Origin of the sequence: Enterobacter cloacae complex sp. IR5428, from assembly GCF_049238585.1 — a bacterium.
Classification (GTDB): Bacteria; Pseudomonadota; Gammaproteobacteria; order Enterobacterales; family Enterobacteriaceae; genus Enterobacter; species Enterobacter intestinihominis.
The window spans coordinates 57672-106054 of the sequence record NZ_JBMKHV010000015.1; the positions used below are offsets into that span (position 1 = coordinate 57672).

The 48383-nt window shown below is 54.2% G+C and carries 46 protein-coding genes and 1 rRNA gene (1 of these 47 only partly in view); 31 read left to right on the forward strand and 16 right to left on the reverse strand.

The window, feature by feature from the left end:
- Positions 1–214: the end of a Fe(3+)-hydroxamate ABC transporter permease FhuB gene (fhuB, locus tag ACOTXC_RS18980; RefSeq protein ID WP_032625558.1), read on the forward strand. Its footprint begins 1769 nt before the window's first position; 214 of the gene's 1983 nt are visible here — the last part of the coding sequence; its start codon lies beyond the left edge, outside the window; it ends in the stop codon at positions 212–214.
- A 93-nt stretch (positions 215–307) separates the two neighbouring features.
- Here the strand turns inward: fhuB and hemL are convergent, their stop codons facing one another.
- The gene (hemL, locus tag ACOTXC_RS18985) at positions 308–1588 is read right to left on the reverse strand and encodes a glutamate-1-semialdehyde 2,1-aminomutase (RefSeq protein ID WP_063148456.1); all 1281 of its coding nucleotides are present in this window, start codon (positions 1586–1588) and stop codon (positions 308–310) included.
- A gap of 177 nt (positions 1589–1765) precedes the next feature.
- Here hemL and clcA point away from each other — a divergent pair, with 177 nt between their 5' ends.
- Both clcA and erpA read left to right on the forward strand, forming a co-directional pair.
- Positions 1766–3166, forward strand: a complete 1401-nt coding sequence (gene clcA / locus ACOTXC_RS18990; protein ID WP_022647097.1) for a H(+)/Cl(-) exchange transporter ClcA — start codon at positions 1766–1768, stop codon at positions 3164–3166.
- Between the two features lie 85 nt (positions 3167–3251).
- A complete protein-coding gene (erpA, locus tag ACOTXC_RS18995) occupies positions 3252–3596 on the forward strand; it encodes an iron-sulfur cluster insertion protein ErpA (RefSeq protein ID WP_003856230.1) in 345 nt (114 codons plus the stop codon).
- Positions 3597–3653: 57 nt separating this feature from the next.
- Here erpA and ACOTXC_RS19000 read toward each other — a convergent pair whose 3' ends face one another.
- Genes ACOTXC_RS19000 through mtnN form a run of 3 tightly spaced genes read right to left on the reverse strand, consistent with a single transcriptional unit; the run spans position 3654 to position 5801 of the window.
- The gene (locus tag ACOTXC_RS19000; protein WP_003856227.1) at positions 3654–4277 is read right to left on the reverse strand and encodes a TRIC cation channel family protein; all 624 of its coding nucleotides are present in this window, start codon (positions 4275–4277) and stop codon (positions 3654–3656) included.
- A gap of 23 nt (positions 4278–4300) precedes the next feature.
- On the reverse strand, positions 4301–5110 hold the full coding sequence (gene btuF / locus ACOTXC_RS19005) for a vitamin B12 ABC transporter substrate-binding protein BtuF (RefSeq protein WP_022647099.1): 810 nt from the start codon (positions 5108–5110) through the stop codon (positions 4301–4303).
- Positions 5103–5801, reverse strand: a complete 699-nt coding sequence (mtnN, locus tag ACOTXC_RS19010; RefSeq protein ID WP_003856223.1) for a 5'-methylthioadenosine/S-adenosylhomocysteine nucleosidase — start codon at positions 5799–5801, stop codon at positions 5103–5105. The genes btuF and mtnN overlap by 8 nt, the downstream gene beginning before the upstream one ends.
- An 82-nt stretch (positions 5802–5883) precedes the next feature.
- On the opposite strand from mtnN, the gene dgt reads away from it, so the two are divergent.
- The 3 genes from dgt (at position 5884) to ACOTXC_RS19025 (ending at position 10268) form a co-directional block, all read left to right on the forward strand.
- Positions 5884–7398 carry a dGTPase gene (gene dgt / locus ACOTXC_RS19015; protein WP_421767905.1) on the forward strand — a complete coding sequence of 505 codons (1515 nt, stop codon included), beginning with the start codon at positions 5884–5886 and terminating at the stop codon, positions 7396–7398.
- A gap of 132 nt (positions 7399–7530) precedes the next feature.
- Complete coding sequence (degP, locus tag ACOTXC_RS19020) at positions 7531–8964, forward strand: serine endoprotease DegP (protein ID WP_022647101.1); 1434 nt, start codon at positions 7531–7533, stop codon at positions 8962–8964.
- Between the two features lie 146 nt (positions 8965–9110).
- On the forward strand, positions 9111–10268 hold the full coding sequence (locus ACOTXC_RS19025; RefSeq protein ID WP_003856217.1) for a CdaR family transcriptional regulator: 1158 nt from the start codon (positions 9111–9113) through the stop codon (positions 10266–10268).
- Between the two features lie 89 nt (positions 10269–10357).
- Here the strand turns inward: ACOTXC_RS19025 and ACOTXC_RS19030 are convergent, their stop codons facing one another.
- The 4 genes from ACOTXC_RS19030 to map form a co-directional block, all read right to left on the reverse strand.
- Positions 10358–10747 (reverse strand): DUF3461 family protein, encoded by a 390-nt coding sequence (locus ACOTXC_RS19030; protein WP_022647102.1) that lies wholly within the window; start codon positions 10745–10747, stop codon positions 10358–10360.
- Between the two features lie 111 nt (positions 10748–10858).
- Positions 10859–11683: a 2,3,4,5-tetrahydropyridine-2,6-dicarboxylate N-succinyltransferase gene (gene dapD / locus ACOTXC_RS19035; protein ID WP_023299365.1), complete on the reverse strand. Its 825-nt coding sequence runs from the start codon at positions 11681–11683 to the stop codon at positions 10859–10861.
- A gap of 32 nt (positions 11684–11715) precedes the next feature.
- Positions 11716–14391 carry a bifunctional uridylyltransferase/uridylyl-removing protein GlnD gene (gene glnD / locus ACOTXC_RS19040; protein ID WP_032676702.1) on the reverse strand — a complete coding sequence of 892 codons (2676 nt, stop codon included), beginning with the start codon at positions 14389–14391 and terminating at the stop codon, positions 11716–11718.
- Positions 14392–14453: 62 nt separating this feature from the next.
- Positions 14454–15248 carry a type I methionyl aminopeptidase gene (gene map, locus ACOTXC_RS19045; RefSeq protein WP_022647104.1) on the reverse strand — a complete coding sequence of 265 codons (795 nt, stop codon included), beginning with the start codon at positions 15246–15248 and terminating at the stop codon, positions 14454–14456.
- Positions 15249–15569: 321 nt separating this feature from the next.
- Between map and rpsB the strand changes: the two genes are divergently transcribed.
- The 20 genes from rpsB to tilS all read left to right on the forward strand — a co-directional run bounded on the left by rpsB (position 15570) and on the right by tilS (position 39050).
- Positions 15570–16295 carry a 30S ribosomal protein S2 gene (gene rpsB / locus ACOTXC_RS19050; protein ID WP_022647105.1) on the forward strand — a complete coding sequence of 242 codons (726 nt, stop codon included), beginning with the start codon at positions 15570–15572 and terminating at the stop codon, positions 16293–16295.
- Positions 16296–16412: 117 nt separating this feature from the next.
- On the forward strand, positions 16413–17264 hold the full coding sequence (tsf, locus tag ACOTXC_RS19055; protein WP_015572722.1) for a translation elongation factor Ts: 852 nt from the start codon (positions 16413–16415) through the stop codon (positions 17262–17264).
- A gap of 149 nt (positions 17265–17413) precedes the next feature.
- A complete protein-coding gene (pyrH, locus tag ACOTXC_RS19060) occupies positions 17414–18139 on the forward strand; it encodes a UMP kinase (protein ID WP_008501910.1) in 726 nt (241 codons plus the stop codon).
- A gap of 167 nt (positions 18140–18306) precedes the next feature.
- A complete protein-coding gene (frr, locus tag ACOTXC_RS19065; protein WP_003856180.1) occupies positions 18307–18864 on the forward strand; it encodes a ribosome recycling factor in 558 nt (185 codons plus the stop codon).
- Positions 18865–18956: 92 nt separating this feature from the next.
- Positions 18957–20156, forward strand: a complete 1200-nt coding sequence (gene ispC, locus ACOTXC_RS19070) for a 1-deoxy-D-xylulose-5-phosphate reductoisomerase (protein ID WP_023299367.1) — start codon at positions 18957–18959, stop codon at positions 20154–20156.
- A gap of 185 nt (positions 20157–20341) precedes the next feature.
- A complete protein-coding gene (ispU, locus tag ACOTXC_RS19075) occupies positions 20342–21100 on the forward strand; it encodes a (2E,6E)-farnesyl-diphosphate-specific ditrans,polycis-undecaprenyl-diphosphate synthase (protein WP_003856176.1) in 759 nt (252 codons plus the stop codon).
- 12 nt (positions 21101–21112) lie between these two features.
- Positions 21113–21970 (forward strand): phosphatidate cytidylyltransferase, encoded by an 858-nt coding sequence (gene cdsA, locus ACOTXC_RS19080; protein ID WP_003856175.1) that lies wholly within the window; start codon positions 21113–21115, stop codon positions 21968–21970.
- An 11-nt stretch (positions 21971–21981) separates the two neighbouring features.
- Positions 21982–23334 (forward strand): sigma E protease regulator RseP, encoded by a 1353-nt coding sequence (gene rseP, locus ACOTXC_RS19085; protein ID WP_022647108.1) that lies wholly within the window; start codon positions 21982–21984, stop codon positions 23332–23334.
- A 31-nt stretch (positions 23335–23365) separates the two neighbouring features.
- Positions 23366–25783: an outer membrane protein assembly factor BamA gene (gene bamA, locus ACOTXC_RS19090; RefSeq protein WP_022647109.1), complete on the forward strand. Its 2418-nt coding sequence runs from the start codon at positions 23366–23368 to the stop codon at positions 25781–25783.
- Positions 25784–25906: 123 nt separating this feature from the next.
- On the forward strand, positions 25907–26401 hold the full coding sequence (gene skp, locus ACOTXC_RS19095; protein ID WP_006810039.1) for a molecular chaperone Skp: 495 nt from the start codon (positions 25907–25909) through the stop codon (positions 26399–26401).
- Between the two features lie 3 nt (positions 26402–26404).
- Positions 26405–27430 carry a UDP-3-O-(3-hydroxymyristoyl)glucosamine N-acyltransferase gene (gene lpxD / locus ACOTXC_RS19100; RefSeq protein ID WP_421767906.1) on the forward strand — a complete coding sequence of 342 codons (1026 nt, stop codon included), beginning with the start codon at positions 26405–26407 and terminating at the stop codon, positions 27428–27430.
- A 104-nt stretch (positions 27431–27534) separates the two neighbouring features.
- Complete coding sequence (gene fabZ, locus ACOTXC_RS19105) at positions 27535–27990, forward strand: 3-hydroxyacyl-ACP dehydratase FabZ (RefSeq protein ID WP_003856165.1); 456 nt, start codon at positions 27535–27537, stop codon at positions 27988–27990.
- Positions 27991–27993: 3 nt separating this feature from the next.
- Complete coding sequence (lpxA, locus tag ACOTXC_RS19110; RefSeq protein ID WP_003856164.1) at positions 27994–28782, forward strand: acyl-ACP--UDP-N-acetylglucosamine O-acyltransferase; 789 nt, start codon at positions 27994–27996, stop codon at positions 28780–28782.
- Entirely contained in the window at positions 28782–29930 is a 1149-nt protein-coding gene (gene lpxB / locus ACOTXC_RS19115; RefSeq protein ID WP_023305467.1) for a lipid-A-disaccharide synthase, read from the forward strand. Before lpxA ends, lpxB begins: the two co-directional genes overlap by 1 nt.
- Positions 29927–30523 (forward strand): ribonuclease HII, encoded by a 597-nt coding sequence (rnhB, locus tag ACOTXC_RS19120; protein ID WP_023305468.1) that lies wholly within the window; start codon positions 29927–29929, stop codon positions 30521–30523. Before lpxB ends, rnhB begins: the two co-directional genes overlap by 4 nt.
- Before the next feature lie 38 nt (positions 30524–30561).
- Positions 30562–34044: a DNA polymerase III subunit alpha gene (gene dnaE, locus ACOTXC_RS19125; RefSeq protein ID WP_126502802.1), complete on the forward strand. Its 3483-nt coding sequence runs from the start codon at positions 30562–30564 to the stop codon at positions 34042–34044.
- Positions 34045–34056: 12 nt separating this feature from the next.
- Complete coding sequence (gene accA, locus ACOTXC_RS19130) at positions 34057–35016, forward strand: acetyl-CoA carboxylase carboxyl transferase subunit alpha (protein WP_003856154.1); 960 nt, start codon at positions 34057–34059, stop codon at positions 35014–35016.
- Between the two features lie 100 nt (positions 35017–35116).
- Positions 35117–37249, forward strand: coding sequence for a lysine decarboxylase LdcC (locus ACOTXC_RS19135; protein ID WP_058677790.1), 2133 nt, complete (start codon positions 35117–35119; stop codon positions 37247–37249).
- Between the two features lie 66 nt (positions 37250–37315).
- On the forward strand, positions 37316–37705 hold the full coding sequence (locus tag ACOTXC_RS19140) for a VOC family protein (protein ID WP_022647115.1): 390 nt from the start codon (positions 37316–37318) through the stop codon (positions 37703–37705).
- A 58-nt stretch (positions 37706–37763) separates the two neighbouring features.
- A complete protein-coding gene (gene tilS, locus ACOTXC_RS19145) occupies positions 37764–39050 on the forward strand; it encodes a tRNA lysidine(34) synthetase TilS (protein WP_105323027.1) in 1287 nt (428 codons plus the stop codon).
- Positions 39051–39076: 26 nt separating this feature from the next.
- Here the strand turns inward: tilS and rof are convergent, their stop codons facing one another.
- Both rof and ACOTXC_RS19155 read right to left on the reverse strand, forming a co-directional pair.
- Complete coding sequence (gene rof / locus ACOTXC_RS19150; RefSeq protein WP_003856148.1) at positions 39077–39337, reverse strand: Rho-binding antiterminator; 261 nt, start codon at positions 39335–39337, stop codon at positions 39077–39079.
- Positions 39324–39524, reverse strand: coding sequence for a YaeP family protein (locus ACOTXC_RS19155; RefSeq protein ID WP_003856146.1), 201 nt, complete (start codon positions 39522–39524; stop codon positions 39324–39326). The genes rof and ACOTXC_RS19155 overlap by 14 nt, the downstream gene beginning before the upstream one ends.
- 195 nt (positions 39525–39719) lie before the next feature.
- On the opposite strand from ACOTXC_RS19155, the gene ACOTXC_RS19160 reads away from it, so the two are divergent.
- Genes ACOTXC_RS19160 through nlpE form a run of 3 tightly spaced genes read left to right on the forward strand, consistent with a single transcriptional unit; the run spans position 39720 to position 41416 of the window.
- A complete protein-coding gene (locus ACOTXC_RS19160) occupies positions 39720–40265 on the forward strand; it encodes a YaeQ family protein (RefSeq protein ID WP_022647118.1) in 546 nt (181 codons plus the stop codon).
- The gene (arfB, locus tag ACOTXC_RS19165; RefSeq protein ID WP_421767907.1) at positions 40262–40678 is read left to right on the forward strand and encodes an alternative ribosome rescue aminoacyl-tRNA hydrolase ArfB; all 417 of its coding nucleotides are present in this window, start codon (positions 40262–40264) and stop codon (positions 40676–40678) included. Before ACOTXC_RS19160 ends, arfB begins: the two co-directional genes overlap by 4 nt.
- A 39-nt stretch (positions 40679–40717) precedes the next feature.
- Positions 40718–41416, forward strand: coding sequence for an envelope stress response activation lipoprotein NlpE (gene nlpE, locus ACOTXC_RS19170; protein WP_421767908.1), 699 nt, complete (start codon positions 40718–40720; stop codon positions 41414–41416).
- 46 nt (positions 41417–41462) lie between these two features.
- Here nlpE and proS read toward each other — a convergent pair whose 3' ends face one another.
- From proS to metN, 6 genes are all read right to left on the reverse strand, one after another.
- Positions 41463–43181: a proline--tRNA ligase gene (proS, locus tag ACOTXC_RS19175; protein ID WP_023299374.1), complete on the reverse strand. Its 1719-nt coding sequence runs from the start codon at positions 43179–43181 to the stop codon at positions 41463–41465.
- Positions 43182–43293: 112 nt separating this feature from the next.
- Complete coding sequence (gene tsaA, locus ACOTXC_RS19180) at positions 43294–44001, reverse strand: tRNA (N6-threonylcarbamoyladenosine(37)-N6)-methyltransferase TrmO (protein ID WP_023299375.1); 708 nt, start codon at positions 43999–44001, stop codon at positions 43294–43296.
- The gene (gene rcsF, locus ACOTXC_RS19185) at positions 43998–44402 is read right to left on the reverse strand and encodes an Rcs stress response system protein RcsF (RefSeq protein ID WP_003856133.1); all 405 of its coding nucleotides are present in this window, start codon (positions 44400–44402) and stop codon (positions 43998–44000) included. Before rcsF ends, tsaA begins: the two co-directional genes overlap by 4 nt.
- A 106-nt stretch (positions 44403–44508) precedes the next feature.
- On the reverse strand, positions 44509–45324 hold the full coding sequence (metQ, locus tag ACOTXC_RS19190) for a methionine ABC transporter substrate-binding lipoprotein MetQ (protein WP_006810023.1): 816 nt from the start codon (positions 45322–45324) through the stop codon (positions 44509–44511).
- A 40-nt stretch (positions 45325–45364) separates the two neighbouring features.
- The gene (locus ACOTXC_RS19195) at positions 45365–46018 is read right to left on the reverse strand and encodes a methionine ABC transporter permease MetI (RefSeq protein ID WP_003856130.1); all 654 of its coding nucleotides are present in this window, start codon (positions 46016–46018) and stop codon (positions 45365–45367) included.
- Entirely contained in the window at positions 46011–47042 is a 1032-nt protein-coding gene (metN, locus tag ACOTXC_RS19200; protein ID WP_032625582.1) for a methionine ABC transporter ATP-binding protein MetN, read from the reverse strand. The genes ACOTXC_RS19195 and metN overlap by 8 nt, the downstream gene beginning before the upstream one ends.
- 188 nt (positions 47043–47230) lie before the next feature.
- Between metN and gmhB the strand changes: the two genes are divergently transcribed.
- Both gmhB and ACOTXC_RS19210 read left to right on the forward strand, forming a co-directional pair.
- Positions 47231–47797: a D-glycero-beta-D-manno-heptose 1,7-bisphosphate 7-phosphatase gene (gmhB, locus tag ACOTXC_RS19205; RefSeq protein ID WP_022647122.1), complete on the forward strand. Its 567-nt coding sequence runs from the start codon at positions 47231–47233 to the stop codon at positions 47795–47797.
- Positions 47798–48163: 366 nt separating this feature from the next.
- Positions 48164–48383, forward strand: a 16S ribosomal RNA gene (locus ACOTXC_RS19210); the annotation flags it as partial.

The window sequence follows — 48383 nt, forward strand, 5'->3', positions numbered from 1 at the left end:
CGGATTAATGGCGCCGCATATCGCCCGTATGATGGGTTTCCGCAGGACTTTGCCGCATATCGTGATCTCTGCGCTGACGGGCGGGGCGATCCTGGTCTTTGCTGACTGGTGCGGAAGGATGGTGCTGTTCCCGTATCAGATCCCGGCGGGCCTCCTGTCGACCTTTATCGGCGCGCCTTACTTTATTTATCTGTTGAGAAAGCAGAGTCGGTAATAAAAGTAAACGGCAATCCTTAGATTGCCGTTTTAGTGTTTGCTCCCTCTCCCTGTGGGAGAGGGTTGGGGTGAGGGCATCAAGCCGCACATTTTACAGCTTCGCAAATACCTTACGCGCTGCGTCGATAGTGTTATTGATATCTTCTTCGCTGTGCGCCACGGACATAAAGCCCGCTTCAAACGCTGACGGGGCAAGATACACGCCTTCTTCCAGCATCAGGTGGAAGAAGCATTTGAAGCGTTCCACGTCGCATTTCACCACGTCCTGATAGCAGGTCACGGTTTTCGCATCGGTGAAGAAAATCCCGAACATCCCGCCCACGTGGTTCACCACCAGTGGAATACCCGCATCTTCTGCGGCTTCCAGCAAACCGTTTGCCAGTTGCGTCGTCCGGTCCGTCAAGGTTTCGTGGATACCCGGCTGCGCCACTTCGGTCAGACAGGCAAAGCCCGCCGCCATCGCAATCGGGTTACCGGAGAGCGTACCCGCCTGGTAAACCGGACCGGTTGGCGCCAGCGCGTCCATGACGTCCTTACGCCCGCCAAACGCGCCGACAGGCATGCCGCCGCCAATGATTTTGCCGAGGCAGGTCAGATCCGGCTCCACGCCGTAGTATGACTGCGCCCCCGCCAGCGCCACGCGGAAGCCGGTCATCACTTCGTCGATGATCAGCAGCGCGCCGAACTCATCGCACAGGGCGCGCAGGCCCGGCAGGAAATCCGGCTGCGGTGGGATACAGTTCATGTTGCCCGCAACTGGCTCAACGATGATGCAGGCGATCTCCTGCGGATACTGCTCGAACGCGGCGCGAACGGTGCTCAGGTCGTTATAGGTGCAGGTCAACGTGTGTTTCGCGAAATCAGCCGGCACCCCCGGAGAGTTTGGCTGTCCGAGGGTCAGCGCGCCGGAACCGGCTTTCACCAGCAGACAGTCGGCATGGCCGTGATAACAACCTTCGAACTTGATGATCTTGTCACGGCCGGTAAAACCGCGCGCCAGACGGATAGCGCTCATGGTCGCTTCGGTACCGGAGTTCACCATACGCACCATGTCCATCGTTGGCACCAGTTCGGTGACCAACTCCGCCATTTTGACTTCCATCTCGGTTGGCGCACCGAAGCTCAGGCCGCGCTGAGCGGCTTCAATCACCGCGTTGCGGATCGCCGGGTGGTTATGCCCCAGTACCATCGGACCCCAGGAACCGACGTAATCGACATAGGCTTTACCATCCACATCATACAGATATGCGCCATCCGCACGTTCGATAAACAGCGGGGTGCCACCCACGCCGGTAAAGGCGCGCACGGGTGAGTTTACGCCGCCTGGGATTAGCTCGCGGGCTGCGCTGTAGAGGTTTTCAGACTTGCTCATGGCGTCGTTCCTGGTTCGTAGAAATGAGTTAAGGCAACTATTCTAAGTGATTCGGAAGAGGTTATAAAATTTTTGCCCCATAGAAGGCTTAACAATTGTTAAGTATTTTTCAGGGGACGAGGGGATTGTCTCTGGTAGAATCCCTGCGGCCTTTTGTATGACGAAACAGAACAGGTAATGAACGAGAACACGCCTTCTTTTGAACAACAACAGTTTACGCGCGCGAAGCACCGGGTCAGTATCCGGCGACTGCTCAACCGTGACAAAACCCCGTTAGCCATTCTGGTGGCAGCCGCCGTTGTGGGCACGCTGGCCGGGCTGGTAGGCGTCGCGTTTGAGAAAGCCGTCAATGCGGTGCTCAACTGGCGCATAGGTACCGTCGCCAGCTTCGCGGATCGTGAATGGCTGGTCTGGGTGTGGGCCTTTGGCCTTTCGGCGCTGTTTGCCATGGTGGGCTATTTTCTGGTGCGTAAATTCGCACCTGAAGCAGGCGGCTCGGGGATCCCTGAAATTGAGGGGGCGCTGGAAGAGCTACGCCCGGTTCGCTGGTGGCGCGTGCTTCCTGTGAAATTTATCGGCGGGATGGGAACGCTCGGGGCGGGCATGGTGCTCGGTCGGGAAGGACCAACGGTACAGCTGGGCGGTAACGTCGGGCGCATGGTCGGCGATCTGTTCCGTATGCGCAGCGCCGAAGCGCGCCATACGCTGCTGGCAACGGGGGCGGCGGCCGGGCTGTCTGCCGCGTTTAACGCGCCGCTGGCAGGTATCCTGTTTATCATTGAAGAGATGCGCGCCCAGTTCCGCTACAACCTGATCTCCATTAAAGCGGTGTTTACCGGCGTGATTATGTCGAGCATTGTCTTTCGCGTCTTTAACGGCGAAGGGGCGGTGATTGAAGTTGGCAAGCTAACTAATGCGCCGGTCAATACTTTGTGGCTGTATCTGATTCTTGGGATGATTTTTGGCGTCGTTGGCCCGCTTTTTAACACCCTGATTTTACGGGCGCAGGATATGTTTCAGCGCATCCATGGCGGAAATACCACGAAATGGGTGCTGGTGGGGGGCCTGCTTGGTGGCGTGTGCGGGATCCTCGGTTTTATCGAACCGAATGCGGCGGGCGGCGGTTTCGGTCTGATTCCCATTGCCGCGGCGGGGAATTTCAGCGTAGGCCTGCTGCTGTTTATGTTTATTTCACGCGTCATCACCACGGTATTGTGCTTCTCCTCTGGTGCCCCGGGCGGCATTTTCGCCCCGATGCTGGCGCTGGGGACGCTGCTGGGTACGGCGTTCGGGATGGCGGCGGCGGCAGGCTTCCCGGCCTACCATCTGGATGCGGGGACGTTTGCGGTTGCGGGAATGGGGGCGCTGCTGGCGGCCTCCCTGCGTGCGCCGCTGACCGGGATCGTGCTGGTGCTGGAAATGACCGACAATTACCAGCTCATTTTGCCAATGATCATTACCTGCCTCGGCGCGACACTATTAGCCCAATTCCTGGGTGGAAAACCGCTATACTCCACCATTCTTGCCCGTACCCTGGCGAAACAGGAAGCTGAACAGGCCCTGAAGCAGAATACTTGAATGAATTACCAGGGTATTAGATAATGACAAAAAGAATTGGGTGATTTTTACCCAATAGCAGTCGCAGTATTCATGGGAGCATAAGATGAGTGATGACGTAGCGTTGCCGCTGGAATTTACCGAAGCAGCAGCGAAAAAAGTGAAAACCCTGATTGCCGACGAGGACAATCCGGATCTGAAACTGCGTGTTTATATTACCGGCGGCGGCTGTAGTGGCTTCCAGTATGGTTTTACCTTTGACGACCAGGTTAACGATGGTGATATGACTATCGAGAAACAGGGCGTCGCGCTGGTGGTTGATCCGATGAGCCTGCAATATCTGGTGGGCGGTTCAGTGGACTACACTGAAGGTCTGGAAGGTTCGCGCTTTGTGGTGACTAACCCGAATGCGACCAGCACCTGCGGGTGTGGTTCTTCATTCAGTATTTAACCTGAATGCAAATTGTAGGCCCGGTAAGCGAAGCGCCACCGGGCTTATAAACGATACCTATCTTGAATTTTCATCCAGTGCAAACGTCGGCAGCTTCAGGTGCCAGCGTATCGCCGCTAAACGGATCACCAGCGTTACCACCATCCCCAGCATCGCCGCGTTTTCCAGCGGGACAGCAAAGGTGTAATACGCCGTGGCGTGAACAATCCCCCCGATGATACAGGCCGTCGCGTAGATTTCCGTTCGCAGGATCATCGGGACTTCTCGCGCCAGAATGTCGCGAATAATCCCTCCGCCCACGCCGGTCAACACGCCCATACAGATCGCCACCAGCGGGCCAGTCCCGGCAATAAAGGCTTTATTCACGCCTATTCCCACAAAGACCGCCAGACCGACGGCATCCAGCACTGGCAATATCCATTTTGGTAGTCTGCGAGGCTGACGAACCAGCACGATGGTTAACAGGCAGGTGACCATCGCCACCACCAGATCCGTTGGATCTTTTACCCAGAATACCGGGCCGTTTGCCAGCGCCATATCGCGAATCGTTCCGCCGCCTACCGCCGTAACGACGCCGAGCACCAGTACGCCAAAAGGATCCATGCGTAGTTTTCCGGCAAGCAAAACGCCGGAGATAGCAAAAACGGCTGTGCCAAGAATATCCAGCCAATACACGAGCATCGTTAAATCCTCGAATAGGGTATTTATCTGTTTGAGTGACTCTCTGCCAGTTCGGCGCAGAGTTGTTTTGCGGCGAGGATAATACGCGGGCTGGCGCGTTCAAACCAGTCGCTGTTGAGTGCGATGACCGGAATTTTAAGCTGCCGATGCCAGAATTGTTCTATTTTAGGAATCTCGCTCGCATTTCCGACCACCACAATGGCCTGCGGTTGTCGCGCCAGAACCTGCTCACGACTGACCTGCGGCCAGGGGACCCGGCTTTCGGCAAAGATATTTTCACCTCCACAGATCTCAAGCACCTGGTTCTGGATCGAACCTTTCCCGGTAGTGAACAGCGGCTGGCTGCCAAATTGCAGAAAAACGCGTTGTTTCGGTTGCGTGCCGTATCGGGTTTTTAGCGCAGCATAGTCGTTGAGCATCTGCTGTGCAGCGTGCTCGGCGCGTTGGGGGGTAGGGCTGAAGGGCGCGAGGTCACGGAGGGTTTGCGCCACCTGTTCGATGCTCACCGCATCTACCCATTTTACCGTTATTCCCAGCGAAGAGAGCTGGTTCACCTGTCGTTCGGCATTACCACCGCGCCAGGCAAGAACCAGATCGGGCTTCAGCGCCACGATGCGTTCCAGGTTCATTCCCTGCCAGGTGGCAACCTGTTCGATTTGGGCGGCCTGCGGTGGATAATCGGAAAAGCTGCTCACCGCAACGGGCGTAATCCCGGCGGCAAACGCCAGTTCCGTATTGGCAGGGGAGAGTGTGATCACCCGCGGCGCGGCGATGAGCCAGGCCGGGGCGAGCAGAAGCAGGGCGACCAGCGCCCTGAATGACACCTTACCCACGCGCCAGTTTCTGCACCAGGGTTTCCACCATCACGGTGGACTGTTTGGCCGCAACGGCCAGGAACTCGTCGAAGCTGATGTGGGACTGCTGGTCCGCCACGTCAGAGATCGCGCGAACGACCACGAACGGCACGCTGAAGTTATGGCACACGTGCGCAATGGCCGTGGCTTCCATCTCAACGGCCACAGCCTGCGGGAAGTTATGACGGATTTTCGCCAGACCAACAGAGCCGTTGATAAAGGCATCGCCGCTGACGATCAGGCCACGCACCGCATTGAGGTTCAGCTCGTTAATGCAGCTTTCAGCGGCGGCAATCAGCTTATCATCCGCTTTAAACCCGGCCGGGCAGCCCGGAAGCTGACCATATTCGTAGCCGAATGCGGTGACATCTGCATCGTGGTAACGCGCTTCGTCGGAAACCACGATATCGCCCACTTTCAGCGTCGGCGCCAGACCGCCCGCCGAACCTGTATTAATGATAACGTCAGGCTTGCAGCGCTCAAGCAGCAGGGTCGCGCCCAGTGCCGCTGCAACTTTACCGATGCCTGATTTCAGCAGAGCCACGTCAACGCCGTTCAGCTGGCCGGTGTAGATCTCACAGCCACCAAGGGAGAGGGTCTGACGGTTCTCAATTTTGTCACGCAGCAGCGTAACTTCTTCTTCCATTGCACCAATAATGCCGATTTTCATAGATTTACTCGCGATGTGCCTTGTTAAGATGCATAGTCTATCATGCGGTTAAGGGGAAACGCATTCTCACGCGGGGGAGCACATGGCACCAATCGATTTTCGCACCAAAATTAACTGGCACCGACGTTTCCGTTCGCCACAGGGCGATAAGAGCGAACATGAGATCCTGCGCATTTTTGAAAGCGATCGCGGACGCATCATCAATTCGCCCGCCATCCGCCGGTTACAGCAAAAAACCCAGGTGTTCCCGCTGGAGCGTAACGCTGCGGTGCGTACGCGGTTAACGCACTCCATGGAAGTGCAGCAGGTGGGGCGCCACATTGCGAAAGAGATCCTCAGCCGTCTCAAAGAGCAACGTCTGCTGGAAACCTACGGGCTGGATGAACTGACCGGGCCGTTCGAAAGCATCGTTGAGATGGCCTGCCTGATGCACGATATCGGCAATCCTCCCTTTGGTCATTTCGGCGAGGCCGCCATCAATGACTGGTTTAAACAGCGGCTTTTTCCCTCTGACGCCATAAGCCAGCCGCTCAGCGATGACCGCTGTGTGGTACGCGATTTACGCCTGCGTGAGGGCGAAGATAGCCTGAACGATCTGCGCCGCAAGGTGCGTCAGGATCTGTGTCATTTCGAAGGTAACGCGCAGGGGATCCGTCTGGTGCACTCCCTGATGCGCATGAATCTGACCTGGGCGCAGGTGGGCTGTATTCTCAAATACACGCGTCCCGCGTGGTGGATGGGGGAAACGCCTGCCACCCATAGCTACCTGATGAAAAAACCGGGCTATTACCTGTCGGAAGAAGCGTACATTGAACGGTTGCGTAAAGAACTTTCGCTAACGCCGAATGGCCGTTTTCCATTGACGTGGATTATGGAAGCGGCTGATGACATTTCTTATTGCGTGGCCGATCTGGAAGACGCAGTGGAAAAAAGAATATTCAGCGTCGAGGAGCTGTATCAGCATCTTCACGATGCCTGGGGAGAGCATGAAAAAGGTTCTCTGTTTGCACAGGTCGTCGAGAATGCCTGGGATAAATCGCGTTCAAATTCGCTGAGCCGCAGTACCGAAGATCAGTTCTTTATGTATTTGCGGGTCAATACGCTGAATAAACTGGTGCCGTATGCGGCCGCCCGTTTCATTGATAATTTGCCGATGATATTTAGCGGGGAATTTAATCACGCCCTGCTGGAAGATGAGAGCAGTTTTAGTCAGCTGCTTGAATTATATAAAAACGTGGCTGTTCGCCATGTTTTCAGCCACCCGGATGTCGAACAACTGGAGCTGCAAGGATACCGGGTTATCAGCGGTTTGCTGGAAATTTATGGCCCGCTGCTCCAGCTGACGGTCGATGAGTTTTGCGAGCTGGTCGAAAATGAACGTGTTCGCCGCCTGCCGATTGAATCTCGTCTCTATCAGAAGCTTTCAACCCGTCACCGGCTGGCATACATTGAGGCCGTCAGTAAAATAGATCGTCATTCTTCCCAATGGCCAGTCATGGAATATTATTATCGCTGTCGTCTTATCCAGGACTATATCAGCGGGATGACAGATTTGTATGCCTGGGATGAATACCGCAAGCTTATGGCCGTTGAATAAGCCATGAGTTTTGTAAAGACGACCAATAAATTTTTACTTTTTCCATAAACTTAATCCCGGAACTAAGCGGTATAAAACGAATCTGAGTTACACAGCAATTTTGCGTTATCTGGTAAATCGAGATTGAGAAACATGAAAAAAACCACATTAGCAATGAGTGCACTGGCTCTGAGTTTAGGTTTAGCGTTGTCCCCTCTGGCGACGGCGGCCGAGACAGCTTCCTCGGCAGCGACTGCGCAGCAGATGCCAAGCCTGGCCCCGATGCTCGAAAAAGTGATGCCATCGGTGGTGAGTATTAACGTTGAGGGCAGCACAACCGTCAATACGCCGCGTATGCCGCGTAATTTCCAGCAGTTCTTCGGCGACAATTCGCCATTCTGCCAGGACGGTTCGCCATTCCAGAGCTCCCCGTTCTGTCAGGGCGGCGGCGCAGGGGATGACGGTCAGGGCGGCGGCCAGCAGCAGAAATTCATGGCACTCGGCTCGGGCGTTATTATTGATGCAGCGAAAGGCTACGTGGTGACCAATAACCACGTGGTAGATAATGCTAACACCATTAAGGTTCAGATGAGCGATGGCCGTAAATTCGATGCCAAAGTGGTCGGTAAAGACCCGCGCTCCGATATCGCACTGATTCAAATTCAGGATCCGAAGAACCTGACGGCGATTAAGCTTGCCGACTCTGACGCGCTGCGCGTGGGTGACTACACTGTCGCCATCGGTAACCCGTTTGGTCTGGGCGAAACCGTGACCTCGGGTATCGTCTCCGCGCTGGGACGTAGCGGCCTGAATGCGGAAAACTATGAAAACTTCATCCAGACGGATGCGGCCATTAACCGCGGTAACTCCGGCGGTGCGCTGGTTAACCTGAACGGTGAACTGATCGGTATCAACACCGCTATCCTGGCACCGGACGGTGGCAACATCGGTATCGGCTTTGCTATCCCGAGCAACATGGTGAAAAACCTGACTGCGCAGATGGTGCAATATGGACAGGTGAAACGCGGTGAGCTGGGTATCATGGGGACCGAGCTGAACTCCGAGCTGGCGAAAGCGATGAAAGTGGACGCTCAGCGCGGCGCATTCGTGAGCCAGGTCATGCCGAACTCTTCAGCGGCGAAAGCCGGCATTAAAGCGGGTGACGTGATCACCTCTCTGAACGGTAAACCGATCAGCAGCTTTGCCGCCCTGCGTGCGGAAGTGGGTTCTATGCCAATCGGCAGTAAAGTGACCCTCGGCCTGCTGCGTGAAGGTAAGCCAGTTAACGTGAGCCTGGAACTGCAACAGAGCAGTCAGAATCAGGTGGATTCCAGCACCATCTTCAGCGGTATTGAAGGTGCTGAGATGAGCAACAAAGGGGCAGATAAAGGCGTGGTGGTGAACAACGTGAAAGCGAACTCACCTGCTGCCCGTATCGGCCTGAAAAAAGGTGATGTGATCATGGGCGCTAACCAGCAGCCGGTGAAAAACATCGCTGAACTGCGCAAAATTCTCGACAGCAAGCCGTCCGTGCTGGCACTGAATATTCAGCGTGGTGATACCTCTATTTATCTCCTGATGCAGTAATCTTCTTAAGCCCCTGTTCGCAGGGGCTTTCTCTTTTCTGTGACCTTTCCCACAACTCCATACATCTCTCTCTGCCTTTGGGCATCTGCACAATGCAGCCTTAGCTGAACTTCCCTATGCTTGAGCTCTGCTCACGGGAGGGTTATATGGCTGGCTGGCATCTTGATACCAAAATGGCGCAGGATATCGTGGCGCGCACCATGCGAATCATCGATACCAATATCAACGTAATGGACGCCCGAGGGCGCATTATCGGCAGCGGCGATCGTGAGCGTATTGGTGAATTGCACGAAGGGGCGTTGCTGGTGCTCTCTCAGGGGCGCGTGGTCGACATTGATGACGCCGTGGCGAAACATCTGCACGGGGTCCGTCAGGGGATCAACCTGCCGCTGCGTCTGGAAGGAGAGATTGTTGGCGTTATCGGTCTGACCGGCGATCCTGAATCGCTGCGTAAATACGGCGAGCTGGTCTGCATGACGGCGGAGATGATGCTGGAGCAGTCGCGTCTGATGCACCTGCTCGCCCAGGACAGCCGCCTGCGTGAAGAGCTGGTGATGAATTTGATCCAGGCGGAGGAGCACACGCCTGCCCTGAGCGAGTGGGCGCAGCGTCTGGGTATCGACCTGAATCAGCCGCGCGTGGTCGCCGTGATTGAGGTGGATAGCGGCCAGCTTGGTGTGGACAGCGCCATGGTGGAGCTACAGCAGCTGCAAAATATGCTGGCGACGCCGGAGCGTAACAACCTGGTGGCAATCGTCTCTTTGACGGAAATGGTGGTGCTCAAGCCTGCGCTTAATCAGTTTGGCCGCTGGGACGCGGAAGATCATCGTCGCCGCGTTGAGCTGCTCATCGAGCGCATGAAGGAGAACGGACAGCTCCGTTTTCGCGTCGCGCTGGGAAATTACTTTACCGGGCCGGGAAGTATCGCCCGTTCATGGCGAACGGCGCGCACTACCATGATGGTGGGTAAACAGCGCATGCCGGAGAGCCGCAGTTATTTCTATCAGGATCTGATGCTGCCGGTTCTGCTCGACAGTTTGCGCGGTGGCTGGCAGGCCAACGAGCTGGCGCGCCCGCTTGTGCGTCTGAAAGCGATGGACAACAACGGGCTGCTGCGCCGCACGTTGCAGGCGTGGTTCCGGCATAACGTGCAGCCGCTGGCAACGTCAAAAGCGCTGTTTATTCACCGTAATACGCTGGAGTATAGGTTAAACCGGATCTCGGAACTGACGGGGCTGGATTTAGGGAATTTTGACGACCGGCTACTGCTGTATGTGGCGTTGCAGCTGGATGAACAAAGATGATGCTGTTTGCCGGGTGGCGGCTTCGCCTTACCCGGCCTACATGCGTTCGTAGGCCCGGTAAGCGAAGCGCCACCGGGCAATAAAACGGCTCATTTGTTACGCGTCAATTTCTCAAGATCAGCTTCAATTTCGCTGATCTTATGGGTAACAACACTTTCCAGGTGACGCAGGTCGTCAAGGATCTTACGTTTCAGATCGACTTCGCTGCGATCGCGCTGGCAGATTTGATCGAGTTCGTCGATAACGTAGCGCAGGTTAGGGCTGATTTCCTGTACTTCTTTATATCCCTGACCGATACCGTCAGCGACAACGGTCTTACGCTGGCGTGGGTATTTAAATTTCACGCTTTTGGCGAAGAACTCTCCTTTGTCCTTGTGAAAATAGATTTTCAAAATATCGTTATTGGCTTCCTGGCGGAGACTATAACGATCAATTTCATCAGGATTGGTAATGCCCAGACTTTTCAGATTATCGTACATAGCGGTACCCTTGATCTCAACATAACCTATGAATAATTAACGAAAAAATCTATTTTCGCCACCTTCGGATATAAAAAAAGCGGGGTTGCCCCCGCTTTTTGTTATACCCGATTAATCGATGGTGCGCAGCAGTTCATTGATGCCCACTTTACCGCGCGTTTTCGCATCCACTTTTTTCACGATGACCGCGCAGTACAGGCTGTATTTGCCATCTTTAGACGGCAGGTTGCCGGAAACCACAACGGAACCGGCTGGAACGCGGCCGTAGTGAATTTCACCGGTTTCGCGATCGTAAATACGGGTGCTCTGGCCAATGTACACGCCCATGGAGATCACAGAACCTTCTTCGACGATCACGCCTTCAACCACTTCGGAACGTGCGCCGATGAAGCAGTTGTCTTCGATGATGGTTGGGTTTGCCTGAAGTGGCTCCAGAACGCCACCAATGCCGACGCCGCCGGACAGGTGAACATTTTTACCGATCTGCGCGCAGGAGCCGACGGTAGCCCAGGTGTCCACCATGGTGCCTTCGTCAACGTAGGCGCCGATGTTCACGTAGGATGGCATCAGCACGGTGTTGCGTGCGATGTATGCACCCTGACGAACGGCTGCCGGTGGTACTACGCGGAAGCCCTCTTTCTGGAAGCGCGCTTCGTCGTAGTCAGCGAACTTCATTGGCACTTTATCGAAGTAGCGGCTTTCTGCTCCGTCGATAACCTGGTTATCGTTGATACGGAAAGAGAGCAGCACAGCTTTCTTCAGCCATTGATGAGTAACCCACTGACCGTCGATTTTTTCTGCCACGCGCAGCGCGCCGGAATCCAGCAGGGAAATAACCTGGTTTACCGCTTCACGGGTCACGGTATCCACATTTGCCGGAGTGATGTCGGCGCGACGCTCAAAAGCGGACTCAATAACGTTCTGTAACTGCTGCATTGTTTACTCTTTCCATTTCACTAAAAAACACGTCACCCTTTATCGTTTGGATTGAGGGCTGCTGTCAACCGTTGTTGCACTTCAAGTTGCAGGTCATTATTAAGGGCACGCCGGTCGGCCGTCGCGATTATAAATAAATCTTCTACTCGTTCGCCAATGGTTGTAATTCGGGCGCCGTGAAGCGAAATTCCCAGATCGGCAAAAACCTGGCCGACGCGGGCGAGCAGCCCTGGCTGGTCGAGCGCAATCAGCTCAAGGAACGATTTACGGTCGGTATGGGTCGGCAGGAAATTGACCTCGGTATCGACGGTAAAGTGGCGCAGTTTTGCTGGCTGACGTCGCGGCTGCGGAGGTTGCCAGCTGCGCTGCGTAATCGCCTGCTCGAGGCCAAAGCGTATCCCCTCATGCCTGTCCGACGACAGCGGGCTGCCATCCGGCTCCAGTACAATAAAGGTGTCCATCGCCATGCCGTCGCGGGTGGTAAAAATCTGCGCGTCGTGAACGCTCAGGTTACGCCTGTCCAGTTCGGCGCAGACCGCCGCAAACAAATAAGGCCGGTCCGGGCTCCAGATAAAGATCTCCGTTCCGCCACGCGTGGCCTGCGGGCTGAGCAGAATCATTGGTTTCGTCAGGTCGTGCTTCAGCAGATGCCGGGCGTGCCAGGCAAGCTGGTTTGGGCTGTGGCGCACAAAGTAGTTGGCGCGACAGCGCGCCCAAATCTGATGTAGTGCCTCTTCGTTAATGTTATCCATGCGCAACAGGGCAAGCGCCTGCAACTGGTGGTGGCGCACGCGCTCGCGCATATCCGGGGTGTTCTGCATCCCGCGACGCAGCTGTTTTTCGGTGGCGAAGTACAGTTCGCGCAGCAGGCTCTGCTTCCAGCTGTTCCACAGGGTTTCGTTGGTAGCGCAGATATCGGCTACCGTCAGGCAGACCAGGTAGCGCAGGCGGTTCTCCGTTTGCACTTCCTCGGCGAACTGCTTGATCACTTCCGGATCCTGAATATCACGACGCTGAGCGGTAACCGACATCAGCAGATGATGGCGAACCAGCCAGGCAATAAGCTGCGTCTCACGTGAGTTCAGGCCGTGCAGCTCGGCAAATTTCAGCACGTCCTGGGCACCGAGTACGGAGTGGTCGCCGCCGCGCCCTTTGGCGATATCATGGAACAGGGCGGCGATCAGGATCAGTTCGGGGTGAGAGAGGCGCGGCCACAAATCAACGCACAGCGGATGGCGGGATCGCGTCTCTTCTCTGGCAAAACTTTCCAGCTTGAGCATGACGCGGATCGTGTGCTCATCCACCGTATAGGCGTGAAACAGGTCGAACTGCATCTGCCCGACAATATGCGACCACTGTGGCATATAGGCCCACAATACGCTGTGTCGGTGCATCGGCAGCAGACCGCGGCTGACGGCGCCCGGATGACGAAGCATGCTCAGGAATAGCGAGCGCGCCTCCGGGATGTAACACAGCGGCTGCTTCAGATGACGCCGCGCATGGCGTAAATGGCGAAGGGTAGTGGAGTAGATCCCGGTGATCGTGCTGTTGCGCACCATGGTATAGAACATTCGCAGGATCGCTTCCGGCTCGCGGATGAACAGCGTTTCGTCGCGAAGATCGATCAGCGTGCCGCGCAGCTGAAATTCGTCATCAATCGGACGCGGTTTTTCGTCTGCCGTCAGCGCGAGGATCGCCTCATCGAACAGCTGTAACAGCATTTGGTTCAGCTCAGAGACGCGGCGAGTGACGCGGAAGAAATCCTTCATCATTTGCTCGACCGGCTCGTTGCCCTCGCCCTGGTAATTCAGGCGCTGCGCCACGCTAAGCTGCCGGTCAAACAGCAGGCGGTTATCGTAGCGGGTGACCTCCAGGTGCAGCGCAAAACGGATGCGCCAGAGCAGATGCAGGCACTCGTTGAGTTCGTTACGTTCGGCTTCGGTCAGAAAACCAAAACCGACCATTTCGTCCAGCGAGGTGGCCCCAAAATGGCGACGGGCGACCCATTGCAGCGTGTGGATATCGCGCAGGCCACCGGGGCTGCTTTTAATATCCGGTTCGAGATTATAGCTGGTGCCGTGATAGCGCTGGTGGCGCTGGTTTTGTTCTTCGACTTTCGCGGCGAAGAATTTTTCTGAAGGCCAGAAGCCGTCGCTAAAGATGTGCTTTTGCAGTTCGAGGAACAGCGCCACGTCGCCAATCAGCAGGCGGGTTTCAATTAAATTGGTGGCGACGGTCAGGTCAGATAACCCTTCCAGCAGACACTCTTCCAGCGTGCGCACGCTGTGACCCACTTCCAGCTTCACGTCCCAGAGCAGGGTCAACAGCTCACCGATTTTCTGCGCCCGATCGTCCGGCAGTTTTTTACGGCTTAAGATTAGCAGGTCGATATCAGAGAGCGGATGCAGTTCACCCCGGCCATATCCGCCGACAGCAACCAGCGCGACGTCGCTCACCTGCCCGAAACCGTAGTCGATCCACAGACGTTGCAGGAGCTGGTCGATAAATTCGGTGCGCGCTTCAATGAGCTGTTCGGCTGAGACGCCTGCATCAAATGCGCTACCCAGCCAGCGATGGAAAACCGCCATATGGGATTTGATATGTGCGCAGGTCAGCTCATGCGGTGGCCAGACGCCCGGGTTATCAGGCTGGTCGGGGAGGGTGGGAAGTGCTGTGTTAGCATACTGTTCGGGTAAGAGATTACTCATCGTGCGCCACCCATAAGAAAAAGCTATCGCCATTAAAAAAGCCGGCATTCGCCGGCTTCTTATCACTCAATGTTCGTCAGTATCGCCGGGATGGTGTCATCCTTGCGCAACGTCATAATTTCGCAGCCGTTGTCTGTAACCACAATAGTATGCTCGTACTGGGCAGACAAGCTTCTGTCTTTGGTTTTTACCGTCCAGCCATCTTTCATGGTACGGATGCGGTAATCGCCCGCGTTGACCATTGGCTCAATAGTGAAGGTCATGCCTTTTTGCAGCACTACGCCACCGTCGTCTGCATCATAGTGCAGAACTTGCGGTTCTTCATGGAACACACGACCAATACCGTGACCGCAATATTCACGCACCACGGAGAAACCTTCCGCTTCCACAAACTTCTGGATTGCGGCGCCGATGGTGCGCAGGCGGATGCCTGGCTTCACCATTTTCAGCGCCAGGTAGAGGCTGTCCTGGGTGACTTTACACAGGCGCTCGCCCAGAATCGTTGGCTTGCCAACGATGAACATCTTAGAGGTGTCACCGTGGTAGTCGTCTTTAATGACGGTCACGTCGATGTTGACGATATCGCCATCTTTCAGCAGCTTCTCGTCATCCGGAATGCCGTGGCAAACCACTTCATTAATAGAGATGCAGACGGATTTTGGAAAACCGTGATAGCCAAGGCAGGCGGAGACCGCGTGCTGCTCGTTGACGATATAGTCGTTACAGATGCGATCCAGTTCGCCAGTGCTGACGCCCGGTTTCACAAACGGTTCGATCATTTCCAGCACGTCAGCGGCCAGACGACCGGCGACGCGCATCTTTTCAATTTCTTCAGGTGTCTTAATAGAGATAGCCATGTAATCTGTCCATCGGTGTCGATTTTTTCGACAATACTAGTGTAAGTGTTGTCAATGGTATCAGTCAGGCGCACCCCGTGCCAAATTGAGAATCATTAACAGCACACTCCGCCAACAATTATTGGTTTCTGGCCGTGTTTTGTGATATAAAGCGCGCCGGACTTCCGATCCATCTCAGATACACAGGCTGGACGGGAGCGACAAATCTCACTTTGTGTAACAACACACACGTATCGGCACATATTCCGGGGTGCCCTTCGGGGTCGGTAATATGGGATACGTGGAGGCATAACCCCAACTTTCAATATAGAGGTTTTAAACATGGCAACTGTTTCCATGCGCGACATGCTCAAGGCTGGTGTTCACTTCGGTCACCAGACCCGTTACTGGAACCCGAAAATGAAGCCTTTCATCTTCGGCGCACGTAACAAAGTTCACATCATCAACCTTGAGAAGACTGTACCAATGTTCAACGAAGCCCTGGCTGAGCTGAGCAAGATCTCTTCCCGTAAAGGTAAGATTCTGTTCGTTGGTACTAAGCGCGCTGCAAGCGAAGCTGTGAAAGATGCTGCTAACAGCTGCGACCAGTTCTTCGTGAACCATCGCTGGTTGGGCGGCATGCTGACCAACTGGAAAACTGTTCGTCAGTCCATCAAGCGCCTGAAAGATCTGGAAACCCAGTCTCAGGACGGTACTTTCGATAAGCTGACTAAGAAAGAAGCGCTGATGCGCACTCGTGAACTGGACAAGCTGGAAAACAGCCTGGGCGGTATCAAAGATATGGGCGGCCTGCCAGACGCGCTGTTCGTAATCGATGCAGACCACGAGCACATCGCAATCAAAGAAGCTAACAACCTGGGTATCCCGGTATTCGCTATCGTTGATACCAACTCCGATCCGGACGGTGTTGACTTCGTTATCCCGGGTAACGACGACGCAATCCGTGCTGTTAGCCTGTACCTGAGCGCTGTAGCTGCTACCGTTCGTGAAGGCCGTTCCCAGGATCTGGCTTCTCAGGCGGAAGAAAGCTTCGTAGAAGCTGAATAATAAGGTTTTACCCCTTATTAGTACCGTGTATGAATAGGGGCCCATTATCGGCCCCTTTTTTCAATTTATACTGTTTGGCTCCCGGCCGGGCAGTTCACATCTCCCGAGGATTTAAGAATGGCTGAAATTACCGCATCCCTGGTAAAAGAGCTGCGTGAGCGTACTGGCGCAGGCATGATGGATTGCAAAAAAGCGCTGACCGAAGCGAACGGCGACATCGAGCTGGCAATCGAAAACATGCGTAAATCCGGTGCGATCAAAGCAGCTAAGAAAGCAGGCAACGTTGCTGCTGACGGCGTGATCATCACCAAAATCGACGGCAACTACGGCATCATTCTGGAAGTTAACTGCCAGACTGACTTCGTTGCTAAAGATGCTGGTTTCCAGGCATTTGCTAACAAAGTTCTGGACGCAGCGGTTGCAGGCAAAATCACTGACGTTGAAGTGCTGAAAGCACAGTTCGAAGAAGAGCGTGTTGCGCTGGTTGCTAAAATCGGTGAGAACATCAACATCCGTCGCGTATCTTCCCTGGAAGGCGATGTTCTGGGCTCTTACCAGCACGGCGCGCGTATCGGTGTTCTGGTTGCGGCTAAAGGCGCTGACGAAGAGCTGGTTAAACAGCTGGCAATGCACATCGCTGCAAGCAAACCAGAATTCGTTAAGCCAGAAGACGTGTCTGCTGAAGTGGTAGAGAAAGAGTACCAGGTTCAGCTGGACATCGCGATGCAGTCTGGTAAGCCAAAAGAAATCGCAGAGAAAATGGTTGAAGGCCGCATGAAGAAATTCACCGGCGAAGTTTCTCTGACTGGCCAGCCTTTCGTAATGGATCCAAGCAAGTCTGTTGCTCAGCTGCTGAAAGAGCACAACGCTGACGTGACTGGCTTCATCCGCTTCGAAGTGGGCGAAGGCATCGAGAAAGTTGAGACTGACTTCGCAGCAGAAGTTGCTGCCATGTCCAAGCAGTCTTAATGATTGAAAAGGAGCCGCCTGAGGGCGGCTTCTTTTTGTCACCCGTCTCACGAAATCAGACAGGCTCCAGTATCGCTGTGCTGATTTGCGACATATCATGTCGCCAGAATTAACCCCATCTTAATCGTTGACAGTCTCAGGAAAGAAACATGGCTACCAATGCAAAACCCGTGTACAAACGCATTCTGCTTAAGCTGAGTGGCGAAGCGCTGCAAGGATCGGAAGGCTTCGGTATTGACGCAAGCATCCTTGATCGCATGGCACAGGAAATCAAAGAACTGGTCGAACTGGGTATTCAGGTTGGCGTGGTCATTGGCGGTGGCAACCTTTTCCGTGGTGCTGGTCTGGCGAAAGCGGGGATGAACCGCGTAGTGGGCGACCACATGGGGATGCTGGCAACCGTGATGAATGGCCTGGCGATGCGTGATGCGCTTCATCGCGCCTATGTGAACGCTCGCCTGATGTCCGCTATTCCTTTGAATGGCGTATGCGATAACTACAGCTGGGCAGAGGCTATCAGCCTGCTGCGCAACAACCGCGTGGTGATCCTCTCCGCCGGTACGGGTAACCCGTTCTTTACCACCGATTCCGCAGCCTGCCTGCGCGGTATCGAAATCGAAGCCGATGTGGTGCTGAAAGCGACCAAAGTAGATGGCGTGTTTACTGCCGACCCGGCAAAAGATCCTTCAGCGACCATGTACGATCAGCTGAGCTACAGCGAAGTGCTGGATAAAGAGCTGAAAGTGATGGATCTTGCCGCCTTCACGCTTGCTCGCGACCATAAACTGCCGATCCGTGTTTTCAACATGAACAAGCCTGGCGCGCTGCGTCGCGTCGTGATGGGCGAAAAAGAAGGCACTTTGATCACGGAATAATTTCCGTCGGCGATAAATACAGGTAAGATTCCGCTTTACTTTGTAGTGGTATCTTACCTGGACGCGCCTTTGGCGCTGTCATGAATTAAACGCGACTATACTTAGCACACCTGTAGCGCTGTGCTGGCGGATAGTCTGCCTGAGACAAGTTTTCAAGGATTCGTATCGTGATTAACGACATCAGAAAAGATGCTGAAGTACGCATGGACAAATGCGTAGAAGCGTTCAAAAACCAAATCAGCAAAATCCGTACTGGCCGTGCTTCCCCAAGCCTGCTGGATGGCATCATCGTAGAATACTACGGTACGCCTACGCCACTGCGTCAGCTGGCGAGCGTGACGGTAGAAGATACCCGTACCCTGAAAATCAACGTGTTCGATCGCTCAATGAGCCCGGCCGTTGAAAAAGCGATCATGGCATCTGACCTGGGTCTGAACCCAAGCTCAGCGGGCGCGGATATTCGCGTTCCACTGCCTCCGCTGACGGAAGAGCGTCGTAAAGATCTGATCAAAGTCGTTCGCGGTGAAGCAGAGCAGGGTCGCGTTTCCGTGCGTAACGTGCGTCGCGATGCGAACGATAAAGTGAAAGCCCTGCTGAAAGAAAAAGAGATCAGCGAAGATGACGATCGTCGTTCTCAGGACGACATTCAGAAAATGACCGACGCGGCGATCAAGAAAATTGATGCGGCGCTGGCAGAAAAAGAAGCGGAACTGATGCAGTTCTGATTTTCGCTATACACTGATAAACGCCGTTCAGAAGGACATTGAGTCTTGCTGGCGGCGTTTTGCTTTTATCTGGTCTAACTTTTGGGCATCTCATGAAGCATCTCACTCTCCTCGGCTCGACCGGCTCTATCGGTTGCAGCACTCTCGACGTCGTACGTCATAATCCCGACAGCTACACCGTGACCGCACTTGTGGCCGGAAAGAACGTGCAGCGAATGGTCGAACAGTGCATGGAGTTTACCCCTCGTTTTGCGGTGATGGATGATGAAGAGAGCGCCCGCCAGGTGAAAGCGCTGTTGCAGGAGAAGGGCTGTCGTACCGAAGTGCTCAGCGGGCAACAGGCGGCTTGCGATATGGCCTCGCTTGATGAAGTTGATCAGGTAATGGCGGCAATCGTCGGGGCGGCGGGTCTTCTGCCGACGCTTGCCGCTATTGATGCGGGAAAAGATGTTCTGCTTGCAAATAAAGAGTCGCTGGTCACCTGCGGACGCCTCTTTATGGAGGCGGTAAAACAGCGTGGGGCGCGTCTTTTGCCGGTCGATAGCGAGCACAACGCGATTTTTCAGAGTTTACCCCAACCTTTTCAACAAAACCTGGGGTACGCTGACCTTGAGCAGAATGGCGTTGTGTCGATTCTGCTTACCGGGTCTGGTGGCCCGTTCCGTGAAACGCCACTGTCTGAATTGAGCGCAATGACGCCGGATCAGGCGTGTCGTCATCCGAATTGGTCAATGGGGCGTAAGATCTCCGTCGATTCGGCCACCATGATGAATAAAGGTCTGGAATACATTGAAGCTCGCTGGCTGTTCAATGCGTCGGCGAAACAGATGGAAGTGCTGATCCACCCGCAGTCGGTGATTCACTCGATGGTGCGCTATCAGGACGGCAGCGTGCTGGCCCAGTTGGGCGAGCCGGATATGCGTACGCCTATTGCTCATACGATGGCGTGGCCAAACCGCGTAAAATCGGGCGTTAAGCCTCTCGATTTTTGCAAGCTGAGTTCACTGACGTTTAGCGAGCCTGATTACGACCGTTATCCCTGCCTGAAACTGGCGATGACGGCCTTCGATCAGGGGCAGGCGGCGACAACGGCGCTTAATGCAGCCAATGAAGTGACCGTTGAAGCATTCCTGAATCAGCAGATCCGCTTTACTGATATCGCCGCGTTGAATTTATCCGTGCTGGAGATGATGGATTTGCGTGAGCCGCAGAGTGTGGAAGAGGTGCTGGCCGTGGATGAACAGGCACGTATTGTTGCGCGTAAACAGGTGACACGTCTCGCAAGCTGGTGATAAAGCAAGCACTAGTCGTCGTGCTATTTGTTAGCGTTGGGCTTCAGTGATATAGTCTGCGCCACCTGATCGCAGGTATTTGGCTTTAAGTGGTCAGGTAAGCCGTGGTATGACACGGCTTTTTTATGTATAGGCTTCAGTATTCCTGTGTACCGTTAAATCCTTTCAGGGACTAAAAACGCGTTATGTTGTCTGCGAATCAACCAATAAGCGAAAACTTGCCAGCACATGGCTGTCGCCATGTTGCAATCATCATGGATGGCAATGGCCGCTGGGCGAAAAGACAAGGGAAGATACGAGCCTTTGGGCATAAAGCCGGGGCGAAATCTGTTCGCCGCGCCGTTTCTTTTGCCGCCAATAACGGCATTGATGCGTTAACGCTCTATGCTTTTAGCAGTGAAAACTGGAATCGACCTGCGCAAGAAGTGACTGCGTTGATGGAACTGTTCGTGTGGGCGCTCGATAGTGAAGTAAAAAGCCTGCACCGCCACAACGTCCGCTTGCGTATTATTGGCGAAACCAGTCGTTTTAACTCACGTTTGCAGGAACGGATTCGCAAAGCTGAAGCGCTGACGGAAAATAATACCGGCCTGACGCTCAATATCGCGGCGAATTACGGCGGACGCTGGGATATTATCCAGGGGGTTCGGCATTTGGCTGAGCAGGTTCAGGAAGGGCTGTTAAGACCCGACCAGATTGATGAAGAGGCGCTGAGTCAGCAAATCTGCATGAATGAACTGGCTCCCGTGGATTTGGTTATAAGGACAGGGGGGGAGCATCGCATAAGTAACTTTTTGCTGTGGCAAATTGCCTACGCTGAACTTTACTTTACGGATGTTCTTTGGCCAGATTTTGATGAACAAGACTTTGAAGGTGCGCTGCATGCCTTTGCCAATCGAGAGCGTCGTTTCGGCGGCACCGAGCCTGGTGGCGATAACGCCTGATGGGGGTAGCTTTTGCTGAAGTATCGCCTGATTTCCGCTTTTGTATTAATACCCGTCGTTATCGCAGCGCTGTTTTTACTGCCTCCGGTGGGATTCGCTATTGTTACGTTGGTGGTGTGTATGCTCGCCGCGTGGGAATGGGGGCAGCTTAGCGGCTTTACCTCGCGCACTCAGCGGGTATGGCTGGCGGTACTCTGTGGTTTTTTACTGGCCCTGATGCTGTATACCTTGCCTGAATATCATCACGATGTTCACCAGCCGCTGGTTGCCGGATCCTTATGGATATCGCTGGCCTGGTGGATTGCTGCGCTTGTTTTAGTGCTTTTCTACCCGGGCTCTGCGGCGATCTGGCGTAACTCTAAAGTGTTGCGCCTTATTTTTGGTCTGCTCACGATTGTTCCGTTCTTCTGGGGTATGGTTGCGCTGCGCGCCTGGCACTATGACGAAAACCACTACAGCGGCGCAATATGGCTGCTTTATGTGATGATTCTCGTCTGGGGGGCTGACTCCGGAGCCTATATGTTTGGTAAACTGTTTGGCAAACATAAACTGGCGCCAAAGGTTTCTCCGGGCAAAACCTGGCAAGGTTTCATCGGCGGCCTGTTTACGGCAGCGATTATCTCCTGGGGCTATGGCGTCTGGGCGAATCTTGAGGTTGCCCCCTCCACGCTGCTGGTATGTTCGATTTTCGCGGCGCTGGCATCGGTACTGGGTGATTTAACCGAGAGCATGTTTAAGCGTGAAGCAGGGATTAAGGACAGTGGTCACCTGATTCCAGGACATGGCGGAATACTGGATCGCATTGACAGCCTTACCGCGGCTGTTCCCGTATTTGCTTGCCTGCTTTTACTGGTGTTTGGGACGATATAACGGAAGGTTTTATGCTGAGCATTCTCTGGAATCTGGCGGCGTTCATTGTTGCATTGGGTGTACTGATTACCGTGCATGAATTTGGCCATTTCTGGGTTGCCCGGCGCTGTGGTGTGCGGGTAGAGCGATTCTCGATTGGCTTTGGCAAATCGCTCTGGAAGCGCACCGATAAGCATGGCACCGAGTTTGTCATTGCTCTGATACCCCTGGGCGGCTATGTCAAAATGCTCGACGAACGCGTTGAGCCTGTCGCCCCGGAACTTCGACATAGCGCGTTCAACAATAAAACTGTTGGCCAACGTGCTGCCATCATCGCTGCCGGACCGGTAGCCAATTTCATCTTCGCTATCTTCGCCTACTGGCTGGTGTTTATTATCGGCGTGCCTGGCGTACGCCCGGTTGTGGGTGAAATCACCACGGGTTCCATTGCGGCAACGGCGCAAATTACACCGGGAATGGAACTTAAAGCGATTGATGGTATCGAAACCCCTGATTGGGATGCCGTGAGGTTACAACTGGTTGCGAAAATCGGTGATGAGCAGACAACCGTCAGCGTATCGCCTTTTGGTTCCGACCAGCGGCAGGAAAAAGTGCTGGATTTACGCCACTGGCGCTTTGAGCCAGACAAAGAGGATCCAGTCGCTACATTGGGGATTCGCCCGCGCAGCGCGCAGATCGAGCCGGTGTTAGCCGAAGTACAGTCTAATTCGGCAGCGAGTAAAGCAGGTTTACAAGCGGGTGACAGGATCGTTAAAGTCGATGGTCAGCCATTAACACAATGGATGACCTTTGTTACTCTGGTGCGCGATAATCCAGGCAAGCCGCTCGCGCTGGAAGTGGAAAGGCAGGGGAGTTCGCTCTCACTGACCCTCACCCCGGATACCAAATCGGGCGGCGGTAAGGCGGAAGGGTTTGCCGGCGTTGTGCCGAAAGTGATCCCACTGCCAGATGAGTACAAGACAATACGCCAGTATGGGCCGTTTAGCGCCATCGTTGAGGCCACGGATAAAACATGGCAGCTGATGAAGCTTACGGTCAACATGTTGGGGAAATTGATAACCGGTGATGTGAAACTGAACAACCTCAGTGGGCCAATTTCGATTGCTCAGGGGGCTGGGATGTCAGCGGAGTTCGGGGTGATTTACTATCTCATGTTCCTTGCGCTGATTAGCGTGAACCTGGGGATAATCAACCTGTTCCCGCTTCCCGTATTAGATGGGGGCCATCTGCTGTTTTTAGCGATTGAAAAGCTAAAAGGCGGACCGGTATCCGAGCGAGTTCAAGACTTTAGTTATCGCATTGGCTCGATTTTGCTGGTGCTGTTAATGGGGCTTGCACTTTTCAATGATTTCTCTCGGTTGTAAGAGAGTTAGTTAGGAAGAACGCATAATAACGATGGCGATGAAAAAGTTGCTCATAGCGTCGCTGCTGTTTAGCAGCGCGACCGTATACGGTGCTGACGGGTTCGTAGTGAAAGATATTCATTTCGAAGGCCTTCAGCGTGTCGCCGTTGGTGCGGCCCTCCTCAGTATGCCTGTGCGCCCCGGCGATACGGTTAATGATGAAGATATCAGTAACACCATCCGTGCTCTGTTTGCCACTGGCAACTTTGAGGACGTCCGCGTCCTGCGCGATGGTGATACGCTGGTGGTTCAGGTAAAAGAACGTCCAACGATTGCCAGCATCACTTTCTCCGGCAACAAGTCGGTGAAAGATGACATGCTCAAGCAGAACCTTGAGGCATCGGGTGTTCGTGTGGGGGAATCTCTGGACCGCACAACCCTTGCAGACATTGAAAAAGGTCTGGAAGATTTCTATTACAGCGTCGGTAAATACAGCGCGAGCGTTAAAGCGGTTGTTACACCGCTGCCACGTAACCGTGTTGACCTGAAACTGGTCTTCCAGGAAGGTGTTTCTGCGAAGATCCAGCAGATCAACATCGTGGGTAACCACGCGTTCAGCACCGACGAATTGATCTCCAACTTCCAACTGCGTGACGAAGTGCCGTGGTGGAACGTGGTAGGCGATCGTAAATACCAGAAACAGAAACTGGCGGGTGACCTTGAAACCCTGCGCAGCTACTATCTGGATCGCGGTTACGCCCGTTTCAACATCGATTCAACTCAGGTGAGTCTGACTCCGGACAAGAAAGGTATCTACATTACCGTTAACATCACAGAAGGCGATAAATACACGCTTTCAGGTGTTGAAGTCAGCGGCAACCTGGCAGGACATTCTGCTGAAATTGAATCTCTGACCAAAATTCAGCCGGGCGATCTGTATAGCGGATCTAAAGTCACCAAAATGGAAGACAGCATTAAGAAGCTGCTCGGCCGTTATGGTTATGCGTATCCGCGTGTGCAAACGCAGCCGGAAATTAACGACGCGGATAAGACTGTTAAGCTTCACGTTAACGTTGATGCGGGCAACCGTTTCTACGTGCGTAAAATCCGCTTCGAAGGTAACGATACCTCTAAAGACTCCGTTCTGCGCCGTGAAATGCGCCAGATGGAAGGGGCATGGCTGGGAAGCGATCTGGTCGACCAGGGTAAAGAGCGTCTGAACCGTCTGGGCTACTTCGAAACGGTCGATACCGATACTCAGCGTGTACCAGGTCGTCCGGATCAGGTGGATGTTGTTTATAAAGTTAAAGAACGTAATACCGGTAGTTTCAACTTCGGTATTGGTTACGGTACTGAAAGTGGCGTGAGCTTCCAGGTCGGCGTTCAGCAGGATAACTGGCTGGGTACGGGTTACTCTGTCGGTATCAACGGGACGAAAAACGACTACCAGACCTACTCTGAGTTCTCCGTTACCAACCCATACTTCACCGTGGACGGTGTAAGCCTGGGTGGTCGTATCTTCTATAACGACTTTAAAGCGGACGACGCGGACCTCTCCTCGTATACCAACAAGAGTTACGGTCTGGATGGTACGCTCGGCTTCCCGGTTAACGAATACAACACCCTGCGTGCAGGTTTAGGGTACGTGCATAACGACCTGTCTAACATGCAACCGCAGGTGGCGATGTGGCGTTACCTGGACTCCATCGGTCAGTCTGCAAGTACGTCCAGCGATGACAACGGTTTCGCCGCGGATGACTTCACCTTCAACTACGGTTGGACCTACAACCGTCTTGACCGTGGCTACTTCCCGACGGAAGGTTCACGCGTTAACCTGAACGGTAAGGTGACGATCCCTGGCTCGGATAACGAGTTCTACAAGGTCACGCTGGATACGGCGTCCTACTTCCCAATTGATGACGACCACAAGTGGGTCGTACTGGGTCGTACCCGCTGGGGCTATGGTGACGGTATCGGAAGCAAAGAGCTGCCGTTCTATGAGAACTTCTACGCCGGTGGTTCAAGCACCGTTCGTGGCTTCCAGTCCAATAACATTGGTCCGAAAGCGGTTTACTACGGCGGTAATGACGAAGATAACTGCGCAAGCCGCGATTCAAAACAAGTCTGTAGCTCTGATGATGCGGTAGGCGGTAATGCCATGGCCGTGGCGAGCCTCGAGTTCATCACGCCGACGCCGTTTATCAGTGATAAGTACGCGAACTCTGTCCGTACCTCCTTCTTTATGGATGCAGGTACGGTGTGGGATACCAACTGGGAGAATACCGCCCAGATGCGTGCAGCGGGCGTTCCGGACTACAGCGATCCGGGCAACATTCGCATGTCCGCAGGTATCGCATTACAATGGATGTCACCGCTGGGGCCGTTGGTCTTCTCCTACGCCCAGCCGTTCAAGAAATACGATGGAGACAAAGCGGAGCAGTTCCAGTTTAACATTGGTAAAACCTGGTAATAATCCGCTGCAATGGAATGCGTTGGCAGTGTAGCGCTGACAACCGGCGATCGGTAAAACGGTCGCCTTGCCACGCAAAGAACGGCACCCCTCGGGTGCCAATGGGATGGTAAGGAGTTAATTGTGAAAAAGTGGTTATTAGCTGCAGGTCTCGGTTTAGCGATGGCAACTTCTGCTCAGGCAGCGGACAAAATTGCAATCGTCAACATGGGTAATTTGTTCCAGCAGGTTGCACAGAAAACGGGCGTTTCTGCAACGCTGGAAAACGAATTCAAAGGCCGTGCGAGCGAACTGCAACGTATGGAAGGTGATCTTCAGTCCAAGATGCAGCGTTTACAGCGTGATGGTTCTACCATGAAAGCGAGCGAGCGCAGCAAACTGGAAAAAGACGTCATGTCTCAGCGCCAGACCTTCTCTCAGAAAGCGCAGGCTTTCGAGCAGGATCGTCAGCGTCGTTCTAACGAAGAGCGTGGCAAGCTGGTGACGCGTATTCAGTCTGCCGTTAAAGCAGTAGCAGCCGATCAGAGCATCGATCTGGTTGTTGATGCGAACGCCGTTGCATTCAACAGCAGCGATGTTAAAGACATCACCGCTGATGTTCTGAAACAGGTTAAATAAGTAATGCCTTCAATTCGACTGGCTGATTTAGCTCAGCAGTTGGATGCAGAATTACACGGTGATGGCGATATCGTCATCACCGCTGTTGCGTCCATGCAATCTGCTAAAGCAGGCACTATTACCTTCATGGTAAGCCCTAAGTACCGTGAACACCTGGCTCAGTGCCAGGCGTCTGCCGTTGTTCTGACGCAGGACGATCTTCCGTTTGCCACTAACGCTGCACTGGTAGTGAAAAATCCCTACCTGACCTATGCACGCATGGCCCAAATTCTTGATACCACGCCGCAGCCGGCGCAGAACATTGCAGCCAGCGCTGCGATTGATCCAATGGCTCAGCTGGGTAACAACGTGGCAGTCGGCGCAAACGCCGTTATCGAATCCGGCGTTGTGCTGGGTGATAACGTGGTGATTGGGCCAGGCTGCTTTGTTGGAAAAAATACGAAAATTGGCGCAGGGACTCGTCTTTGGGCCAATGTTTCTGTCTACCATGAGGTTGAGATTGGCGAGAATTGCCTCGTACAGTCCAGCACGGTGATTGGTTCTGACGGATTCGGTTACGCCAACGATCGGGGTAACTGGGTTAAGATCCCGCAGCTGGGTCGCGTGATTATCGGCGATCGCGTTGAGATCGGCGCTTGCACAACCATTGACCGTGGTGCACTTGACGACACCATTATTGGTAACGGTGTTATCATAGACAACCAGTGCCAGATTGCACATAACGTTGTGATTGGCGACAATACCGCAGTTGCGGGTGGTGTTATCATGGCAGGCAGCCTGAAAATAGGCCGTTACTGCATGATAGGCGGTGCCAGCGTGATCAATGGCCATATGGAAATATGCGACAAAGTCACGGTGACGGGGATGGGTATGGTGATGCGTCCCATCACTGAGCCCGGCGTTTATTCCTCCGGTATCCCGCTGCAACCGAACAAGGTATGGCGTAAAACAGCTGCACTGGTGATGAATATTGATGATATGAGCAAGCGACTCAAAGCGATTGAGCGCAAAATCGATCAACAAGACTAAGCGTTCATCCGTTTAACGCTAAATTTCCCGGCCTGTCGGCTTTGTTTATAAACCGGCAGGCCGTGTTATTATTGCTACTTAGTACATTTGACAGGAAGAGTATTTTGACTACTGACACTCATACTCTGCATATTGAAGAGATTTTAGAACTTCTGCCGCACCGCTACCCGTTTTTACTGGTAGACCGTGTGCTGGATTTTGAAGAAGGTCGTTTTCTGCGCGCAGTGAAAAATGTCTCCGTTAACGAGCCATTCTTCCAGGGGCACTTCCCTGGTAAACCTATCTTCCCGGGTGTGTTGATCCTGGAAGCGATGGCACAGGCTACCGGTATTCTGGCGTTTAAAAGCGTAGGTAAACTGGAGCCGGGTGAACTCTATTACTTCGCGGGTATCGATGAAGCGCGCTTCAAGCGTCCGGTCGTGCCTGGTGATCAAATGATCATGGAAGTCACTTTTGAAAAAACGCGTCGCGGCCTGACTCGCTTCAAAGGCGTAGCTATGGTTGACGGCAAAGTTGTTTGCGAAGCGACAATGATGTGTGCGCGTAGCCGGGAGGCCTGATACGTGATTGATAAATCCGCCTTTATTCATCCTACCGCCATTGTGGAAACGGGTGCCATCATTGGCGCAAACGTCCACATTGGCCCGTTTTGTATTGTTGGACCCCATGTCGAAATTGGTGAGGGTACAGTACTGAAATCTCACGTTGTCGTGAATGGTCATACCACCATTGGCTGCAACAATGAGATCTATCAGTTCGCCTCCATCGGCGAAGTTAACCAGGATCTTAAGTATGCTGGCGAACCGACCCGCGTGGAAATCGGCGATCGTAACCGCATTCGCGAAAGCGTCACCATTCATCGTGGTACAACGCAAGGCGGTGGATTGACGAAGGTGGGCAGCGACAACCTGTTTATGGTTAATGCGCATATTGCGCACGACTGTACCGTGGGTAGCCGCTGTATTCTCGCCAACAACGCAACGCTGGCGGGGCACGTATCGGTCGATGATTTCGCAATTATTGGCGGCATGACCGCAGTCCATCAGTTCTGCATCATCGGTGCACACGTGATGGTCGGCGGGTGCTCCGGTGTGGCGCAGGACGTCCCACCGTTTGTGATTGCGCAGGGCAACCATGCCACGCCGTTTGGCGTGAACATTGAAGGCCTTAAGCGTCGTGGCTTTAGCCGCGAAGCGATTACCGCGATCCGCAACGCGTACAAATTGCTGTACCGTAGCGGTAAAACGCTGGAAGAGGCGAAGCCGGAAATTGCCGAGCTGGCGAATAAGCACCCTGAAGTGAAAACGTTCATGGAATTCTTTGAACGTTCAACCCGTGGTCTGATTCGTTAATGGTCGACAGTCGTCCGCTTACTATCGCCCTGGTCGCCGGAGAAACCTCCGGCGATATTCTTGGTGCAGGTCTTATACGCGCGCTTAAAGCCCGTGTACCCAATGCCCGCTTTGTGGGCGTGGCTGGGCCGCTGATGCAGGCCGAAGGCTGTGAAGCCTGGTATGAAATGGAAGAGCTGGCTGTGATGGGCATCGTCGAGGTGCTGGGCCGCCTGCGTCGCCTGCTGCATATTCGCGCCGATCTTACCCGCCGCTTTACCGACCTCAAGCCCGATGTCTTTGTCGGCATTGATGCACCTGATTTCAATATTACCCTTGAAGGGAACCTGAAAAAGCAGGGGATCAAAACTATCCATTACGTCAGCCCGTCCGTGTGGGCGTGGCGACAGAAACGCGTTTTCAAAATCGGACGGTCCACCAATCTGGTGCTGGCTTTTCTGCCTTTCGAAAAAGCGTTTTACGACAGGTTTAATGTCCCGTGCCGTTTTATCGGTCATACCATGGCGGATGCCATGCCGCTGGACCCTGATAAAAATGCGGCGCGTGACGAACTGGGCATCCCGCATGATGTGCACTGTCTGGCGCTGCTGCCAGGGAGCCGGGGTGCGGAAGTTGAAATGCTAAGTGCCGATTTCCTGAAAACGGCGCAAATTCTCCGCAAGACGTACCCAGACCTTGAAGTGGTCGTGCCGCTGGTGAATGCCAAACGCCGCGAGCAGTTTGAGCGTATCAAAGCCGAGGTTGCCCCGGATCTTCACGTCCGCCTGCTGGACGGGAAAGGGCGGCAAGCCATGTTTGCGAGCGATGCCGCACTGCTGGCTTCCGGCACGGCTGCGCTGGAGTGTATGCTGGCAAAATGCCCAATGGTGGTCGGTTATCGCATGAAACCATTTACCTTCTGGCTGGCAAAACGTCTGGTAAAAACAGACTACGTATCCCTGCCAAACCTGCTTGCAGGTCGCGAGCTGGTGAAAGAACTCTTGCAGGATGAATGCCAGCCGCAGGCACTGGCTGATGCATTACTGCCGCTGCTGGCCAACGGTAAAACCAGCCACCAGATGCATGATACTTTCCGTGAACTGCATCAACTGATCCGCTGTAATGCTGATGAGCAGGCGGCCGATGCGGTGCTGGAGTTAGCACAATGATGGAATTTATTTATCCCCATACCCACCTCGTTGCCGGTGTGGATGAAGTCGGTCGTGGTCCGTTAGTGGGTGCCGTTGTGACCGCGGCGGTGATCCTCGATCCAGCCCGCCCGATCCCTGGCCTGAACGACTCGAAAAAACTGAGCGAAAAGCGCCGCCTGGCGCTGTTCGATGAAATTAAAGAGAAGGCGCTGGCCTGGAGTCTCGGGCGCGCAGAGCCGGATGAGATCGACGATCTGAACATTCTGCACGCCACCATGCTGGCGATGCAGCGTGCCGTTGCGGGCCTGAAGATTGTGCCTGAGTATGTGCTGATCGACGGTAACCGTTGCCCGACGCTGCCGATGCCTTCAATGGCTGTTGTTAAAGGCGATAGCCGCGTCGCAGAAATCAGTGCGGCGTCAATCATTGCCAAAGTGACGCGCGATGCCGAAATGGCCGCGCTGGACCTCACTTATCCCGCGTATGGTTTCGCCCAGCACAAGGGATATCCAACGGCTTTCCATCTGGAAAAGCTGGCTGAACATGGCGCAACTGAACATCATCGGCGCAGCTTTGGCCCGGTGAAACGCGCGCTGGGACTGGTGTCCTGAATCAAGATGCAAGCAATTAAGTAACGCGGGATCTGAAGATGGCTGAACCACGTTTCGTACACCTGCGGGTGCATAGCGACTACTCCATGATCGATGGGCTGGCAAAGACCGGGCCGCTGGTAAAGAAGGCGGCCTCGCTTGGCATGCCTGCGCTGGCGATCACCGATTTTACCAACCTGTGTGGCCTGGTGAAGTTCTACGGAACGGCGCATGGCGCAGGATTAAAGCCCATCGTCGGCGCGGATTTCCACGTGCAGAGCGACCTGCTCGGCGATGAGATGACGCAAATTTCCGTGTTAGCCATGAATAACACGGGCTATCAGAACCTCACTCTGCTGATCTCAAAAGCCTACCAGCGCGGCTACGGCGCGCTGGGTCCATGGATTGACCGCGACTGGCTGGCGGAGCTGAACGAAGGTCTGCTGCTGATCTCCGGTGGCCGTATGGGTGATGTCGGCAAATGTCTGCTGCGCGGGAACAACGTGCTGGTGGATCAGTGCGTCTCGTTCTACGAAGAGCATTTCCCGGATCGCTATTACCTGGAGCTAATCCGTACCGGGCGTGCAGACGAAGAGAGCTATCTGCATGCGGCCGTCGCTCTGGCGGAAGCGCGTGGCCTGCCTGTAGTGGCCACCAACGATGTGCGCTTTCTTGAGCCGGGCGATTTTGACGCGCATGAAATTCGCGTCGCTATCCACGACGGCTTCACCCTCGACGATCCGAAACGTCCTCGCAACTACTCATCGCAGCAGTACATGCGCAGCGAAGAGGAAATGTGTGAGCTCTTCTCCGACATCCCGGAAGCGCTGGAAAACAGCGTAGAGATTGCCAAGCGCTGCAACGTCACCGTGCGTCTCGGCGAATATTTCCTGCCGCAGTTCCCGACGGGCGACATGACCACGGAAGATTTCCTGGTCATGAAATCGAAAGAGGGCCTTGAAGAGCGTCTGGAATTCCTCTTCCCGGATGAAGCGGTCCGTAAAGAGAAGCGTCCTGAATATGACGAGCGTCTGGATATTGAACTCCAGGTGATCAACCAGATGGGGTTCCCTGGCTACTTCCTGATCGTAATGGAGTTCATCCAGTGGTCGAAGGATAACGGCGTACCGGTTGGCCCGGGCCGTGGTTCAGGTGCCGGCTCGCTGGTGGCGTATGCGCTGAAAATCACCGATCTCGATCCGCTGGAATTCGACCTGCTGTTCGAACGTTTCCTTAACCCGGAACGTGTCTCCATGCCCGACTTCGACGTCGACTTCTGCATGGAAAAACGCGACCAGGTGATTGAGCACGTGGCCGATATGTACGGTCGTGATGCGGTTTCACAGATCATTACCTTCGGTACGATGGCGGCGAAAGCGGTTATCCGCGACGTGGGCCGCGTTCTGGGCCACCCCTACGGTTTTGTCGATCGAATCTCTAAGCTGGTGCCGCCCGATCCGGGCATGACTCTGGCGAAAGCCTTTGAAGCTGAACCTCAGCTGCCGGAAATCTACGAAGCCGACGAAGAGGTGAAAGCGCTGATCGACATGGCGCGCAAGCTGGAGGGCGTCACGCGTAACGCCGGTAAGCATGCGGGGGGCGTGGTTATCGCCCCGACCAAAATCACTGACTTCGCGCCGCTGTACTGCGATGAAGCGGGCCAGCATCCGGTCACCCAGTTCGACAAGAACGACGTTGAATACGCCGGGCTTGTGAAGTTCGACTTCCTTGGTTTGCGTACGCTGACCATCATCAACTGGGCGCTGGAGATGATCAACGCCCGCCGTGAGAAGAACGGCGAGCCGCCGCTGGATATCGCGGCTATCCCGCTTGATGACAAGAAAAGTTTCGACATGCTGCAACGCTCCGAGACGACAGCCGTCTTCCAGCTTGAATCCCGCGGCATGAAAGATTTGATTAAGCGTCTGCAACCAGACTGCTTCGAAGATATGATCGCGCTGGTGGCTCTGTTCCGTCCGGGCCCGTTGCAGTCGGGGATGGTAGATAACTTTATCGACCGTAAGCACGGGCGCGAAGAGATTTCCTATCCGGATGTGCAGTGGCAGCATGAAAGCCTGAAACCGGTACTGGAGCCAACCTACGGCATCATCCTGTATCAGGAACAGGTCATGCAGATCGCCCAGGTGCTTTCTGGTTACACCCTTGGCGGCGCAGATATGTTGCGTCGTGCGATGGGTAAGAAAAAGCCGGAAGAGATGGCCAAGCAGCGTTCTATCTTTGAAGATGGGGCGAAGAAAAACGGCGTCGATGGCGAACTGGCGATGAAAATCTTCGACCTGGTGGAGAAATTCGCCGGGTACGGATTTAACAAATCCCACTCCGCCGCTTATGCTTTGGTGTCGTATCAAACGCTGTGGCTCAAGGCCCACTATCCCGCTGAGTTTATGGCGGCGGTAATGACCGCCGATATGGACAACACCGAAAAGGTGGTTGGCCTGGTGGACGAGTGCTGGCGCATGGGGCTGAAGATCCTGCCGCCGGATATTAACTCTGGCCTGTACCATTTCCACGTCAACGATGACGGGGAAATCGTCTATGGGATCGGCGCGATCAAGGGCGTGGGTGAGGGGCCGATCGAGGCGATCATCGAAGCGCGTAACAACGGCGGCTATTTCCGCGAGCTGTTCGACCTGTGCGCCCGCACCGATACCAAAAAACTGAACCGGCGCGTGCTGGAAAAACTGATCATGTCCGGTGCGTTTGACCGGCTGGGGCCACACCGCGCCGCGCTGATGAACTCGCTCGGCGATGCGCTGAAAGCGGCCGATCAGCATGCTAAAGCGGAAGCCATTGGCCAGGCGGATATGTTCGGCGTGCTGGCGGAAGAGCCAGAGCAGATCGAGCAGTCCTATTCCAACTGCCAGCCCTGGCCAGAACAGGTGGTGCTGGATGGGGAGCGTGAGACGTTAGGCCTGTACCTGACGGGACACCCGATCAACCAGTATCTGAAAGAAATTGAGCGCTATGTCGGCGGCCACAGGCTTAAAGACATGCATCCGACAGAACGTGGTAAAATCACCACGGCTGCGGGGCTCGTGATTGCTGCAAGGGTAATGGTCACCAAGCGCGGCAATCGTATCGGCATCTGTACCCTGGATGACCGTTCCGGGCGTCTGGAGGTGATGTTGTTCACCGACGCGCTGGATAAATACCAGCAATTGCTGGAAAAAGACCGCATACTTATCGTCAGCGGACAGGTCAGCTTTGATGACTTCAGCGGGGGGCTTAAAATGACCGCCCGCGAAGTGATGGACATTGACGAAGCCCGGGAAAAATATGCTCGCGGGCTTGCTATCTCGCTGACGGACAGGCAAATTGATGACCAGCTTTTAAACCGACTCCGTCAGTCTCTGGAACCCCACCGCTCGGGGACCATTCCAGTACATCTCTACTATCAGAGGGCGGATGCACGTGCGCGGTTGCGCTTTGGTGCAACGTGGCGTGTCTCTCCGAGCGATCGTTTACTGAACGATCTCCGTGGCCTCATTGGTTCGGAGCAGGTGGAACTGGAGTTTGACTAATACAGGAATACTATGAGTCTGAATTTCCTTGATTTCGAACAGCCGATTGCAGAGCTGGAAGCGAAAATCGATTCTCTGACAGCCGTAAGCCGTCAGGATGAAAAACTGGATATTAACATCGACGAAGAAGTGCATCGTCTGCGTGAAAAAAGCGTAGAACTGACGCGCAAAATCTTTGCCGATCTCGGCGCATGGCAGATCGCCCAGCTGGCGCGTCATCCACAGCGTCCGTACACCCTGGATTATGTCCGCCTGGCGTTTGACGAATTTGACGAACTGGCAGGCGACCGCGCATACGCTGACGATAAAGCTATCGTCGGCGGTATCGCGCGTCTGGATGGACGTCCGGTGATGATCATTGGTCACCAGAAAGGCCGTGAAACCAAAGAGAAGATCCGTCGTAACTTCGGTATGCCAGCACCAGAAGGCTACCGTAAGGCCCTGCGTCTGATGGAGATGGCTGAGCGTTTCAATATGCCAATCATCACCTTCATCGACACACCGGGTGCTTACCCGGGTGTTGGCGCAGAAGAGCGCGGTCAGTCTGAAGCCATCGCACGCAACCTGCGTGAGATGTCTCGCCTGAAAGTGCCGGTCATCTGTACCGTTATCGGTGAAGGTGGTTCCGGCGGTGCGCTGGCAATTGGCGTGGGCGATAAAGTGAATATGCTGCAGTACAGCACCTATTCCGTTATCTCTCCGGAAGGCTGTGCCTCCATTCTGTGGAAAAGTGCCGATAAAGCGCCGCTGGCTGCGGAAGCGATGGGCATCATTGCCCCACGTCTGAAAGAGCTGAAGCTGATCGACACCGTTATCCCTGAACCGCTGGGTGGCGCGCACCGTAAGCCGGAAGTGATGGCTGCTTCCCTGAAAGCGCAGCTGCTGGCAGACCTGGCGGATCTGGACGTGCTGAGCACAGAAGATCTGCTCAACCGTCGTTATCAGCGTCTGATGACCTACGGTTACGCGTAAGCCTCACAATTATCCTAAAAGCCGCACATTGTTGCGGCTTTTTTTATACCTGCCGTTTACCTTAACTATGCTTATCTGATGTTTTTCAAGGAGGTAAACCATGAACATCATTGCCATCATGGGGCCACACGGCGTCTTTTATAAAGACGAACCCATCAAGGAGCTGGAGCAAGCCCTTAAAGCACGCGGATATCAGCTAATCTGGCCGCAAAACAGCGCCGACCTGCTGAAATTCATCGAACACAATCCGCGCATCTGTGGCGTGATATTCGACTGGGACGAATACGACATGGAGTTGTGCAGCGAGATCAATAAGCTCAACGAATATCTTCCGCTGTACGCCTTTATCAACACTCACTCGACCATGGACGTCAGCGCCCACGATATGCGTATGGCGCTGTGGTTCTTCGAATACTCACTCGGCGTGGCTGAGGACATTGCGACCCGCATTCAGCAGTACACCGGTGAATATCTGGATAACATCACCCCGCCGTTTACGCGTGCGCTGTTCACCTATGTGAATGAAGGGAAGTACACCTTCTGTACGCCAGGCCACATGGCGGGAACGGCCTATCAAAAAAGCCCGGTAGGGTGCCTGTTCTACGATTTCTTTGGCGGCAATACGCTGAAGGCGGACGTGTCGATTTCAGTGACCGAGCTGGGCTCGCTGCTGGATCATACCGGCCCGCATCTGGAAGCCGAAGAGTACATCGCCCGGACCTTTGGTGCCGAGCAGAGCTACATGGTGACCAACGGAACCTCGACATCGAACAAGATCGTCGGCATGTATGCCGCGCCTGCCGGTAGCACGTTGCTGATTGACCGGAACTGCCATAAATCACTGGCGCATTTGCTGATGATGAGTGACGTCGTGCCGCTCTGGCTGTCTCCCACGCGTAATGCGCTGGGGATCCTCGGCGGCATTCCTCGCCGTGAGTTCGCGCATGAAGCCATTGAAAATAAGATCGCGGCGATCCCCGAGGCAAGCTGGCCTGTGCATGCGGTGATCACCAACTCCACCTATGACGGGCTGCTTTACAACACGAACTGGATCAAGCAGACGCTGGACGTGCCGTCGATTCACTTTGACTCCGCGTGGGTGCCTTACACCAATTTCCACCCGATTTACTCGGGTAAAAGTGGGATGAGCGGCGAGCGGGTGCCGGGCAAGGTGTTCTTCGAGACGCAGTCGACGCACAAAATGCTGGCCGCGTTTTCCCAGGCGTCTCTCATTCACATCAAGGGTGAGTACGACGAGGACACCTTCAACGAAGCCTTCATGATGCACACGACCACGTCGCCCAGCTACCCGCTTGTGGCGTCCATCGAAACGGCGGCGGCGATGCTGCGCGGTAATCCCGGGAAACGCCTTATTAATCGTTCGGTGGAGCGGGCGCTGCATTTCCGAAAAGAGGTTCAGCGACTTAAAGATGAAGCGGACGGCTGGTTCTTTGATATCTGGCAGCCGGAAGAGATTGATGAGGCAGAATGCTGGCCCGTCGCGCCGGGGGAGAGCTGGCACGGTTTTCGGGATGCTGATGCGGACCACATGTTCCTTGATCCGGTTAAGGTGACGATCCTGACGCCGGGTATGGATGAGCAGGGTGTGATGGGTGAGGAAGGGATCCCGGCTGCGCTGGTGGCGAAGTTCCTTGATGAACGCGGCGTGGTGGTGGAGAAAACCGGCCCCTATAATTTGCTGTTCCTGTTCAGTATCGGGATCGATAAAACCCGCGCGATGGGGCTGCTGCGCGGACTGATGGAGTTTAAGCGCGCATACGATCTTAACCTGCGGGTGAAGAATATGCTGCCGGATCTCTACGCGGAAGATCCTGACTTCTACCGCAATATGCGTATTCAGGATCTGGCCCAGGGGATCCACAGGCTGATCCGCCAGCACGATCTGCCGCGCCTGATGCTGCAGGCATTTGATGTTCTGCCTGAAATGAAGCTGACGCCGCACAGGGCGTGGCAGCGCCAGGTGAAAGGGGAGGTTGAAACCATTGAGCTGGAGAACCTGGTCGGGCGGGTATCAGCCAACATGATCCTGCCTTATCCGCCGGGCGTACCGCTGCTGATGCCGGGCGAGATGATCACCGAGGAGAGCCGGGCGGTGCTCGATTTCCTGCTGATGCTCTGTTCGATAGGGCGCCACTATCCGGGCTTTGAGACGGATATTCACGGTGCGAAACGCGATGATAACGGCGTGTACTGGGTGAGAGTCCTAAAATAAAAGGGGCCGCTTGCCAGGGGCGGGTTGTCGGTTGTAACGTTCAGGGCACCATAAAAAGGAGAAACTATGCTGGGTTTAAAAGCTGTTCATCATATTGCGATCATTGCCACCGATTACGCGAAAAGTAAGGCCTTTTACTGCGACATTCTCGGCTTTACGCTGTTGAGCGAGGCCTACCGCGAGGAGCGCGATTCCTGGAAAGGCGATCTGGCGTTAAACGGACAATATGTGATTGAACTGTTCTCTTTTCCTTTCCCGCCAGCGCGTCCTTCGCGCCCGGAAGCCTGCGGCCTGCGCCACCTGGCCTTCAGCGTCGATAACCTGGACAGCGCGGTAAAGCATCTGGAAGCCCACGGCGTGGCCTGTGAAGCAATTCGCATCGATCCCTTCACCGATAAACGTTTTACTTTTTTCAACGATCCGGACGGTCTGCCGCTGGAGCTTTATCAGCAGTAATCGCCGTCATGTGTGATAATGCCCGTTCAGTTCGGGCATTTTTTATGTGTAATTTCCTATGACCTTACCCGCTATCGCGCACGCCGTTTCACCCTACCGCCAGCTGCTGGTGGGGTTCAGCGGTGGCCTGGATTCCACCGTTTTGCTGCACCGTCTTAAGCTCTGGCGCGACCGTGAGCCTGACGTCCAGCTGCGGGCGATGCATATCCATCACGGCTTAAGCCCCCATGCCGACGATTGGGTGGCGCACTGCGAAGCGGTGTGCTCAGGGTGGGCGATCCCGCTAATCGTTGAACGCGTCACGCTTGAGGATGAAGGGCTGGGTATTGAGGCGCAGGCGCGCAAAGCCCGCTACGCCGCGTTTTCCGGCGCGTTACAGCCTGGAGAAGCGTTGGTCACCGCGCAGCATCTGGACGACCAGTGCGAGACGTTTTTACTGGCGCTCAAGCGGGGCAGCGGGCCTGCGGGTTTATCCGCCATGCCTGAGCGTGCTGGTTTTGCTGAAACAGAGCTCATCCGCCCGCTACTGGGTGAGACGCGCGCATCACTGGAAGCCTGGGCGCAGCAACATCATCTGCGCTGGATTGAAGACGAAAGCAATCAGGACGACAGTTACGACCGTAACTTCCTGCGCCTGCGCGTCTTACCGCTGCTGAGTGAGCGCTGGGCCCATTTTTCCGAAGCGGTGGCCAGAAGTGCCATGCTTTGTGCTGAACAGGAAAGCTTGCTGGATGAGTTGCTGAGCGGGGAGCTGAATACGCTGACTACCGCTGACGGTGCCCTGAACATTGCGCCGTTGAAAGTGATGAGCCCCGTGCGTCGGGCTGCTCTGATTCGTCGCTGGCTGGCTTCCCACCGTGCGGTTATGCCGTCCCGGGCGATGCTCAACCGTATCTGGGAAGAAGTTGCACAGGCGCGGGAAGATGCCGCACCGTGTATACGCCTGAATGGTTATGACGTCAGGCGCTATAAAGAGCAACTCTGGTGGGTGAAATCTGTGCCGTCGCTGGCTGACGTTGTGCTTGACTGGCCGTCGCCGGAAAAAGCATTAACGCTACCGTTGAATGCCGGTGTCGTTGCGTTAAGCCATTCGGGCAATGTGCGTCTACCTGAGCCGGACGAGAACGTCACCATACGCTTCAGGGCCAGCGGCATGCTGCATATCGTTGGGCGTAACGGCGGGCGTAAACTGAAGAAAATCTGGCAGGAACAGAACGTTCCGCCCTGGCGACGTGATACCACGCCGCTTCTGTTTTACGGCGACACGCTCATCGCGGCGGCAGGTGTGTTTATTACCCAGGAAGGGTGGGCTGAAGCGGGTGTGAATTTTGAGTGGAAAGCGTAACGGGCAGCCTGGCTGCCCGTTGGTTATCAGGATTCGCTCACCACGACGGTGCCGATTTCCGGATGGCTGAAACTGGCAATTTTGTCGAGGCGTAACTCACGCGTTGCACCTGCATCTTCCACAACCAGGTATTCCACATTTTTACGGGAAACCAGATCGCTGGCCTTTGCCTTTAGCACTTCGCCATCTTTTAGCTCCAGCGTCAGTATTAAATGATGCTGGCAGGCGAGTTCGAGGTTGTCATAGTCATCACAATTGATGGGTTGATAGGTATCATTCATCGACATAATCGCTCACCAGTAAATTCGCCGCAGCATACGCTGCTTTTTCCCTGACCGATTCAGAAAGGCTCTCATCAGAGGCCACTTCATTCAGCACGTTCAATACACAGCCCAACGCATCCGGGATGTACCCCAGATCTCCGCTGGCAATTTCCGCATACCGTCTGCGAATCAACTCACAATAATTATTCACATCACCTCCTGCCAGCGTACTGACTTACTGTGAGATATCATTAAGCCTACGAAGTTAAACTCGGTTTAGCAAGGTGACTATACCATACTCATTTAAGCAATATCAGCGCCTTGATAACGGGGTGCCACCACCTCGTAACAGCCTTTTGCTGCGGTTTTCGCTACAATGTACGCCTGATTCGAAAGGAGTTCTCTCATGGCGCTGAAAGCGACAATTTATAAAGCTGTGGTCAATGTGGCGGATCTTGACCGTAACCAGTTTCTGGATGCGTCATTGACGCTGGCGCGTCACCCTTCTGAAACCCAGGAGCGCATGATGCTGCGCCTGCTGGCGTGGATTAAGTATGCCGACGAGCGTCTGCAATTTACCCGTGGTTTAAGCGCGGAAGATGAACCGGAAGCCTGGCTGCGCAACGATCATCTGGGTATCGATTTATGGATTGAGCTTGGCCTGCCGGATGAACGCCGGATCAAAAAGGCTTGCACCCAGTCAGCTGAAGTGGCGTTGTTTGCCTATAACCAGCGCGCGGCGGAGATCTGGTGGCAGCAAAACAAAAATAAATGTGCGCAGTTCAAAAATCTTACCGTCTGGTATCTGGATGATGAACAACTGGCACAGTTGAGCGCGTTCGCCAGCCGGACAATGGCGCTTCAGGCAACGATTCAGGACGGCGCCATCTGGCTTTCCGATTCTCAGAATAATCTGGAAATTCATCTCACGGCCTGGCAGCCCGTATCATGATTGAGTTGTCCCGAAACGCCAGCATCCCTGATCACGAGCTGGAGATCACCGCCATCCGTGCTCAGGGCGCAGGGGGGCAGCACGTTAACAAGGCCTCAACGGCTATCCATTTGCGCTTTGACATCCGGGCCTCCAGCCTGCCAGAGTATTATAAAGAAAGCCTGCTCGCCGCCAGCCATCATCTGATCACCAGTGAAGGTGTGATTGTGATTAAAGCGCAGGAATATCGCAGCCAGGAAATGAACCGGGAAGCGGCACTTTCCAGACTGGCGGCGGTCATAAAAGAGCTGACGGCTGTACAAAAAAGTCGCCGGGCAACACGTCCAACGCGGGCATCGAAAGAACGTCGGTTGTCATCGAAGGCGCAGAAATCCACCGTAAAGTCACTGCGTGGCAAAGTCCGTCACCCGTAATGTGACGAAAGGGACACACTTTTTCATAAGGAATGTATTGTGAAAAAAGCATTATTATCAGCGCTGGCCGTGACAAGCCTGTTCGCGCTTTTTGGCTGTAACAACCGTTCAGAAACACAGGTACTACAGCCAACGCAAAACGAAGAATTGAAGCCGATGCAGCAGAGCTGGCGCGGCGTATTGCCATGTGCAGATTGTGAAGGCATCGAAACCTCTCTGTTCCTGCAAAAAGATGGCACCTGGGTGATGAACCAGCGCTATCAGGGAGCGAAAGAGCCGTCTTCTTTTGCAACATACGGAACATGGGCGCGTACGGCTGAAAAGCTGGTATTGACTGATACCACGGGCGATAAAATGTATTTCCGCGCCAAAGGCGAGGGGATGGAGATGCTCGATCGCGAAGGCAATCCGATTGAATCCCAGTTCAACTACACGCTGGCCCCGGTAAAAGCGACCCTGCCTGCAACCCCAATGGCGATGCGAGGGATGTATTTCTACATGGCGGATGCGGCAATCTTCACTGACTGTGCAACCGGGAAGAAAGTCAGCGTGGCGAACAATGCCCAGCTGGAGCGTGACTATGCCGTCGCGCGCGGTAACGACAGCAAACCAGTGTTGCTGACGGTTGAAGGGCATTTTACGCTGGAGCCAAACCCCGATAGCGGTGAGCTGGTGAAAACGCTGGTGGCAGATAAAGACGCGAAGTTTGCTGCGGGTAAAGACTGCGAAAGCAAATAAGTTATAGTCATTAAAAAACCCCGCACTGGCGGGGTTTTTTTGTTTCTTAGCCTTTGATGGCTTTCACCAGGTAATCAAGAATGTCGCCCGTCTTGATCATCTGTTTTTCGCCGTTGCGACGGTACTTGTATTCAATCTCATCGCTGTCGAGGTTACGGTCGCCGATGACGATGGTGTGTGGAATACCGATCAGTTCCATATCAGCAAACATCACGCCAGGACGCTCTTTACGGTCATCCATCAGCACGTCGATACCTTTCGCGCTCAGCTCAGCGTAGAGTTTCTCTGCCAGCTCCTGCACGCGGTAAGACTTGTGCATGTTCATTGGCAGGATCGCCACCTGGAACGGCGCGATGTTATCCGGCCAGACGATTCCGCGTTCGTCATAGTTCTGCTCGATAGCGGCCGCAACAACGCGCGTTACCCCAATGCCGTAGCAGCCCATGGTCAGAACCTGGTTACGACCATCTTCGCCCTGAACGGCAGCGTTCATTGCGCGCGAGTACTTATCGCCCAGCTGGAAGATGTGGCCTACTTCGATACCGCGTTTGATCATCAGGGTACCCTTGCCGTCCGGGCTTGGATCGCCTGCGACCACGTTACGGATGTCAGCCACTTCCGGCGTCGCCACGTCACGATCCCAGTTGATGCCGAAGTAGTGTTTACCGTCGATGTTTGCGCCCGCAGCGAAGTCGCTCATCGCCGCAACGGTGCGGTCAATGACCACCGGAACAGGCATGTTCACCGGACCCAGAGAACCAGGACCTGCATTCACCACGGCGCGGATTTCGGCCTCCGTTGCGAAGGTCAGCGGGCTGGCAACCTGCGGCAGCTTCTCGGCTTTCACTTCGTTCAGCTCGTGATCGCCACGGACCAGCAGGGCTACCAGTGGGTAGGCGCTGCCTTCAGCCGATTTCACCAGCAGGGTTTTGACCGTTTTTTCGATCGGCAGATTAAACTGTTCAACCAGCTCGGCGATGGTTTTCGCGTTTGGCGTATCAACCAGCGTCATCTCTTGCGTTGCCGCGCCGCGTGGTTCTTTTGGTGCCAGCGCTTCTGCGAACTCAATGTTGGCGGCGTAATCAGAGGAGTCAGAGAAAATTACATCGTCTTCGCCGCTCTGCGCCAGAACCTGGAATTCATGAGAGGCGCTACCGCCGATTGAACCGGTATCAGCCTGTACAGCACGGAAATCCAGCCCCATGCGGGAGAAGATTTTGCTGTAGGCCACGTACATTTTGTCGTAGGTCTCTTGCAGTGATTCCTGAGAAGTATGGAAAGAGTAGGCATCTTTCATCAGGAATTCGCGGGAGCGCATCACGCCAAAGCGTGGGCGCACTTCGTCACGGAACTTGGTCTGGATCTGGAAGAAGTTCAGCGGCAGCTGTTTGTAAGAGCTCAGCTCGTTACGGATCAGATCGGTGATCACTTCTTCATGCGTTGGGCCGAGAACGAATGGACGATCGCCACGATCGGCAATACGCAGCAGTTCAGGACCGTACTGCTCCCAGCGACCGCTCTCCTGCCACAGTTCAGAAGGCTGAACGACCGGCATTAACACCTCGATAGCACCGGCGTTGTTCATCTCTTCACGCACGATGTTTTCGACTTTTTTCAGGACGCGCACGCCGGTCGGCAGCCAGGTGTATAACCCGGAGGCCAGCTTGCGGATCATCCCGGCGCGCAGCATCAGCTGGTGGCTGATCACCTCGGCGTCGGCAGGTGTCTCCTTCAGAGTGGAGAGCAGATATTGGCTAGTACGCATGTTGTTACGGTTCCATTTCGACGATTGGAACAGGCTGAAACACCAGCCTGACACAAAAAAAGTGGTTTAGTTTACCAGTGTGGCAAAGATGCCAAAAGAGAGGAGAACAAAATTACCTGGGTTCCAGGGCAAACACTTCAAAACCTGCATCAGTTACGCGCCAGCGCACGTTAAAGTCCAGCAGCCAGACGGCGTACGTTTTTCCTGCGTCTTCCTCTTTGCGATAGGCGGGACGAGGGTCCTGCGCCAGGACTTCGACGATAAAGTCACGCAGACGAGGATAGCGCTTTTCCAGCTGGCTGATTTGCGTCGTTATTTCAGATGTGAAGTAAACCGGCATCTCTGCCTGTGGGGCGTCCTGAGCATAGCTTGCACGGGCATCCGGCAGCGCTTCGGCGAAGGGCAGGTAAGGTTTAATATCGATGACCGGCGTGCCATCAACCAGGTCAAGGCTACCTAACTCCAGGATCACCCGATCTTTCTGACAGCGTATCCCTTTCAGTTCGACCAGCGACATCCCGACTGGATTCGGTCGGAACGTTGAGCGGGTGGCAAAAACTCCCATTCTGGCATTTCCGCCCAGACGAGGAGGACGCACGGTAGGACGCCAGCCGCCTTCCATGGTCTGGTGAAACACAAACACCACCCATAAATGGCTGAATGCCTCAAGCCCGCGCACTGCATCGGCCTGATTATACGGCGCGACAAGATGCAGCTCGCCGCCGCCGTTAAGGACCAGTCCCGGCTGACGCGGCACGGCGAACTTTTCTTTATAAGGGGAGCGGATAACGCCTATCGGCTCGAACTGAAATGAACTCATTTCGCCGTGATGTTAAGCGCAGAACCGATACATACCGCCTGACGGTAGCAGCCCGGCGTACCACTGGTGACCTCGCAACTGTGCAGCAGCACCGCGTTGGCTTTCATTTTCGACGCGTTGATTTGCATACGCTTGCGGGCTGTTGGGATATTTGGAGGGGAGTCCTGATTCGTTGCCTGGCAGGATTCGCCGCTCACTTCGCCCAGTTCACGGAATGGCTTACCGACCAGCTCGTCGGCTTTAGTAATAATACGTACCGGCGCAGCGCGAGGCGCTTTCGGTTTTGCTGGCTCCGCTTTTGGCGGGGTTGCAGTGCTTTGAACGGGTTCAACAGGAGATCTGCTTAGCATAGAACAGCCGCTCAGCATCAGTGCTAAAAGACAGATCGGTAAAGCACGCATAATAGTTCCTCAGTGGATAATCAAAACGTCAGATATTGAAGCAGTTGACCGCACAAATGACAAGACGGGCAAATGCCCGTCTTGATGATATTACACTGAGGTGAGATTACCAGCCTTTAACCGCGCCGCCGTTAAACACCTTATTGGCTTCCTGGTAAACTTCTTCAGACTGATATGCCTGCAGGAATTTCTTCACGTTTTCCGCGTCCTTGTTGTCTTCGCGAGTCACGATCAGGTTGACGTACGGGGAATCTTTGTCTTCAACAAAGATGCCATCTTTCGCAGGGGTCAAACCGATCTGGCTGGCGTAAGTGGTGTTGATAACGGCCAGCGCGATCTGTGCATCGTCCAGAGAACGTGGCAGCTGAGGGGCTTCCAGCTCAACAATTTTCAGATTTTTCGGGTTTTCGGTCACGTCCAGAACGGTCGGCAACAGGCCAACACCTTCTTTCAGTTTAATCAGGCCCACTTTCTGGAGCAGAAGCAGCGAACGGCCAAGGTTGGTTGGGTCGTTAGGGACGGCAACCTGTGAACCCGGCTGGAGTTCATCCAGAGATTTAATTTTCTTGGAATAACCGGCAATCGGGTAAACGAAGGTGTTACCGACAGCAACCAGCTTGTAGCCGCGATCTTTGATCTGTTGATCCAGGTACGGTTTATGCTGGAAGGCGTTAGCGTCAATGTCGCCTTTGCTCAGCGCTTCGTTCGGCAGAACGTAATCGTTGAAGGTCACCAGCTCAACGTCCAGGCCATATTTTTCTTTCGCGATTTTCTGCGCGGCCTCAGCAACCTGCTGCTCTGCACCGACGATAACGCCTACTTTGATGTGGTTCGGATCTTTTTCGTCCTGACCGCAACCCACCAGTGCCAGCGAACCAATCAGTGCGCCTACTGCTGCAAAGGTCTTAAATTTAAACGCCATGTTATATCCTTAACTCGTCGAGTTTGTGTTGTTTGTAACGTTATTTATGCGTAACAGCCCGGACGATACGATCGCCAGAGAATTGAATTAAGTAAACCAGCACAACCAGCAATACCAGAACGGTATTCATTACGGTAGCGTTATAGCCAATATAGCCGTACTGATATCCAATCTGGCCTAAACCGCCAGCACCCACGGCGCCGCCCATCGCGGAATAACCGACCAGGGTGATAAGCGTGATGGTTGCTGCATTCACCAGCCCAGGCAGCGCCTCAGGCAGCAGAACTTTGCGAACGATCTGCATTGGCGTCGCACCCATAGCGCGGGAAGCTTCAATCAGGCCTGTTGGGATTTCCAGCAGGGCGTTTTCCACCATACGGGCGATAAACGGCGCGGCGCCTACGGTTAGCGGGACAATTGCCGCCTGCAAACCAATCGACGTCCCGACAATAACGCGTGTAAACGGAATCATCCACACCAGCAGGATAATAAACGGTATAGAACGGAAAATGTTCACCAGCGCAGAGAGCGTGCGATACAGCTTCGCGTTTTCAATAATTTGACCCGGGCGCGTGACGTACAGCAGTACGCCGACCGGCAGCCCAATCACAAAACCAAAAAAGCCCGATACGAAGGTCATTGCCAGCGTTTCCCAAACGCCGCGAACCAGTAGCCACATCATCGGCTCAGACATAACCCAGCACCTCTACTTTTACGTGATGTTCTTGCAGCCAGGCAATTGCCGCCTGGGTTTCTTCCTGTGTGCCGTGCATTTCCGTCAGCATAATGCCGAACTTCACGCCACCGGCGTAGTCCATCTGCGCGCTAATAATGTTGTTATTCACGTTAAAGCGACGCGCGGTTTCGGACAGCAGCGGTGCGTCAACGGACTGGCCCGTGAACTCCATGCGCAGCATCGGGACGCTGTCAGGCGTTGCGTCTGCTTTTAAACGTTCCAGATAATCTTCCGGAATATCCAGATGCAGTGTGGACTGAATGAACTGCTGAGCCAGAGGCGTTTTCGGGTGCGAGAAGACTTCGCTGACCGTGTCCTGCTCAATCAGCTCACCGTTGCTGATGACGGCGACGCAGTCACAGATACGCTTCACCACGTCCATTTCGTGCGTAATAAGGAGGATAGTCAGGCCCAGACGACGGTTAATGTCTTTCAGCAGTTCCAGGATAGAACGCGTGGTGGCTGGATCTAACGCGCTGGTGGCTTCATCACACAGCAGCACTTTTGGGTTGCTTGCCAGCGCGCGAGCGATTGCTACACGCTGCTTTTGCCCGCCTGAGAGGTTGGCCGGGTAGCTGTCATGCTTATCACCCAGCCCAACCAGATCCAGCAGTTCGGTGACGCGTCGCGTAACCTCTTCTTTTGGTGTGCTATCCAGCTCCAGCGGTAACGCCACGTTTCCAAAAACCGTGCGTGAGGCCAGCAGGTTAAAGTGCTGGAAAATCATGCCAATCTGGCGACGCGCTTTGGTGAGTTCTTTTTCTGAGAGAGCGGTAAGCTCCTGGCCGCCAACTTCTACGCTGCCCTGGGTCGGGCGCTCAAGCAGGTTAACACACCGGATCAGCGTACTTTTACCCGCACCCGATGCGCCAATGACGCCATAAATCTGACCAGCAGGCACATGCAGGCTGACGTTGTTCAGCGCCTGAATGGTTCGGTTCCCCTGCTGGAACACTTTGGTGATATTGGAAAGTTTAATCATTAGATTATTTTTATCGTATGTAAGTTAGCCGTGGCATTTTCTTCTGCCAGATACGGGGAATGACCGTAAACAAAATGGATGTTAAGGCATCCAGACGTCTAAATCAATCCACCTCTGTGCGATGAGCACTTTATTGCGCTGCGATTCATGAGATACTAGCTGAACAAGCCTTTTTCAGGAGCAAACCGGTGGCAAAATCTGTACCCGCAATTTTTCTCGATCGTGACGGCACAATTAATGTGGATCACGGTTACGTCCATGAGATTGATGAGTTCGAATTTATCGAGGGCGTAATAGATGCCATGCGCCAGCTGAAAGAGATGGGCTATGCGCTGGTGGTGGTAACTAATCAGTCCGGTATCGCCCGGGGTAAATTCACCGAAGCGCAGTTCGAGACGCTGACGGAATGGATGGACTGGTCTCTGGCCGATCGTGGCGTCGATCTTGATGGCATCTATTATTGTCCGCATCATCCACAGGGAACAGTAGAAGCGTATCGTCAGACATGTGATTGCCGTAAGCCACACCCGGGAATGTTTATCTCTGCACAGGAATTCCTGCACATTGATATGGCCGCGTCTTTTATGGTGGGCGATAAACTGGAGGATATGCAGGCAGCGGCGGCGGCAGGTGTGGGAACCAAAGTATTAGTGCGGACCGGTAAACCAGTCACCCCAGAAGCAGAAAATGCAGCTGACTGGGTGATAACTAGTCTGGCAGATCTGCCAAAAGAGATTAAAAAGCACCAAAAATAGACGTTTTGGTGAAAAGGTGAGCGGTTGAAATAAAAATGCATTTTTCCGCTTGTCATTCCTCGGCGGCTCCCTATAATGCGCCTCCATCGACACGGCGGATGTGAATCACTTCACAGACTACCCGGTCGGTTGAAGAGAAAAAATCCTGAAATAACGGGTTGACTCTGAAAGAGGAAAGCGTAATATACGCCACCTCGCGACAGAGCGCTGAAGCGCGTCGCAACTGCTCTTTAACAATTTATCAGACAATCTGTGTGGGCACTCAAAGTGACATGGATTCTTAACGTCCTCGGACGAAAAATGAATACCAAGTCTCTGAGTGAACACGTAATTCATTACGAAGTTTAATTCACGAGCATCAAACTTAAATTGAAGAGTTTGATCATGGCTCAGATTGAACGCTGGCGGCAGGCCTAACACATGCAAGTCGAACGGTAACAGGAAGCAGCTTGCTGCTTCGCTGACGAGTGGCGGACGGGTGAGTAATGTCTGGGAAACTGCCTGATGGAGGGGGATAACTACTGGAAACGGTAGCTAATACCGCATAACGTCGCAAGACCAAAGAGGGGGACCTTCGGGCCTCTTG

Bases quoted from the DNA above. Each gene is read 5' to 3' on its own strand.
- hemL (WP_063148456.1), bottom strand. From the start codon at position 1,588: ATGAGCAAGTCTGAAAACCTCTACAGCGCAGCCCGCGAGCTAATCCCA.
- clcA (WP_022647097.1), top strand. From the start codon at position 1,766: ATGAACGAGAACACGCCTTCTTTTGAACAACAACAGTTTACGCGCGCG.
- erpA (WP_003856230.1), top strand. From the start codon at position 3,252: ATGAGTGATGACGTAGCGTTGCCGCTGGAATTTACCGAAGCAGCAGCG.
- ACOTXC_RS19000 (WP_003856227.1), bottom strand. From the start codon at position 4,277: ATGCTCGTGTATTGGCTGGATATTCTTGGCACAGCCGTTTTTGCTATC.
- mtnN (WP_003856223.1), bottom strand. From the start codon at position 5,801: ATGAAAATCGGCATTATTGGTGCAATGGAAGAAGAAGTTACGCTGCTG.
- dgt (WP_421767905.1), top strand. From the start codon at position 5,884: ATGGCACCAATCGATTTTCGCACCAAAATTAACTGGCACCGACGTTTC.
- degP (WP_022647101.1), top strand. From the start codon at position 7,531: ATGAAAAAAACCACATTAGCAATGAGTGCACTGGCTCTGAGTTTAGGT.
- ACOTXC_RS19025 (WP_003856217.1), top strand. From the start codon at position 9,111: ATGGCTGGCTGGCATCTTGATACCAAAATGGCGCAGGATATCGTGGCG.
- ACOTXC_RS19030 (WP_022647102.1), bottom strand. From the start codon at position 10,747: ATGTACGATAATCTGAAAAGTCTGGGCATTACCAATCCTGATGAAATT.
- dapD (WP_023299365.1), bottom strand. From the start codon at position 11,683: ATGCAGCAGTTACAGAACGTTATTGAGTCCGCTTTTGAGCGTCGCGCC.
- glnD (WP_032676702.1), bottom strand. From the start codon at position 14,391: ATGAGTAATCTCTTACCCGAACAGTATGCTAACACAGCACTTCCCACC.
- map (WP_022647104.1), bottom strand. From the start codon at position 15,248: ATGGCTATCTCTATTAAGACACCTGAAGAAATTGAAAAGATGCGCGTC.
- rpsB (WP_022647105.1), top strand. From the start codon at position 15,570: ATGGCAACTGTTTCCATGCGCGACATGCTCAAGGCTGGTGTTCACTTC.
- tsf (WP_015572722.1), top strand. From the start codon at position 16,413: ATGGCTGAAATTACCGCATCCCTGGTAAAAGAGCTGCGTGAGCGTACT.
- pyrH (WP_008501910.1), top strand. From the start codon at position 17,414: ATGGCTACCAATGCAAAACCCGTGTACAAACGCATTCTGCTTAAGCTG.
- ispC (WP_023299367.1), top strand. From the start codon at position 18,957: ATGAAGCATCTCACTCTCCTCGGCTCGACCGGCTCTATCGGTTGCAGC.
- ispU (WP_003856176.1), top strand. From the start codon at position 20,342: ATGTTGTCTGCGAATCAACCAATAAGCGAAAACTTGCCAGCACATGGC.
- rseP (WP_022647108.1), top strand. From the start codon at position 21,982: ATGCTGAGCATTCTCTGGAATCTGGCGGCGTTCATTGTTGCATTGGGT.
- bamA (WP_022647109.1), top strand. From the start codon at position 23,366: ATGGCGATGAAAAAGTTGCTCATAGCGTCGCTGCTGTTTAGCAGCGCG.
- lpxD (WP_421767906.1), top strand. From the start codon at position 26,405: ATGCCTTCAATTCGACTGGCTGATTTAGCTCAGCAGTTGGATGCAGAA.
- lpxB (WP_023305467.1), top strand. From the start codon at position 28,782: ATGGTCGACAGTCGTCCGCTTACTATCGCCCTGGTCGCCGGAGAAACC.
- rnhB (WP_023305468.1), top strand. From the start codon at position 29,927: ATGATGGAATTTATTTATCCCCATACCCACCTCGTTGCCGGTGTGGAT.
- dnaE (WP_126502802.1), top strand. From the start codon at position 30,562: ATGGCTGAACCACGTTTCGTACACCTGCGGGTGCATAGCGACTACTCC.
- accA (WP_003856154.1), top strand. From the start codon at position 34,057: ATGAGTCTGAATTTCCTTGATTTCGAACAGCCGATTGCAGAGCTGGAA.
- ACOTXC_RS19135 (WP_058677790.1), top strand. From the start codon at position 35,117: ATGAACATCATTGCCATCATGGGGCCACACGGCGTCTTTTATAAAGAC.
- ACOTXC_RS19140 (WP_022647115.1), top strand. From the start codon at position 37,316: ATGCTGGGTTTAAAAGCTGTTCATCATATTGCGATCATTGCCACCGAT.
- tilS (WP_105323027.1), top strand. From the start codon at position 37,764: ATGACCTTACCCGCTATCGCGCACGCCGTTTCACCCTACCGCCAGCTG.
- rof (WP_003856148.1), bottom strand. From the start codon at position 39,337: ATGTCGATGAATGATACCTATCAACCCATCAATTGTGATGACTATGAC.
- ACOTXC_RS19160 (WP_022647118.1), top strand. From the start codon at position 39,720: ATGGCGCTGAAAGCGACAATTTATAAAGCTGTGGTCAATGTGGCGGAT.
- arfB (WP_421767907.1), top strand. From the start codon at position 40,262: ATGATTGAGTTGTCCCGAAACGCCAGCATCCCTGATCACGAGCTGGAG.
- proS (WP_023299374.1), bottom strand. From the start codon at position 43,181: ATGCGTACTAGCCAATATCTGCTCTCCACTCTGAAGGAGACACCTGCC.
- tsaA (WP_023299375.1), bottom strand. From the start codon at position 44,001: ATGAGTTCATTTCAGTTCGAGCCGATAGGCGTTATCCGCTCCCCTTAT.
- rcsF (WP_003856133.1), bottom strand. From the start codon at position 44,402: ATGCGTGCTTTACCGATCTGTCTTTTAGCACTGATGCTGAGCGGCTGT.
- metQ (WP_006810023.1), bottom strand. From the start codon at position 45,324: ATGGCGTTTAAATTTAAGACCTTTGCAGCAGTAGGCGCACTGATTGGT.
- ACOTXC_RS19195 (WP_003856130.1), bottom strand. From the start codon at position 46,018: ATGTCTGAGCCGATGATGTGGCTACTGGTTCGCGGCGTTTGGGAAACG.
- metN (WP_032625582.1), bottom strand. From the start codon at position 47,042: ATGATTAAACTTTCCAATATCACCAAAGTGTTCCAGCAGGGGAACCGA.